The organism is Paraliobacillus quinghaiensis (genome assembly GCF_003426025.1).
Classification (GTDB): Bacteria; Bacillota; Bacilli; order Bacillales; family Amphibacillaceae; genus Paraliobacillus_A; species Paraliobacillus_A quinghaiensis.
Window position 1 is genome coordinate 1 of the sequence record NZ_QJSH01000005.1, and the last position, 57,671, is coordinate 57,671.

Annotated in this window: 50 protein-coding genes, 1 pseudogene, 1 riboswitch and 1 other annotated feature (1 of these 53 running past the window's edge); of the genes and pseudogenes, 34 read left to right on the forward strand and 17 right to left on the reverse strand. The window is 34.6% G+C overall.

The window, feature by feature from the left end:
• Positions 1 to 374: 374 nt before the first annotated feature.
• From D2K40_RS04880 to dnaA, 8 genes are all read right to left on the reverse strand, one after another.
• Positions 375 to 1,472 (reverse strand): HD-GYP domain-containing protein, encoded by a 1,098-nt coding sequence (locus D2K40_RS04880; protein ID WP_162879135.1) that lies wholly within the window; start codon positions 1,470 to 1,472, stop codon positions 375 to 377.
• Between the two features lie 196 nt (positions 1,473 to 1,668).
• On the reverse strand, positions 1,669 to 4,170 hold the full coding sequence (gyrA, locus tag D2K40_RS04885) for a DNA gyrase subunit A (protein WP_117153539.1): 2,502 nt from the start codon (positions 4,168 to 4,170) through the stop codon (positions 1,669 to 1,671).
• Between the two features lie 72 nt (positions 4,171 to 4,242).
• A complete protein-coding gene (gene gyrB / locus D2K40_RS04890) occupies positions 4,243 to 6,168 on the reverse strand; it encodes a DNA topoisomerase (ATP-hydrolyzing) subunit B (RefSeq protein WP_117153541.1) in 1,926 nt (641 codons plus the stop codon).
• A gap of 90 nt (positions 6,169 to 6,258) precedes the next feature.
• Complete coding sequence (remB, locus tag D2K40_RS04895) at positions 6,259 to 6,564, reverse strand: extracellular matrix regulator RemB (protein WP_117153543.1); 306 nt, start codon at positions 6,562 to 6,564, stop codon at positions 6,259 to 6,261.
• Positions 6,565 to 6,579: 15 nt separating this feature from the next.
• Positions 6,580 to 7,692, reverse strand: a complete 1,113-nt coding sequence (recF, locus tag D2K40_RS04900) for a DNA replication/repair protein RecF (protein WP_117153545.1) — start codon at positions 7,690 to 7,692, stop codon at positions 6,580 to 6,582.
• A 36-nt stretch (positions 7,693 to 7,728) separates the two neighbouring features.
• Positions 7,729 to 7,959, reverse strand: a complete 231-nt coding sequence (gene yaaA / locus D2K40_RS04905) for a S4 domain-containing protein YaaA (RefSeq protein ID WP_117153547.1) — start codon at positions 7,957 to 7,959, stop codon at positions 7,729 to 7,731.
• Between the two features lie 210 nt (positions 7,960 to 8,169).
• Entirely contained in the window at positions 8,170 to 9,312 is a 1,143-nt protein-coding gene (gene dnaN / locus D2K40_RS04910; RefSeq protein ID WP_117153549.1) for a DNA polymerase III subunit beta, read from the reverse strand.
• 232 nt (positions 9,313 to 9,544) lie between these two features.
• Positions 9,545 to 10,897, reverse strand: coding sequence for a chromosomal replication initiator protein DnaA (gene dnaA, locus D2K40_RS04915; protein WP_117153551.1), 1,353 nt, complete (start codon positions 10,895 to 10,897; stop codon positions 9,545 to 9,547).
• Positions 10,898 to 11,955: 1,058 nt separating this feature from the next.
• Here dnaA and rpmH point away from each other — a divergent pair.
• The 11 genes from rpmH to D2K40_RS04970 all read left to right on the forward strand — a co-directional run bounded on the left by rpmH (position 11,956) and on the right by D2K40_RS04970 (position 22,889).
• A complete protein-coding gene (gene rpmH / locus D2K40_RS04920) occupies positions 11,956 to 12,090 on the forward strand; it encodes a 50S ribosomal protein L34 (RefSeq protein ID WP_117153553.1) in 135 nt (44 codons plus the stop codon).
• Between the two features lie 145 nt (positions 12,091 to 12,235).
• Entirely contained in the window at positions 12,236 to 12,580 is a 345-nt protein-coding gene (gene rnpA / locus D2K40_RS04925; protein ID WP_117153555.1) for a ribonuclease P protein component, read from the forward strand.
• Positions 12,581 to 12,757: 177 nt separating this feature from the next.
• Positions 12,758 to 13,540, forward strand: a complete 783-nt coding sequence (gene spoIIIJ, locus D2K40_RS04930) for a YidC family membrane integrase SpoIIIJ (RefSeq protein WP_117153557.1) — start codon at positions 12,758 to 12,760, stop codon at positions 13,538 to 13,540.
• The gene (gene jag, locus D2K40_RS04935; RefSeq protein WP_117153559.1) at positions 13,540 to 14,163 is read left to right on the forward strand and encodes an RNA-binding cell elongation regulator Jag/EloR; all 624 of its coding nucleotides are present in this window, start codon (positions 13,540 to 13,542) and stop codon (positions 14,161 to 14,163) included. The genes spoIIIJ and jag overlap by 1 nt, the downstream gene beginning before the upstream one ends.
• A 298-nt stretch (positions 14,164 to 14,461) precedes the next feature.
• Positions 14,462 to 15,838 carry a tRNA uridine-5-carboxymethylaminomethyl(34) synthesis GTPase MnmE gene (gene mnmE, locus D2K40_RS04940; RefSeq protein ID WP_117153561.1) on the forward strand — a complete coding sequence of 459 codons (1,377 nt, stop codon included), beginning with the start codon at positions 14,462 to 14,464 and terminating at the stop codon, positions 15,836 to 15,838.
• Between the two features lie 53 nt (positions 15,839 to 15,891).
• Positions 15,892 to 17,775, forward strand: coding sequence for a tRNA uridine-5-carboxymethylaminomethyl(34) synthesis enzyme MnmG (gene mnmG / locus D2K40_RS04945; protein ID WP_117153563.1), 1,884 nt, complete (start codon positions 15,892 to 15,894; stop codon positions 17,773 to 17,775).
• A gap of 551 nt (positions 17,776 to 18,326) precedes the next feature.
• Positions 18,327 to 19,043, forward strand: coding sequence for a 16S rRNA (guanine(527)-N(7))-methyltransferase RsmG (gene rsmG / locus D2K40_RS04950; RefSeq protein ID WP_117153565.1), 717 nt, complete (start codon positions 18,327 to 18,329; stop codon positions 19,041 to 19,043).
• A gap of 377 nt (positions 19,044 to 19,420) precedes the next feature.
• A complete protein-coding gene (noc, locus tag D2K40_RS04955) occupies positions 19,421 to 20,272 on the forward strand; it encodes a nucleoid occlusion protein (protein WP_117153567.1) in 852 nt (283 codons plus the stop codon).
• 220 nt (positions 20,273 to 20,492) lie between these two features.
• Positions 20,493 to 21,275, forward strand: a complete 783-nt coding sequence (locus D2K40_RS04960) for a ParA family protein (protein WP_117153569.1) — start codon at positions 20,493 to 20,495, stop codon at positions 21,273 to 21,275.
• Entirely contained in the window at positions 21,247 to 22,083 is an 837-nt protein-coding gene (locus tag D2K40_RS04965) for a ParB/RepB/Spo0J family partition protein (RefSeq protein WP_117153571.1), read from the forward strand. The genes D2K40_RS04960 and D2K40_RS04965 overlap by 29 nt, the downstream gene beginning before the upstream one ends.
• Before the next feature lie 95 nt (positions 22,084 to 22,178).
• Positions 22,179 to 22,889 (forward strand): DUF554 domain-containing protein, encoded by a 711-nt coding sequence (locus D2K40_RS04970; protein WP_117153573.1) that lies wholly within the window; start codon positions 22,179 to 22,181, stop codon positions 22,887 to 22,889.
• A 45-nt stretch (positions 22,890 to 22,934) separates the two neighbouring features.
• On the opposite strand, the gene yyaC is transcribed toward D2K40_RS04970, so the two are convergent.
• On the reverse strand, positions 22,935 to 23,534 hold the full coding sequence (yyaC, locus tag D2K40_RS04975; protein ID WP_117153575.1) for a spore protease YyaC: 600 nt from the start codon (positions 23,532 to 23,534) through the stop codon (positions 22,935 to 22,937).
• Positions 23,535 to 23,620: 86 nt separating this feature from the next.
• On the opposite strand from yyaC, the gene D2K40_RS04980 reads away from it, so the two are divergent.
• The 7 genes from D2K40_RS04980 to serA all read left to right on the forward strand — a co-directional run bounded on the left by D2K40_RS04980 (position 23,621) and on the right by serA (position 30,370).
• Positions 23,621 to 24,646, forward strand: coding sequence for a YkvI family membrane protein (locus D2K40_RS04980; RefSeq protein WP_117153577.1), 1,026 nt, complete (start codon positions 23,621 to 23,623; stop codon positions 24,644 to 24,646).
• A 141-nt stretch (positions 24,647 to 24,787) separates the two neighbouring features.
• Entirely contained in the window at positions 24,788 to 24,982 is a 195-nt protein-coding gene (locus D2K40_RS04985; RefSeq protein WP_117153579.1) for a DUF951 domain-containing protein, read from the forward strand.
• A gap of 260 nt (positions 24,983 to 25,242) precedes the next feature.
• The gene (gene ychF / locus D2K40_RS04990; RefSeq protein WP_117153581.1) at positions 25,243 to 26,343 is read left to right on the forward strand and encodes a redox-regulated ATPase YchF; all 1,101 of its coding nucleotides are present in this window, start codon (positions 25,243 to 25,245) and stop codon (positions 26,341 to 26,343) included.
• Between the two features lie 174 nt (positions 26,344 to 26,517).
• Positions 26,518 to 26,808, forward strand: a complete 291-nt coding sequence (gene rpsF / locus D2K40_RS04995; RefSeq protein WP_117153583.1) for a 30S ribosomal protein S6 — start codon at positions 26,518 to 26,520, stop codon at positions 26,806 to 26,808.
• A gap of 12 nt (positions 26,809 to 26,820) precedes the next feature.
• A complete protein-coding gene (gene ssb, locus D2K40_RS05000; RefSeq protein ID WP_117153585.1) occupies positions 26,821 to 27,321 on the forward strand; it encodes a single-stranded DNA-binding protein in 501 nt (166 codons plus the stop codon).
• 27 nt (positions 27,322 to 27,348) lie between these two features.
• A complete protein-coding gene (rpsR, locus tag D2K40_RS05005) occupies positions 27,349 to 27,579 on the forward strand; it encodes a 30S ribosomal protein S18 (protein WP_090851159.1) in 231 nt (76 codons plus the stop codon).
• A 690-nt stretch (positions 27,580 to 28,269) separates the two neighbouring features.
• Positions 28,270 to 28,505 (forward strand) — a binding site (T-box leader).
• Positions 28,506 to 28,783: 278 nt separating this feature from the next.
• Positions 28,784 to 30,370 (forward strand): phosphoglycerate dehydrogenase, encoded by a 1,587-nt coding sequence (serA, locus tag D2K40_RS05015; protein ID WP_117153589.1) that lies wholly within the window; start codon positions 28,784 to 28,786, stop codon positions 30,368 to 30,370.
• A gap of 79 nt (positions 30,371 to 30,449) precedes the next feature.
• On the opposite strand, the gene D2K40_RS05020 is transcribed toward serA, so the two are convergent.
• Positions 30,450 to 31,010, reverse strand: coding sequence for a hypothetical protein (locus tag D2K40_RS05020; protein WP_117153591.1), 561 nt, complete (start codon positions 31,008 to 31,010; stop codon positions 30,450 to 30,452).
• Between the two features lie 25 nt (positions 31,011 to 31,035).
• On the opposite strand from D2K40_RS05020, the gene D2K40_RS16340 reads away from it, so the two are divergent.
• A complete protein-coding gene (locus D2K40_RS16340) occupies positions 31,036 to 31,206 on the forward strand; it encodes a hypothetical protein (RefSeq protein WP_162879136.1) in 171 nt (56 codons plus the stop codon).
• Here the strand turns inward: D2K40_RS16340 and D2K40_RS05025 are convergent, their stop codons facing one another.
• The 3 genes from D2K40_RS05025 to D2K40_RS05035 all read right to left on the reverse strand — a co-directional run bounded on the left by D2K40_RS05025 (position 31,207) and on the right by D2K40_RS05035 (position 34,137).
• On the reverse strand, positions 31,207 to 31,851 hold the full coding sequence (locus D2K40_RS05025; RefSeq protein ID WP_117153593.1) for a GNAT family N-acetyltransferase: 645 nt from the start codon (positions 31,849 to 31,851) through the stop codon (positions 31,207 to 31,209).
• A gap of 377 nt (positions 31,852 to 32,228) precedes the next feature.
• Positions 32,229 to 33,002: an HAD family hydrolase gene (locus D2K40_RS05030; protein WP_117153595.1), complete on the reverse strand. Its 774-nt coding sequence runs from the start codon at positions 33,000 to 33,002 to the stop codon at positions 32,229 to 32,231.
• Between the two features lie 85 nt (positions 33,003 to 33,087).
• Complete coding sequence (locus D2K40_RS05035) at positions 33,088 to 34,137, reverse strand: homocysteine S-methyltransferase family protein (RefSeq protein WP_117153597.1); 1,050 nt, start codon at positions 34,135 to 34,137, stop codon at positions 33,088 to 33,090.
• Positions 34,138 to 34,225: 88 nt separating this feature from the next.
• Positions 34,226 to 34,327, reverse strand: a riboswitch (SAM riboswitch).
• A gap of 249 nt (positions 34,328 to 34,576) precedes the next feature.
• On the opposite strand from D2K40_RS05035, the gene D2K40_RS05040 reads away from it, so the two are divergent.
• The 4 genes from D2K40_RS05040 (at position 34,577) to dnaB (ending at position 39,427) form a co-directional block, all read left to right on the forward strand.
• Positions 34,577 to 35,518: a YybS family protein gene (locus tag D2K40_RS05040; RefSeq protein ID WP_117153599.1), complete on the forward strand. Its 942-nt coding sequence runs from the start codon at positions 34,577 to 34,579 to the stop codon at positions 35,516 to 35,518.
• Between the two features lie 31 nt (positions 35,519 to 35,549).
• Positions 35,550 to 37,526: a DHH family phosphoesterase gene (locus tag D2K40_RS05045; RefSeq protein WP_117153601.1), complete on the forward strand. Its 1,977-nt coding sequence runs from the start codon at positions 35,550 to 35,552 to the stop codon at positions 37,524 to 37,526.
• Positions 37,523 to 37,969, forward strand: coding sequence for a 50S ribosomal protein L9 (gene rplI / locus D2K40_RS05050; protein ID WP_117153603.1), 447 nt, complete (start codon positions 37,523 to 37,525; stop codon positions 37,967 to 37,969). The genes D2K40_RS05045 and rplI overlap by 4 nt, the downstream gene beginning before the upstream one ends.
• A gap of 78 nt (positions 37,970 to 38,047) precedes the next feature.
• A complete protein-coding gene (gene dnaB, locus D2K40_RS05055; RefSeq protein ID WP_117153605.1) occupies positions 38,048 to 39,427 on the forward strand; it encodes a replicative DNA helicase in 1,380 nt (459 codons plus the stop codon).
• Between the two features lie 59 nt (positions 39,428 to 39,486).
• Here the strand turns inward: dnaB and D2K40_RS05060 are convergent, their stop codons facing one another.
• Complete coding sequence (locus D2K40_RS05060) at positions 39,487 to 41,364, reverse strand: methyl-accepting chemotaxis protein (protein WP_162879137.1); 1,878 nt, start codon at positions 41,362 to 41,364, stop codon at positions 39,487 to 39,489.
• Between the two features lie 766 nt (positions 41,365 to 42,130).
• Between D2K40_RS05060 and D2K40_RS05065 the strand changes: the two genes are divergently transcribed.
• The 9 genes from D2K40_RS05065 to manA all read left to right on the forward strand — a co-directional run bounded on the left by D2K40_RS05065 (position 42,131) and on the right by manA (position 54,295).
• Entirely contained in the window at positions 42,131 to 43,417 is a 1,287-nt protein-coding gene (locus D2K40_RS05065) for an adenylosuccinate synthase (RefSeq protein ID WP_117153609.1), read from the forward strand.
• Between the two features lie 368 nt (positions 43,418 to 43,785).
• Positions 43,786 to 45,249: a M23 family metallopeptidase gene (locus tag D2K40_RS05070; protein WP_229666640.1), complete on the forward strand. Its 1,464-nt coding sequence runs from the start codon at positions 43,786 to 43,788 to the stop codon at positions 45,247 to 45,249.
• A 720-nt stretch (positions 45,250 to 45,969) separates the two neighbouring features.
• A complete protein-coding gene (yycF, locus tag D2K40_RS05075; RefSeq protein ID WP_117153611.1) occupies positions 45,970 to 46,674 on the forward strand; it encodes a response regulator YycF in 705 nt (234 codons plus the stop codon).
• Positions 46,675 to 46,680: 6 nt separating this feature from the next.
• Positions 46,681 to 48,507 (forward strand): cell wall metabolism sensor histidine kinase WalK, encoded by a 1,827-nt coding sequence (gene walK, locus D2K40_RS05080; RefSeq protein WP_117153613.1) that lies wholly within the window; start codon positions 46,681 to 46,683, stop codon positions 48,505 to 48,507.
• Positions 48,504 to 49,853, forward strand: coding sequence for a YycH family regulatory protein (locus D2K40_RS05085; protein WP_117153615.1), 1,350 nt, complete (start codon positions 48,504 to 48,506; stop codon positions 49,851 to 49,853). The genes walK and D2K40_RS05085 overlap by 4 nt, the downstream gene beginning before the upstream one ends.
• Positions 49,834 to 50,787, forward strand: a complete 954-nt coding sequence (locus D2K40_RS05090; RefSeq protein ID WP_162879138.1) for a two-component system regulatory protein YycI — start codon at positions 49,834 to 49,836, stop codon at positions 50,785 to 50,787. The genes D2K40_RS05085 and D2K40_RS05090 overlap by 20 nt, the downstream gene beginning before the upstream one ends.
• Positions 50,784 to 51,581, forward strand: coding sequence for an MBL fold metallo-hydrolase (locus D2K40_RS05095; protein WP_117153619.1), 798 nt, complete (start codon positions 50,784 to 50,786; stop codon positions 51,579 to 51,581). The genes D2K40_RS05090 and D2K40_RS05095 overlap by 4 nt, the downstream gene beginning before the upstream one ends.
• 64 nt (positions 51,582 to 51,645) lie before the next feature.
• Complete coding sequence (locus D2K40_RS05100) at positions 51,646 to 52,911, forward strand: S1C family serine protease (RefSeq protein ID WP_117153621.1); 1,266 nt, start codon at positions 51,646 to 51,648, stop codon at positions 52,909 to 52,911.
• Between the two features lie 421 nt (positions 52,912 to 53,332).
• A complete protein-coding gene (manA, locus tag D2K40_RS05105; RefSeq protein ID WP_117153622.1) occupies positions 53,333 to 54,295 on the forward strand; it encodes a mannose-6-phosphate isomerase, class I in 963 nt (320 codons plus the stop codon).
• Positions 54,296 to 54,391: 96 nt separating this feature from the next.
• Here manA and mgrA read toward each other — a convergent pair whose 3' ends face one another.
• From mgrA to D2K40_RS05120, 3 genes and pseudogenes are all read right to left on the reverse strand, one after another.
• A complete protein-coding gene (gene mgrA, locus D2K40_RS05110) occupies positions 54,392 to 55,384 on the reverse strand; it encodes an L-glyceraldehyde 3-phosphate reductase (protein WP_117153624.1) in 993 nt (330 codons plus the stop codon).
• A 121-nt stretch (positions 55,385 to 55,505) separates the two neighbouring features.
• On the reverse strand, positions 55,506 to 55,865 hold the full coding sequence (locus D2K40_RS05115) for a Lin0512 family protein (RefSeq protein ID WP_117153626.1): 360 nt from the start codon (positions 55,863 to 55,865) through the stop codon (positions 55,506 to 55,508).
• Positions 55,866 to 56,026: 161 nt separating this feature from the next.
• A pseudogene (locus D2K40_RS05120) lies at positions 56,027 to 56,347 on the reverse strand (TrmO family methyltransferase domain-containing protein); the annotation flags it as partial.
• Positions 56,348 to 56,465: 118 nt separating this feature from the next.
• Between D2K40_RS05120 and D2K40_RS05125 the strand changes: the two are divergent.
• Together D2K40_RS05125 and D2K40_RS05130 are read left to right on the forward strand one after the other, a co-directional pair.
• Positions 56,466 to 57,095 (forward strand): flavodoxin family protein, encoded by a 630-nt coding sequence (locus tag D2K40_RS05125; protein WP_117153628.1) that lies wholly within the window; start codon positions 56,466 to 56,468, stop codon positions 57,093 to 57,095.
• A gap of 214 nt (positions 57,096 to 57,309) precedes the next feature.
• Positions 57,310 to 57,671: the 5' portion of a potassium channel family protein gene (locus D2K40_RS05130; protein ID WP_229666639.1), read on the forward strand. Its footprint extends 304 nt past the window's final position; only the first 362 of its 666 coding nucleotides appear in the window; its start codon is at positions 57,310 to 57,312; the stop codon falls past the right edge of the window.

Below are 57,671 nucleotides of genomic sequence, written 5' to 3' on the forward strand. Positions count from 1 at the left end.
GGGATTTTGTGTCCGGCTTCCTTCAGATTCTATCTCACGATAGACACCCTTGCCTTTCACTAACAGTTCCTACTGCCAAGTCTGTGGTGGACTTTCACCACCTAGTTATAACTCATGCCGGGCGCACGATCCACTTGGTAAAGTGTTTTTTCTTTACCAAGTTAGCTGAGACTGAGCCCACGGAAAGGGAATCCATTTGCTGATGTAGCGGGTTAGTAACTTACGTTACTAGTTAGTGTGCTTTTTATTTCAACTGTGTATTATTAATAATATCTTTAGAGTCATTTATTAAAAAACACCCCAATAAGTTATATTTTCTCTCTAACTTTTGGGGTGTTTTTTATAATTAATATTTTTTAAATTCTCAACTGATACTAACTAATTATTTCTTCAATATATAAGTTTTTTTGCTCTTTTAAAATAATAATTTTTTGATTGGACTCCATTTGTACCATTGGACGGGTTGGATGTGCCGATTCCATATAAACAATGATTGCAATTTCATTATTGGACAATCTAACGCGTGTGCCTGTCGTAAAATCAGTTAAACATGTTATAAATGCTTGAATCATTTGATGATCAAATTTTTGAAATTGATCTTGTTGCATCTGTTCCATTACAAGAAATGGAGATTGTTTTTCACGATAAAAGCGTTTAGATGTCATTGCATGGTATGTATCACAGATTGCCAATATTTTTGCAAATGGGTGAATCCTATCTTCTTTCACCCCCAGAGGATAACCTGTACCATCTAGTCGTTCATGGTGTTGAAGAATTGCTAATTTTGCACTCTGTGATAAAGAAGGAATCTTTTCTACAAAACGATATGAATACGTTGGATGTTTTTTAACTTCTTCAAATTCTCCAGGTGATAGAATTCCCTTTTTTTCTAAAAGGAAGTGATTTAATTTTGCCATACCACTATCAGCTAAGAAACTAGCAATACCTATTTGTATCGCCTCTTTTTTCCAACCAATTCTTTTAGAAAACATTGTAGCAATCAAACTGGTGGCAACACTATGATGATAAAAGTAATCTTTCTTTATTACGTATTTATATAATAAAAAGACTTGAGAGCCTACCTCTTCTGTACGCTCTAATAATGGTATCATTAATTTTCGAACTGTTTGGATATCAATAGGTGAACCACTCCGCCACTGTTCAAATAACTGCTTATACTCTTGTACAACTTGATTGTAGTGTTCTAAAAAAGTTAGAGCCTTTTCTTCCTGCTTCTTAGTTTGCTTTTTTTCTTTTTCTAATGCTTGTTCATCCAATTTATCAGGGATAAACGGTGCACCACTCGCTAGTTTTGTAGCTACTTCAACTCGATCAATTAAAAATCGTTTCAATACATTAATATGTATTTCCTCAAGAACTGTGTCTTTTGGAACAATCGGCCGATTGGATTGACCAAAGACGTCTGTTGTTAGTATGCATTTAGGAATTAATTGTGTTGGATGTACCCGCAACGTCATCGCCACCCTTAATATACTAGTTTATTGTTCGAAAAGTCCCGTCCTTGTCTTGCTCTTACATCGGCATATAGAAAATTCATGTATTTTGTGATTAAAGCTAGAATCATCTGAATTTCTCGTTCTTTTGAACATGCACTTATAATAGAATGGCCCCCTATTGTTAGACACAACAAGGAACCACTATTTATATCTAATCTTTATTTACTTCATCATCTAAAACTTCTGTTTTTTCTGCTTCTTCTATATCTTCTACATCTTCTGGATCTACTTCAATACGAGCAACTGTTGCTACTTTTTCTTCTTCTTGAAGACGTATTAAACGAACACCTTGTGTATTTCTACCTGTAACAGATATTCCTTCTACTGGCATACGTATTAATACACCAGCTGCAGTAATGATCATAATATCTTCATCACCTGTAACAGCCTTAACCGCAACAACTTTACCGGTTTTTTCTGTAATATTACAAGTTGACACACCCTTACCACCACGATTAATTATTCGATAATCTTCAGCAGGTGTTTGTTTTCCATACCCATTTTCAGTTACATTCAATACGTGTAACCCATCTTCAATGATCTCCATGGAAACAACTTCATCATCACCTCTTAGAGAGATACCTCTAACTCCAGCAGCAGTTCTTCCCATTGAACGAATTTGTGTTTCTTCAAAACGAATCAATGAACCGTTACGTGTTCCAATCATAATATCCTTATTTCCATCTGTTAAGCGAACTGAAATTAACTCGTCATCTTCACGTAAATTTAGCGCAATTAATCCACCTTTTCTAATGTTAGCAAACTGTGAAAGCGTCGTTCGTTTCGACACACCATACTTTGTTGTGAAGAATAAATACCAGTCATCTTCAAATTCATGTACGGTAATAACAGCATTAATCCATTCATCTTTTTCAACTTCTAATAGATTAATGATTGGAATTCCTTTTGCAGTCCTACTGAACTCAGGAATCTCATATCCTTTTGCTCTATAGACTTTCCCTTTATTCGAGAAGAATAAAACAGTATCGTGTGTGGATGTTGATACTAAATGTTCAACAAAATCATCTTCGTTAGTGTCCATTCCTTGCACACCACGTCCACCTCTACGCTGTGTCCTGTATGTCGAAGCTGGTAATCGCTTAATGTATCCTTTATTCGTTAGGGTAATCACTATATTTTCTTCAGGAATAAGATCTTCATCTTCAAAGAAATTAAATCCGCCAGCTACTATCTCTGTGCGGCGTTTATCATTAAAACGCTCCTTAATTTCAGTTAATTCTTCTCTGATAATTTGTAGTAATTTTTCTTCATCTGCTAAAATAGCCTTTAATTCTGCAATTAGAGCTAATAATTCATTATACTCTTGTTCTATCTTATCACGCTCTAGCCCTGTCAAGCGTTGCAAGCGCATGTCTAAGATCGCTTGTGCTTGTTTCTCAGATAGCTCATAATTCTCCATTAACCCTGTACGTGCAATATCTGCGGTCTCGGAACCACGAATTAATGCGATTATTTCATCTATATGATCTAGCGCAATACGTAGTCCTTCTAAAATATGAGCACGTGCTTCCGCTTTTCGGAGTTCATACGCTGTTCTACGTTTAATAATTACTTTTTGATGTTCTAAATAGTGCGATAGTGCCTGCTTTAAATTCAACACTTTGGGTTGGCCATCGACTAATGCTAACATATTGATCCCAAAAGATGTTTGCAGGGATGTTTGTTTATATAAATTATTTAATAATACATTTGGATTAGCATCACGGCGTAATTCAATTACAATCCGCATTCCATTACGGTCAGATTCATCGCGTAAATCAGTGATACCTTCAATCTTTTTATCACGAGCCAAGTCAGCGATTTTTTCAATTAATCTAGCTTTATTAACTTGATAAGGTAGCTCACTAACAATAATTGTTGATTTACCGTTACTATGTTCTTCAATTTCAGCTTTTGAACGAATTGTAATAGAACCCTTACCTGTCTCAAACGCTTTTCTAATTCCACTTCTACCAAGGATTAAACCACCAGTAGGAAAATCTGGACCATGTATATACCCTTCCATCAATTCATCAATTGTAATTTCAGGGTTTTCACTAACAGCAAGCACTGCATCAATTGTTTCACCTAGTTGATGTGGCGGAATATTCGTTGCCATTCCAACAGCTATTCCTGATGCTCCATTTACTAATAGGTTTGGAAAACGAGATGGCAACACTTGTGGCTCCCGTTCTGAACCATCATAGTTATCCATGTAGTCAACTGTATCCTTATTAATATCACGTAACATTTCCATCGAGATTTTGGACATACGAGCTTCTGTGTAACGCATTGCAGCTGCAGGGTCTCCATCTACTGAACCAAAGTTACCATGTCCATCTACAAGCATATTACGATAACTGAAATCCTGCGCCATTCTTACCATAGCTTCATATACAGAAGTGTCACCGTGTGGGTGATATTTCCCCAATACATCACCAACAATACGGGCAGACTTTTTGTAGGATTTATCTGCTTGGATTCCCAAATCATTCATCGCATATAGGATTCTCCGATGTACTGGTTTTAAACCATCTCTCACATCAGGAAGTGCACGTGCTACAATAACACTCATGGCATAATCCAAAAAAGATGTTCGCATTTCATTTCCAATATTTATTTCTTGTACATGTGGACGTTGATTTTCCACCATACGACTGCCTCCTATCCAACTAACGACATTACTTCTTTTATTACAACATTTTCATAAAATATGTTTAAATCTCTATACATCTAAATTTTTAACATAAACAGCATTGTCTTGGATAAAGTTACGACGTGGTTCAACCTTATCTCCCATCAACATGTCAAAAATTTGGTCAGCTTCAATCGCATCTTCTAGATTAACCTGAAGTAATGTACGATTATCTGGATCCATTGTTGTTTCCCAGAGCTGTGTTGCGTTCATTTCACCTAAACCTTTATAACGTTGTAAGCCTGGTTTTGGTTGTTTCGCTAATTCACCAACAATTCGTTCCATCTCTTTTTCATTATAGGCATAATATGCAGCCTTACCTTGTTGAATCTTATACAACGGCGGCTGTGCAATATAAATATATCCATGATCAATTAATGGGCGCATAAAACGGTATAAAAAAGTTAATAATAAGGTACGAATATGAGCACCATCAACATCAGCATCTGTCATAATAACAACTTTATGATAACGGGTTTTTGTAATATCAAAGTCCTCACCTATACCAGTTCCTAAAGCTGTAATAATCGTTCGAATCTCGTTATTAGATAAAATTTTATCTAAACGGGCTTTTTCAACGTTTAATATCTTTCCTCGTAATGGCAATATTGCCTGATAGTGACGATCCCTTCCTTGTTTAGCAGAGCCACCAGCAGAGTCACCCTCAACAATATAAAGTTCACTTTTGGTTGCATCACGTGATGAACAGTCAGCTAATTTACCAGGTAAGTTTGAGATTTCCAATGCACCTTTACGACGCGTTAATTCACGTGCTTTTTTTGCTGCCATACGTGCACGTGAGGCCATAAGTCCTTTTTCTACGACAATTTTTGCAGTATCAGGATTTTCAAATAAAAATTTAGAGAATAATTCACTAAAAGTAGAATCTGTTATAGTTCTTGCTTCACTATTTCCTAGCTTAGTTTTTGTTTGTCCTTCAAATTGTGGATCTGGATGCTTAATTGAAATGATTGAAGTTAAACCTTCTCTAACATCATCACCAGTTAGGTTAGGGTCGTTTTCTTTAAATAGGTTGTTTTTTCTTGCGTAGTCATTTATCACACGAGTTAGGCCTGTTTTAAAACCTGATTCGTGCGTACCGCCTTCATACGTATGAATGTTATTTGCAAATGAGTAAATATTACTTGCAAATCCATCGTTGTATTGCAAAGCAACTTCGACAGTGATTCCCGCTTCTTCCTTTTCAGCAAAAAACGGCTCATGCAATACTTCTTTTGAACGGTTTAAATGCTCTACATAGGAACGAATACCACCTTCATAATGAAACGTTTCTTTTTTGTCATCATCCCGTTTATCTTGAATTGAGATTGTTAATCCTTTATTTAAAAAAGCCAATTCACGTAAACGTTGAGAGAGTACATCATAACTATATGTTATTGTTTCATCGAAGATTTCAGCATCTGGTACAAAGTGAATTCGCGTTCCGGTAAGATCTGTTTCACCGATAACTTGTAATTCTTCATCCGGGATCCCGCGTTTAAAACTTAAGTAATGGATTTGACCATCTCGATGTACATATACTTTTAAAGAAGTGGATAGGGCGTTAACAACAGAAGCTCCAACACCATGAAGACCTCCTGAAACTTTATATCCACCGCCACCAAATTTACCACCGGCATGTAATACAGTCATGATTACTTCAACAGCAGGACGTCCTGTCTTTTTTTGAATACCAACTGGTATACCACGACCGTTATCCATTACTGTAATACTATTGTCTTCTTCAATAACTACTTCAATTTGATCACAATATCCTGCCAATGCTTCATCAATACTATTATCAACAATTTCCCACACTAAGTGGTGTAAGCCTCGTTCGTTTGTTGAACCAATGTACATACCTGGACGTTTACGAACTGCTTCTAATCCTTCTAATACTTGAATTTGATTTTCATCATATGCATGATCTGTTCCAAACTTATTTTCCATTGTCATTACATTCACCTACACTTCTATTTCGGGAGAACGAATCTATCGTTTCTACACCGTTTTTAAACTACATATGTTAAAAATTATATTAATTGTTTAGTCTTCACCTAAACTGTCATCAGTATCAAATGCATCACTATAATCATCTAATCTACTAATGGTTGAGATCATACTGGCACGTTTCTTTAATGTCAATACAGATAGGGGGCTATAGTAAATGGAACTATTTGTAATAACGATTGCTTTTGTTTCCTCTTCTTGTAAATCAAGTACATTATTTGCTTTTCTTTGATTTGTAATCATTTCATCATTTATTGTGGAAGAAGCAATAAACTGTTGATCAATAATTGCAATGACATCCTCTGATCGGATGACATGATCTCCTCCAATATGAATAAACATTTCCACTCCCCATTTCTATTGCACAATTATTCCGTTTTCTATATGAAACAACTCAGCTTGACGAATCGTATCGTGTTGAATATCACTAATACTTGTTGTAGAAACAAACGTTTGTACTTTTCCTTGAATTGTATGTAACAGATGTGACTGTCGATAATGATCTAACTCACTTAGAACATCATCTAATAAAAGAATAGGATATTCTCCAACTTCACTTCTAATTAATTCAATTTCTGCTAATTTTAATGACAGTGCTGTTGTTCTCTGCTGGCCTTGTGAGCCGTATGTTTGTACATCTTTACCGTTCACATAAAAAACTAAATCATCACGATGTGGACCAATCAATGTATTTCCTCTGTCTATTTCCTTTTCTACAATTTGAGAAAAAGAAGTTTGATACGCTTTTCTTATTTTTTCCTTATTTTCCACTTCTGATACATCAGTAGAGCCTAAATACTTAATTTCCAGCATTTCTTTCTCTCTACTTATTCCTTTATGGATCGGAGCAGCCCATTGTCTTAGTAATTGTAAAAATACAAAACGCTTTTCAACTATTACACTAGCGTGTTCAATTAATTGCTCAGTTAAGACATCCAGCATCGTACGATCATTCGTCTGCCTGCGCTGTAGGCTTTTCAACAAATGGTTTCTTTGTTTTAAGACTTTTAAGTATTGTCCTAGATGATAAATATATAAAGGCTGGATTTGACCAATTTCCATGTCAATAAAACGTCTTCTGATTTGTGGGCTCCCTTTAACCAGATTTAAATCCTCTGGTGCAAACATCACTACATTAAGAGCTCCGATGTAATCACTAAGACGTCTTTGTTCAATATGATTTAGTTTTGCTTTTTTCCCTTTGGAAGAAAGCTGAATTTCTAAGGGAAAGGTACGTTTTCTTTTATAGATAGTACCTTCTATTGTAGCATAGTTTTCATTCCATTGGATAAGTTCTTTATCACGAGGGGTTCGATATGATTTAGAAAAAGCTAATACATAGATTGCTTCCATCAGATTGGTTTTTCCTTGTGCATTCTCTCCAATTATAACATTGACTTTATCATCGAATGGTACTTGTATTTGTTGATAGTTTCGATAATTTTTGAGCGTCAAATTTTGAATATGCATCGTTTTAACCTTCCTAACTGTTCTTGTTGATACATGTTAGGCATCTTCTTCCTTCACAATTTCATATACTCCTACGTCAGGAATAGTTATCTGATCATTAGGATATAATTTTCTGCCTCTACGTTGTTCTTGTTCATCATTCACAAACACATCATATTCGGCTAAAAATATCTTCACCATTCCACCTGTATCAATGACACCTGCCAATTTCAGGAATTGACCTAATGGAATATAACCTGTATGAATTGAGATTTTTTCTGTATGCATATCGAATCACCAAGCTTTCTTATAATTTAATCATTCTAATAAAAGTGAACATGAAATGAACCGTTCCATTTATAAGTCTTCTACCTATTTTACTAGATATTCACCCATAAGCAAAGTATTGTTGTTCTATTCAATATATTTTTACCGAAAGAAAATTGTCCTGCAATAAAAAAGGACAGAATAAGAATTCTTACTCCATCCCAATTATATTTAATATGTCCGAACTGGCAATATTAATTGTAAAATATGCTCATTATCGATTGGTCGAATAATAAACGGACGCATTGCGCCAGTAAATTCTATCTTAACATGATCCTCTTCGATAATTTTTAATGCATCAATCATATATTTAGCACTAAATGAGATTTTCAAATCTTCACCTTCGATTGATTCTGTTGTTACATCTTCATTTACCTGACCAACTTCTGGTGTGTTACTACTAATTTCAATTTCATTGTTAGACTTTGTTTGTAGTTTAACCACATTATTACGATTCTCTTTTGCAAGTAATGAAGCACGATCAATTGCTTGTAATAATGTTTTGGTTTTTGTATGAACAATTGTTTTGCTTTGTTCTGGAATAAGTCTAGATGTTTCAGGGTAATTGCCATCTAATAGGCGTGACAAAAAGTATAAATTTTTTGTTTGGAATAAAATTTGGTTTTCGGTCACACTTATGGTAATTGTCTCTTCATTGTCTTCTATTATTTTATTTAATTCAATTAAACTTTTTCCTGGAATAACCACATTTTTAAAAGAGATATTTTCATTATTTAAGTTTAGTGGAATTTTTCTTGATGCTAATCGATGACTATCTGTTGCAACAAAATCTAAGTGTTCTTCCTCTATTATCATATTAACTCCAGTTAAAATTGGTCGTGTTTCAACTGTAGAGACAGCAAAGACAGTTTGTTTAATTAAATCTTTTAACAGATCATTTTTTAATTCAAAACTATTATCTGTATGTAGCTTTGGTAAATGTGGATATTCTACAGCATCTTGTCCATTTAAATGAAATTCTGCACCACCAGATTTAATAGTAACTTTATATTGATCATCTGTAATCAATTCAACAGTTTTTAAAGGTAACTTACGAATTATATCTGGAAAGTATTTCGCTTGAACTACAACACTTCCTTCTTCAATACCTTCTACATGTTCTAGTCCATATTCCTCTTTTGGTATAAATGATTCAATTGATATATCTGAATCACTTCCTGTTAACTTTATTCCCTCTTGTGTAGCTTCAATTTTTATTCCGGTTAAAATTGGGATTGTTACACGTGAAGAGATTGCTTTCATTACATGTTGAATACTTTCGATTAATAAATCACGTTGAATGATAAATCGCATAAAATAAATCCTCCTAAGGGAAGTTATAATATATATATTTTATTATATAAATGTCGTAGTAATAGTAATAGGGCCTGTGATTATGTGGATAACATGAAATTCGCAGTGTTATATCTATCTAAATGGGTGTGGATAGATTGTTAGTAAGTTTGCACTAATTATCCACGTTATACACATGTGAATAAACAGTACGTAATGATTATTTTTACATACTGTTATGAAATGAACTATATTAGAAATTTTTAAGCTGTTCTTTTATATCTTCTATATCCTTGTGTAATAATTCATCTTGACTGATTAGTTTTGAAATCTTTTCATGAGCGTGAATAACAGTTGTATGATCACGTCCTCCAAATTCCTCTCCAATTTTCGGTAATGAAAAATCAGTCAACTCTCTCGATAAATACATCGCAATTTGTCTAGGAAATGCAATCGATTTTGTTCGTTTTTTTGCAGCAAATTCATCTAATCTAATATTATATTTTTCAGCTATAACTTCTTGAATTGCAGCAATTGTTATAACTTTTGGTCGCGAACTTGGAATGATATCCTTTAATGCTTCTGCTGCTAAAGAAGCGTTAATATCTTTGTTTATTAATGATGAATAAGCAACTACTCGTATAAGTGCTCCTTCTAATTCACGAATATTTGTATCAATTTGATTCGCGATATAAAGCATAACTTCATTAGGAATATCTAATCCTTCTGCTTTAGCTTTCTTACGTAAAATAGCGATTCTCGTTTCTAAATCTGGTGGAGTAATATCTGTAATTAGACCCCATTCAAATCTGGAACGTAAACGATCTTCTAATGTGGGTATTTCTTTTGGTGGTCGATCACTAGAAATAATAATTTGCTTACTTTCTTCGTGTAACGTATTAAATGTATGAAAAAATTCTTCCTGTGTTTGTTCTTTTCCAGCAAGAAATTGAATATCATCAATTAATAGGACATCTACATTACGATACTTATTTCTGAAATTAACAGCTTTATTATCTCGAATTGAATTAATAAATTCATTGGTAAATTTTTCAGAGGATAGATAGACTACCTTTGCAGATGGATTATGATCTAAAACATAATGACCAATAGCATGCATCAAGTGTGTTTTACCAAGCCCAACGCCACCATAGATAAACAAGGGATTATATGCTTTAGCAGGTGCTTCTGCGACAGCCAAAGATGCTGCATGTGCAAAACGATTACCTGAACCAATGACAAATGTATTAAATGTATATTTGTCATTTAACATAGTTTTAGGGGATTCCCCATTTTCTTGTTGTTTAATTGTAGGTACATTTTTAGTTTTTTCGCTAATATCATCTAACTTATTTTCACTTTCAGGAATAACAAATTTAGTTTTTAACTTAGCACCAGTTACTTCAAATAATGCATCTGAAATTAAATTGGTATAGCGACTTTCTAACCAGTCTCGAGCAAATTCATTAGGGGCAGATACAATTAGAGTATCATCGGTAATACTATCTGCATTGGTATTTTTAAGCCAGGTGTCATAGCTAGGTTTACTTACCTTCTCCTTAATGGACTCGAGTGTACTCGCCCATAAGTCTTCAATATTTTCCATAGACTGTCTCCTCCTTTCAACAAAATAGTAAGTAAAGAAATAAAAAACCTCTCGCAATCTGTTTGAAAGACAGATCGAAAGGTAGTAGATCATAAATATACTGTGGATAATTTAGAATAAGCTAAATAAGCTTTTTTTACAGTTATTAATTTTCTTCACAAGGTTGTGTATAAGTCTATAAACAAAGATGTGAATACATGTCCACAATCTATCCACAAGCTGTGGATATTATTTGTGGCCTTTTATTTTTTTCACATGTTAAAACACAAATATAATACCAAATAAATACTAATAGTGCAAGGGTAATTCGACACTTATCCACATAAAATACAGTTTGTAGACAAAATCTATCCACAACACTGTTTTTTGTTATTAATTTGTTTATAAGTTGTTGGGGATAAAAAAAACATTAAAAATTAATGGACAAGCGATGTGGATAACCTGTTTATGACGTAATTTAAATAAATTGTGTATTAAACTTCTAACCCGCTACGTCAGAAAATGGATTCGCTTTCCGTGGGATCAGTTTCAGCTAACTTGGTAAAGAAAACCACTTCACCAAGTGGATCTTCGACTTGAGCTGTTCCCACAGGAGTGTCAACCATTTGCTTCCTTCGCTAGTTAGTGGACCTTATCGTGATTTGAGGTGTTAATGCTCAATAAGCTTTTCTCTCACTAAGATGGTCTGTAATGCATTATTATATTTTTAGCCTATCTAGCGGATCAAATGAAATTGGTGACACTCCTGCAGGAACAGCGCGAGCTGAAGATCCACTCGGAGGTGGTCTTTACCTCCGAGTTAGCTGAAGCCGTGCCTGCGGAAAGGGAGCTAATTTCATTTGAGGAGCGGGTAAGAAAGTTTCACTATGTCGCATCATATATCAAGTCCGTATGTTTAATAGAAAAATGAGTGTTGGAGAAGTGAAAAGAATTGAGATTTGAAATTAATAGTAGGTGAAGCAGGATAGTTGTTGACAGATGGTTAATCTATTCCGTATAATGTATTGGAATGTCTTCTTAATATTGGAGTTATTATTCCTCAGGGAGGTGTACTATACATGAAACGCACATTTCAACCAAATACACGTAAGCGTAAAAAAGTTCACGGCTTTCGTTCTCGTATGAGCACTAAAAATGGACAAAACGTAATTGCTCGTCGCCGTAAAAAAGGAAGAAAAAAATTATCAGCATAGGCCACTGAGTTAATGTCAGTGGTCTTTTTTTTCCTATTAAGAGAAAAAAGATGCAATGAAAATGGATAAGCTCGTTTAGATCAATGGATTAAAAAACGGGCTATTTCCATACATATGGATGATCTGATAATGGAGGTAACATTCCATGAAAAAAAAATATCGATTAAAAAAAATGGATGAATTCCAACTAGTTTTTAAACAAGGAAAGTCTTTTGCGAATAGACAGTTAGTACTATATTATTTAAATAAACCAGAACAATCGCATTTTCGAATAGGTTTATCAGTAAGTAAAAAGATTGGAAACGCGGTTATGCGTAATCAAATAAAACGTTATTTAAGACAAGCTTTTTCAGAATTTGATGGGCAAATAGACAATAGATATGACTTTATTGTAATTGCAAGAATTCCAACTAAAGATATGGATTATCATGCGATCAAGAAAAGTCTAAATCATGTATTATCAAAATCACATCTATTAAAGAGATTGTAATATAGGGAATAATTTGTTTAACAATATTGTGGCAACTATTTACTATGGGATAAATCTTTTGTATTATTATGATGATTTGATTTTACACTTATAGCTATAGAAACAAGAACTAGTTAATGATAGAATATAGACTAGATTTTTCATATATATGTTAAGAAGTGAATGAGGAGGAAGAACATGCGCAAAAAGCTCTTACTGTTTGCGGCTTTGATAGGGTTAGTGTTACTACTATCAGGTTGTGGTGATATCGAGACAGATATTACAAGTGAAAGTACCGGATTTTGGGCAGAGTATTTCGTTTATCCATTGTCCGTGGTAATTATTAATGTAGCAGACTTTTTTAGTGGTAGCTATGGATTGGCAATAGTTGTTGTAACAATTGCAATACGGTTGGTTTTATTACCATTAAATATTAAACAGTTAAAAAGTTCAAAAGCTATGCAAGATATCCAACCAGAAATAACTAAAATTAGAGAGAAATATAGTTCAAAGGATGCAGAAACACAACAAAAGTTACAGAAAGAAACAATGGAACTTTTTCAAAAAAATGGTGTCAATCCAATGGCAGGATGTTTACCGATTATTGTACAAATGCCAATATTAATTGCATTTTATCATGCAATCATGCGGACACCACATTTAGATGAAGGTAGTTTTTTATGGTTCCAATTAAGTGAACCGGATCCATATTTCATATTGCCAATTGTGGCAGCTGGAGCAACTTTCTTACAACAGAAACTTATGATGGCAGGTACGAATTCAACACAAAACGCTGCAATGCCGCAAATGACGATGATGCTTTATATGATGCCGATTATGATTGGTGTTATGGCGATGTTCTTCCCGTCAGCACTTGCATTATACTGGGTAGTTGGTAACGTATTTATGGTATTACAAACGATCTTTGTTCGTGGACCAATGATGAAAGATAAGGAACCTAAAGTGGGAGGAAACAAATAGTGAAACAGGTAACTGCTTCTGGACAAACAGTCGAAGATGCGGTCCAATCAGCATTAAAGCAGTTAAACACCACAGAGGACCAAGTGAATGTAGACATTATTGACGAAGGTAAAAAAGGAATGTTTGGGATATTTGGTACTAAAAGAGCTATTGTTAAAGTAACGGTTGCAGAAAACCATTTACAGCAAGTTGAAACTTATCTAAAGCAAATAGTTTCTGCTTTTTCCGAAGATGTATTTGTAGAAACAAGTACAAAGGGAAGTACAGTGACATTTGATCTATCTGGTAAAAGTATTGCATTACTAATTGGTAAACGTGGACAAACGTTAAATGCAATCCAATATCTTGTGCAGGTGGCTTTAAATAGATTATCTAAAGAGCGTTATCATGTGGTTGTAGATGCAGAAGGTTATAGGAAACGTAGAAAAGAAACATTAGAACAATTAGCACATCGATTAGCTGATAAGGCTAACAAAATAAAAAAACATGTTTCATTAGAACCGATGCCTTCTTATGAAAGAAAGATAATTCATAGTGCATTACAACACAATGAACAGATTGCAACCTATTCAGATGGAACAGAACCAAACAGGCATGTAGTGATTAAACCTGTAACAAAGTGAATAGAAATTAAAAAAACGTCCAAGAAACAATTGCTGTTTCTTGGACGTTTTTTTAGATGAAATAGCATTATCAAAAAGTTATGCACAGTGGATAACTTTTTGATAATGTTAGATTTGATTAGGTATGTGTATAACTTAGTCGTATAATTTTCATCCACATGTGTATAAAAAGAGTGAATAGATTTTCAAAACGTGGTATAATGTGCTATTCTTTTTAGTTGGGTGACATGTTTATTTTTAATAAAAAAAGAGCGTTAAATATATATATAAGTTTAAATAAAAAGTGGGGTGTAGAGAATTGGAAACAGATACAATAGCAGCAATTTCGACACCAATTGGTGAAGGAGCAATTGCAATTGTTCGATTAAGCGGAAATGAAGCAATAACAATTGCAAATCAATTCTTTCAAGGGCGAGATTTAACAAAGGTGGATTCACACACAATACATTATGGTAAAATTATTGATCCAACTATAGATCAGGTTGTAGAAGAAGTCATGGTTAGTGTGATGCGAGCACCAAAAACTTTTACAAGAGAAGACGTAGTTGAGATAAATTGTCATGGTGGACTAGCATCTGTAAATCGTTTGCTTGAGCTAGCTCTGCAAATGGGAGCACGTCTTGCAGAACCAGGCGAGTTTACAAAACGAGCTTTCTTAAATGGGCGGATTGATTTATCGCAAGCTGAAGCGGTAATGGATTTAATACGGGCGAAAACAGATAAGGCGATGAATGTCGCGATTAAACAATTAGATGGAAAGTTATCAAAATTAATTCAACGTCTGCGTCAGGAATTATTAGAAACTGTTGCCCACGTTGAAGTAAATATTGATTATCCAGAATATGATGACGTTGAGCAGATGTCACATGACACGATGTTATTAAAAACGAAAGAAGTGCATCAAGAAATTGAGCGATTATTGCAAATGGCTAAGCAAGGGAAGATTTTACGAGAAGGAATTGCTACTGCGATAATAGGACGTCCTAATGTCGGTAAATCCTCCTTGCTTAATGCCTTAGTACATGAAAATAAAGCAATTGTTACGGATATTCCTGGAACAACGCGAGATATTATTGAAGAGTATGTAAATGTTCGAGGTGTACCACTGCGATTAGTTGATACTGCAGGTATTAGAGATACTGATGATATTGTAGAAAAAATAGGTGTAGAACGCTCACGACAAGTATTAAAGGAATCTGATTTAATATTACTTGTATTAAATTATAATCAGGAATTAACTGAGGAAGATATTCAATTGTTTAAGCTTGTTGAAGATCTTGAAGTAATTGTTCTTGTGAATAAAACAGATTTAGCTCAAAAAATTGATCTAGAAAAGGTAAATGAGTTGGTGAAGGGACATCCTGTCATCACAACAACTTTAATAGAAGAAAAGGGATTAGATGAATTAGAAGCGGCAATTGCTAAAACATTCTTCTCTGGTGAGTTAGAACCAGGTGATTTAACATACGTATCAAATGTACGGCATATCCAATTGTTAAAGCAGGCATTGGCTGCACTAGATGAAGCGATGAATGGAATGGAAGCAAACATGCCAATTGATTTAGTTCAAATTGATGTAACGCGAACTTGGCAGCTACTAGGTGAAATCGTTGGGGATACGATTCGCGATAGCTTAATTGATCAACTGTTCTCCCAGTTCTGTTTAGGAAAATAAATAGCTAAGATACCTGTAGGAGAAAGCAGGAAAACAAAGGAGAGACAATAAAAATGACATATGATGCAGGACATTTTGATGTAATCGTCATTGGGGCAGGTCATGCGGGTGTAGAAGCTGCAAATGCTGCAGCGAAACGTGGCGCAAAGACGCTAATGCTTACACTAAACTTAGATATGATTGCTTTCATGCCTTGTAATCCATCAGTTGGCGGACCAGCAAAAGGTGTTGTGGTAAGAGAAGTTGATGCTTTAGGTGGGTTAATGGGGAAAGTAATTGATAAAACATATATTCAAATGCGAATGCTTAACACAGGGAAAGGTCCGGCTGTTCGTGCTTTACGTGCACAAGCCGATAAACCTTTATACATTCAAGAAATGAAGTATAGATTAGAAAACCAAGAAAACTTAACTTTACGTCAAGCGATGGTTGAAAAGTTAATTATAGAAGATGGTGTATGTACAGGTGTCATTACTGAAACGAAAGCGGCATACCATGCCAAATCAGTAATTATTACAACAGGTACATTTATGCGAGGGCGTGTCATTATTGGTGATTTATCTTATGAGAGTGGACCAAATAATCAACGCGCATCAGTGAAATTATCAGAGCATTTAGAGGAATTAGGTTTTGAGCTAGTTCGCTTTAAAACAGGAACACCACCAAGGGTGAACAGTCATACAATTGATTATTCAAAAACAGAGATTCAACCTGGGGATGATCATCCAAGTCATTTCTCTTATGAAACAACGGAAGGAATTTTGGATCAAATACCATGTTGGTTAACTTACACAAATGAATTCACGCATAAGATTATTGATGACAATTTAGGTCTATCTGCTATGTATTCAGGCATGATAAAAGGAACAGGTCCGCGTTATTGCCCGTCAATAGAAGATAAGGTAGTACGTTTTCATGATAAACCACGTCATCAGATCTTTTTAGAACCAGAAGGAAGAGATACGGAAGAAGTTTATGTTCAAGGTCTATCAACATCCTTACCAGAGTTTGTCCAACATGAAATGATTCGTTCTATTGAAGGATTAGAAAAAGCTGAAATAATGCGGGCGGGTTATGCAATTGAATATGATTCGGTTGTTCCCACTCAGTTATGGCCAACCCTGGAAGTGAAAAATATACCAGGTTTATATACTGCTGGTCAAATTAACGGAACATCTGGTTATGAAGAGGCTGCAGGTCAAGGGTTAATGGCAGGAATTAATGCGGCTGCACGAGCCCTTGATAAGGAAACTTTAATCTTAGATCGATCACAAGCATATATTGGTGTTCTAATTGACGACTTAGTTACAAAAGGAACAAATGAGCCGTATCGTCTATTAACATCACGCGCAGAGTATCGTTTACTTTTACGTCACGATAATGCGGATATGCGTTTATCAGAAATAGGCCATCAATTAGGATTAATTTCAGATGAACGTTATAACAAGTTTCTTGAGAAAAAAGAGCTCGTTGATCAGGAAAAAATAAGATTAGAAAAAGAAACAATTAAACCATCTGAAGAATTGCAAAAGTTAACTGATGAAGTAGGTGCAACACCTTTAAGAGAACCAACGAAATTAGCTGATTTGGTTAAACGTCCTGAAATAAGTTATTCCTTAATTGAGCAGCTATCACCAGCACCAAATGAATTACCTTCAGATGTTAAAGAGCAAGTCGAAATACAAATTAAATATCAAGGTTATATTGAAAAGTCAAACCAACAAGTAGAGCGTATGTTAAAGATGGAAAACAAATGGATTCCTGAAGGCATTGATTACGATGCTATTGGTGGTATCGCAACTGAAGCAAAAGAAAAATTGAAAAAAGTTCGTCCATTATCTGTAGGACAAGCATCTCGCATATCAGGTGTAAATCCAGCAGACGTATCTATTTTATTAGTGTATATAGAACAAGGAAACATTGCTAAAATGGAATAAAAATATGCCTTTTCATAATTCACTTTTAAAACATTGTTTAGAAGAGAATATAGACTGCGTCGTAAAAAGAATTTCCAGACTCGCTCCTCAAATAAAATTGCCTCCCTTTCCGCAGGCACGGCTTCAGCTAACTCGGATAAGCAAAGTGCGCTTTCCGAGTGGATCTTCAGCTCGCGCTGTTCCTGCAGGAGTGTCGACAATTTCATTTGATACACTAGTTAGCTCGCTACAATTAAGAAAGGTTTAAAATGTTAGTTTAAAAAACATTACCAAGCGTTATAAAGTGTAGATAAGCTATCCACCGAAGGAAGCAAATGGATGAGACTCCAGTGGGACAGCTCAAGTCGAAGATCCACTTGGTAAAGTGATTTTCTTTACCAAGTTAGCTGAGACTGAGCCCACGGAAAGGGAATCCATTTGGGACTGCGATTACTCGTCCCACCAAAACCGTCTGGTGACGTAGCGGGTAAGCAAGTTATTACGCATTTTTCATCAACTGTGAAAAGGACTGAAAGTTATCACTTATTTTGTATGAAAGGAATTAATTGTTTATGAACGCACAATTATTTGCTACTAAATTAAAAGAACAAGGAATTGAATTAACGGATCAACAATTGCATCAATTTGATATTTATTTTAAGACGTTAGTAGAGTGGAACGAAAAGATAAATTTAACAGCAATTACAGATGAAGCAGGCGTTTATTTAAAACATTTTTATGATTCAATAACCGCAGCATTTCATTTTGATTTTAACAAGGAACTGACAATTTGTGATGTTGGAGCAGGAGCGGGCTTTCCAAGTTTACCGCTTAAAATAATATTTCCCGATTTAAAAGTGACAATTGTTGATTCATTACAAAAACGTATAACATTCTTAAACCATCTTGCGAGTGAACTTAATTTAACAGGTGTAGCATTTTACCATGATCGAGCAGAAACTTTTGGGAAAAACGACAAGTTTCGAGGTTCTTTTGATGTCGTAATGGCAAGAGCAGTCGCTCGGACAGCTGTTTTGAGTGAATTATGTTTACCATTGTGCAAAACATCTGGTACATTTATTGCCATGAAAGGACCTAATGCACAAGATGAGCTAAAGGATGCACATAACGCAATTGAAATTTTAGGTGGAAAAGTAAATGTTATTCATACATTCGATTTACCACAGGATAATGGAGAGAGAAATATTGTCTTAATTGACAAAGTACGTAAAACACCAAAAAAGTATCCACGTAAACCAGGGGTACCTAATAAAACACCGATAGAATAAGTAATCATTGAGTGCTAGTAACTATAGAAATACTAGTACTTTTCTTTTAGATTTGCATGATAACTAATATTGTTAAAAAAATTGCTACATTTTTTCTGTTTATAGCTATACAAGCATACGCATTAGAAACAATATGTGATAGAATAATAGAAGAATATAACGTCGTAGATAAGATGAATAGATTAATAGTATCAAAAATGCGCTTGATTCTTATCTCATAGAAACACAAAATGTTTCACGTGAAACATTTTGTTCAAACTACTTCACAGGTAGAGTGATTTGTATTTTATCGTAGTGTGATTAAAGAAGCTATAACCCTAAACGCTAAGATATACATACATCTTGCATAGGAAATAGGATAAAGGTGGTGTTTGTTGATGTTACACCCTTTCAGCCGAATATTTGGCATAGGTGACAAAACAGAGGAAGGAATAGAAGAGTACCTTCCTGATGAAGTTCTTCAGATTCCAATAAATGAAATTGTTGCAAACAGGTATCAACCTCGTGCTGTTTTCAATCAAGAAAGAATTGATGAACTGGCGCAAACCATTCATACACATGGGATGATTCAGCCTATTGTAGTTCGCAAGCTGGATGATGGAGAGAAAAAATACGAATTAATAGCAGGTGAGAGAAGATGGAGAGCTGTAACCTCTTTGGGGTGGGAAACAGTACCTGCGATTATCCGGGAGATGTCGGATGCCGAAACAGCTTCAGTTGCTTTAATTGAGAATTTACAACGAGAAGAACTTACTGTTATTGAAGAGGCCAATGCATATGGTCGTTTACTAGAGATTCATGGTTTAACTCAGGAAGCATTAGCTCAACGTTTAGGGAAAAGTCAATCTACAATTGCGAATAAGATGCGGTTGTTGAAGTTACCTGAGAGTGTGCAAATGGCTATCTATGAAAAAAAAATCACGGAACGTCATGCACGAGCGCTTATTATTTTAAAAAATCCAGAAACACAAGAAAAAATTGTGAATGAAATAATTGAAAAAGGTCTGAATGTGAAGCAAACAGAAGAGCGTATTGCTAAACTAATGGACAATACACCAAAAAAGAAAAAGCCAAAATTAAAAGGTGTAAACAAGGATATGCGCATAGCTATGAATACAATTAGGCAGTCATTAAATATGGTAACGGACACCGGAATAGATTTAGAGACTGATGAAGAAGATCATGATGAGTATTATCAAATTACAATTAAAATTCCGAAGAAAAAATAATAAAGATTAAAAAGTCCCGTCTTCGATTAATGTAAGGTTGGGATTTTTTAATTTTTAAGTTAAATAAAAAAACAATCAATTTTTGAACATTTTTATGACTAATTGAATAAAATTATCGATTTTATTGATTAATATTAAAAACAAAACTATTTACCAATGTTTATTTCTAAAAAAAGTGATAGAATACAAATAATAGAGTTTTTACTAGGTAGGTGACACCATGGGAAAAGTAATTGCCGTATCTAATCAAAAAGGCGGCGTAGGAAAAACAACATCCTCAGTTAATTTAAGTGCTTGTTTAGCTTACTTAAATTATAAGGTTTTATTAGTTGATATAGATCCACAAGGAAATGCAACAAGTGGAGTAGGGGTTAATAAGGCTGATATGGATCAATGCATTTATAATGTATTGGTTGAGGACTTAAGTGCTAAAAAAGTTTGTGTTCCTACATCAGTAGCAAATTTAGACGTGATTCCGGCAACAATTCAACTTTCCGGTGCCGAAATTGAACTTGTTCCAACAATTTCGAGAGAAGTCCGTTTAAAAAAAGCCTTAGAACCAGTTGTAGATCAATATGACTTTGTAATAATTGATTGTCCCCCATCATTGGGATTGTTAACAATTAATGCATTAACAGCATCTGATAGTGTATTAATACCTGTTCAATGTGAGTATTATGCCCTAGAAGGATTAAGTCAATTGTTAAATACTATTCGACTTGTTCAAAAACATTTAAATAAACAATTAATGATTGAAGGTGTCTTGCTAACTATGTTAGATGCCAGAACAAACTTAGGTATTCAAGTGATTGATGAAGTAAAAAAATATTTTCAAGATAAAGTATATCAATCAGTTATTCCAAGAAATGTGAGACTTGGAGAAGCGCCAAGCCACGGTGAACCGATCATACTATATGATCCGAAATCTAGAGGTGCTGAAGTATATCTTGATTTAGCAAAGGAAGTGATCGCAAATGGCGAGAGGATTAGGGAAAGGAATTAATGTTTTTTTTCCGGAGTTAGAGACGCAGGAAGAAGAAGTGGTACAGCACGTTTCAGTGAAGTCATGTCGTCCTAACCCATATCAACCTCGAAAAACATTTCAAGCAGATGCCATTGAAGAACTAAAAGAATCTATTTTAGAATTTGGTATTTTGCAACCTTTAATTGTAAGAGAAAGTATTAAAGGTTATGAAATTGTAGCTGGCGAGAGAAGATTTCGTGCCGCAAAAGAAGCTGGTTTGGAAACAATTCCAGTAATAATAAAAAAACTGACAGATCAGAAGATGATGGAGTTAGCATTATTAGAAAATTTGCAACGTGAGGATTTAACCCCTATTGAAGAAGCTCAGGCATATGCTAATTTAATAAAAGAATTTAATCTTACGCAAGATGATTTGGCAAAAAAATTAGGGAAAAGCAGACCATATATTGCTAACCTTACTCGATTACTTAGCTTACCACCTTCGATAAGCGCATTAATTAATAATGGTGAGTTATCAATGGGACATGGAAGAGCTATACTCGGTTTAAAAGATAAAAATAAACTACAACCATTAATTGATAAAATTCGAAAAGAAAATTTAAATGTAAGACAAGTAGAGCAATTAATTACTCAATTAAATGAAAAGAAACCGAAACAGAAAAAAACAGAAGAAAGAAAAGATGTATTTATTACTGAAAGAGAAAGTCAATTGCGTGATCACTTAGGAACAAGTGTTAAGATTCAAAAAGGAAAACGAAAAGGGAAAATTGAAATTGAGTTTTTCTCGGATGATGACTTGGACCGTATATTAGGTTTATTTGAGTAACATGTAAGTCTGGCAAAGGGTATCTAGACCTGCTGTCAGGCTTTTTATATCGAAAATGTTTCACGTGAAACATTTTGAATGGTGGTGTTAGTAATATGGCTTTATTAGGGACAATCATTAATGGGATTGCAATTATAACTGGAACCATATTAGGGCTGTTTTTTTCAAAAATTCCTGAACGTTATAAGGAAACAATTCTAAGTGGTATCGGTTTAGCGGTAATTTTAATTGGACTACAAATGGCTTTACAAGTTAATCACATCATTATTGTCTTATTAAGCATTATGACTGGTGCGTTAATAGGAGAATTGTTAGATATTGAAAACAAATTAAACCAAATCGGTGCATGGGTAGAATCTAGTATAAGTAGTCATAAAGTAGATTCTAAGATTTCGCAAGGTTTTATTACAGCAAGTTTAATCTTTGTTGTCGGTGCGATGGCGATTGTTGGTGCATTAGACAGTGGTTTAAGAGGTGATCATGGTGTGTTAATAACGAAGTCAATCTTAGATGGATTCACTTCTTTAGTTTTAGCGACAACATTAGGTTTTGGTGTGGTATTATCTGCGATTCCAGTAGTTTTATACCAAGGTTCGATAGTACTACTAGCAACAACAATTGAAAATCTAGTACCAGAAGCTTTTTTAGACAGCTTCATTATTGAAATGACAGCAACAGGCGGCCTTTTAATTGTTGCGATTGGTTTGAATATGTTACAGATTACATCGATTCGAATTGCTAATCTATTACCATCTTTAATTATGGTAGGTATTTTACTTGCAGGTTACCAATTTATAATAGGATAATCATGATTAAATAGATTAACTATAAAGAATAGAAACTTTTTTTAATTAAAGAAAAGTTTCTATTTTTTTGCGTTCCATTGTTGGGTATGAGAGAGCATGATGCAAATAATGCAATGATTTTGCAATTGTTTCTGCCATTCTCATAACAATATGTAAGCGGGTGCTTTGTAAAACCATATAATCCATATAGCCATTAACATTAACAATTCCAGTAATATAAAGGTCACCAACAGCAGGTAAATCTTTTTCTAAAGCAGCACCAGGTCTAATTGTTCCTATTCCTGTCGTGATCATGCCAACGGATGCTCTTTTACCCAAACATGCATCAACCGCAATTATAAAAGGATTAGTATGTTTTTTATTGATATTATCTAAGCATTCCGCTAAATTAACTGCATGAACAGGGTCTTCCAAGCTACCATATACAGTAAAGTGCTGATGTTTCCATTTGTTTAATAGAGTGCCTGTTAAAGGTCCAAGAGAGTCACCTGTAGATCGATCTGTACCAATACAAACTATTACAAACTCATGCGGATCTGATGGTAGCCTTTGATATAATGTCTGACCAAGAGAACGATATACAAGGGGATCATCAAAATGAAATCGTATTTCTCTTTTAGTAAAGGTTGACTCTTTTAGATTCATAGCTTTCCCTCCAATAGCATATTTGTATTAGTATACGAATTTTTATCTAATTCTATACATCTTATAAATATTTAGGAGTGAATATAATGGGAAAAGCTAGTTTAAAGTGGATTTTTCTAATAATAGGAACAATGATAGGTGCTGGTTATGCATCAGGTAGAGAGCTATGGCAATTTTTTGGGCCGGAGAGTGGACTAGCTATTGGTTTATTTTCTATCCTGTTTTCAATCTGCTGTTATACGATTTTAATTATTAGCTTTGAAAATAAAACAACACATTACTTACCAATACTAAAAATATTAGTAGGAAAGCGTGTTGCACATTTGTATGATATGATGATTATTATTTATCTATTTACAACTACTGTAATCATGCTTGCTGGAAGTGGAGTAACTGTTGAAGCATTTCATTATCCGTATTGGTTGGGAATAGTCCTGATGTGTATCCCTTTAGTGCTCGTTTTTGTTTGGGGTATTGATGGTGTATTATCATTAAATAGCTTTATATTACCCTTATTAATTGTTGGTTTAGTTAGTGTACTGATCTCTTTTTTATTTAAAGAAAACCTTACATTACTTACGACAATGGATCAACAGAAGAATTGGATGGCTGCTCTACCCTTTACAGCATTAAACATTCTACCTTTAATCGCTGTTTTAGGCGCGATAGGTAATCAAATGCAATCAAAAGGAGAGGCTTTACTTTCAAGTGTTGGAAGTGGCTTGATTCTCGGTTCTATTTCCTATCTATATAATAATAGTTTGGTGCAAATTGCGGATGACATATTAGTTTATGAAATTCCGTTATTCGCTATTTTAAAGTATTATCCATATGCGATGTTCCTTTTCATGTCAGCATTATTGTGGTTTGCCATTTTTACTACTGCAGTGTCTGGAACATTGGGTTTGGTAACTAGAATTCGAGATATGGTTCGTGTGCCATTATGGTTGCTTGTGTTAGGTTTAGTATTAGCAATGATACCTCTTACAAAGGTTGGCTTTGCGACCTTAATAGAATATTTATATCCGTTATATGGGTTATTAAATTTGTACATTATGTCAACTTTATTGTTGTATCCGATTATTAATCGATACAAAAAGGAAGCAAAGTGATAAAATACATAGTAGAAGTTAAAAGTATGAGAAAGTTTATATAAACTAATTAAGTTATTCTGACTAATGCATTATACTTTAGTAAGCGGTGCATGTGTATATTCTAATTCTAAAAATAATATTACAGGGGAGGAGAAACTAGTGGAAAAAAGTTATCAATTAAATGATTTCGTACAAATGAAAAAAGCGCATCCTTGCGGTGAAAATAGATGGAAGATAATACGAATGGGGATGGATATTCGTATTAAGTGTGAGGGGTGTGGTCACAGTGTAATGATCCCTCGTAAAAAATTTGAGAGTAAATTAAAGAAGGTATTGATTCAAGCGGATGAATAGACATATACAGCTTGTATTGTAAGATGATACAATTACATTAATAATGTTTCACGTGAAACATTAAAAAAAGCAAAAACGATTTATGATGTAAAGAAAAGCATCAATTTTCAAGAAAGATAGGGAATAAAAAACAAAAATAAGCGGAAAAAACATAGTTGTATTCAATTTTTTAATAACTTGTCAATTTGTTTGACTGTAACTATAATTGGTATGACTGAAACGTTCATATGAGCGGTATATCCTTAAGGAGTGGAAGTTTTATGGCATTAACAGCAGGAATTGTAGGCTTACCAAACGTGGGGAAATCGACATTGTTTAATGCGATTACACAAGCGGGTGCGGAGTCGGCAAACTACCCATTTTGTACAATAGATCCTAACGTAGGTATTGTAGAAGTACCAGATTATCGATTAGGAAAATTAACGGAACTAGTGAAACCAAAAAAGACAATACCAACAGCTTTTGAGTTTACTGACATTGCAGGTATCGTAAAAGGAGCAAGTAAAGGGGAGGGATTAGGTAACCAGTTTTTATCACATATCCGTCAAGTAGATGCAATTTGTCATGTTGTTCGTTGTTTTGAGGACGAAAATATTACACACGTATCAGGAAGCGTTGATCCAATTTCTGATATCGAAACCATCAATCTAGAGCTTATTTTAGCTGATTTAGAAACGGTTATAAAACGAATGCAGCGTGTTGAGAAGATGGCGAGGCAAAAGGATAAAGAAGCCGTTGCAGAATTTGATGTGCTTACCAAATTAAAAGATGCATTTGAAGAAGAAAAGCCTGCTCGTTCATTAAGTTTTACTGATGATCAAGAGAAACTTGTAAAAGGGCTTCATTTGTTAACAAGTAAACCTATTTTATATGTTGCAAATGTAGGAGAAGATGAACTTTTAGATGCAGATACAAATCCCAATGTAATAAAAGTTCGTGAATTTGCTGAAAATGAAAAGGCTGAAGTGATTGTAATCAGTGCAAAAGTGGAATCTGAAATCGCTGAATTAGATGGCGAAGAAAAAGAAATGTTTCTTGAAGAGCTAGGGATAGCAGAGTCTGGTTTAGATCAATTAATTAAGGCGACATATCATCTGTTAGGTCTAGCAACATACTTTACAGCGGGTGAACAGGAAGTTCGTGCTTGGACATTTGTAAAAGGAATTAAAGCCCCACAAGCTGCGGGTATAATTCATACAGATTTCGAGCGAGGTTTTATTAGAGCAGAAACTGTATCATATGATCATCTTGTTGATGCTGGTTCAATGGCTGGTGCAAAAGAAAAAGGGAATGTACGATTAGAAGGAAAAGACTATTTGGTGAAAGACGGCGATGTAATGCATTTCCGTTTTAATGTGTAAGCCTGGATCATTACAAACGTAAGCTCAAATTTCCGTATAAAAGTATATATTAAGTTACTGTTGCACTTTACAATTAAGTTTGGTATAATACTTGATTGTGAGTAATGTATATAATTACTCCTTGTTCCTTTTAAATAAAAAGGAGCCGCTAAGACCAAAAGGAGGTGCAAACGGATGAGAAATTATGAAATCATGTACATCATCCGCCCAAACATTGAGGAAGAAGCGCGTACAGCTTTAATGGAGCGTTTTAACAGTATCCTTACTGATAATGGAGCGGAAATCGAAAAAGTTGATGAAAAAGGTAAGAAAAGACTTGCTTATGAAATCAATGACTTTCGTGATGGCTACTATGTAGTGATTAAATTTAAAGGCGATGACAAATCAATTAATGAATTTGATCGTCAAGCGAAGTTCACTGATGACATTATTCGTCATATAGCAGTTCGCGAAGACGACAAATAAGGAGGGGTTCTCATGTTAAATCGTGTCGTACTTGTCGGCAGGTTAACGAAGGATCCAGACTTACGCTATACTGCAAACGGTGTTGCAGTAGCTAATTTCACCATAGCCGTTAATCGACCATTCTCTAACCAACAAGGGGAGAGAGAAGCAGACTTTATCAACTGTGTCGTATGGAGACGTCCGGCAGAAAACTTGGCAAACTTTATGAGTAAAGGTAGTCTTGTTGGTGTTGATGGTCGTGTGCAAACTCGAAACTTTGAAGGACAAGATGGTAAGCGTGTATTTGTCACAGAAATTGTAGCAGATTCTGTTCAATTCCTTGAGACAAAAGGCGGTGGCGGATCAAGTTCGCAGCGTAGTGGACAAGGTTCAGGTGGGTATAACCAAGATCCGAACCCAAACCAGTCGTCTAACAACAATAATAACAATAATACGAACCAATCAAATGAACGTGGTCCGTTCGAAGATAACGGAGAACCAATTGATATATCAGATGATGATTTACCGTTTTAATTTTGATTTATAAAGGAGGGCTTTCAGATGGCAGCTCGTCGCGGACGTTCAAAACGTCGTAAGGTGTGTTACTTCACAGCGAATGGTATTACACATATTGACTATAAAGATGTTGATTTGCTAAGAAAATTTGTTTCTGAGCGTGGGAAAATTCTTCCTCGCCGTGTAACAGGTACTTCTGCAAAATATCAACGTAAATTAACAAGAGCGATCAAACGCGCACGTCAAATGGCTTTATTGCCATACGTGAACGATTAATTTGTTCAAATGAAAACCTATCTTTCTGTTTTGTCTGTAAAGACAAATTCAGAAAGATAGGTTTTTTTGTTAGTCTCTATTTGCAATATGTTATTAAAACATTCGTACTCGATATATGATGCGACGTGACTAGGCGTGAGTTACTAGCCCGCTACGCCAGCAAGTAGTTTTGTTGAGCCTAGTAATCGCAGGCCCAAAAATCGCTTTATATTTTCAAGGAGTGTCAAACCTTTTCTTCCTTGCTGGATAGCGCATCTATATTTTTATATTGATTGCAATGTTTAGGTTTTTTAACTCTCGTATTTTTAGCTTTTATTGATTGTAGTGTACTATCTAGCGCATCAAATAGAATTGTTGACACTCCTTGAAAATAAAAAACGATTTTCTGCGTGCGATGTGAATTCATTGAAGCAATCCTTGTCCTGCAGGAACAGCGGATGTTTTTGATGGGGCTGCGATTACTCGCCCCATCATAAAGCTCTGCCTTCGGAAAGGGAAATAATTTCATTTGAGAAGCGGGTCAGAGGAACAAAGGTTTAATGCGTAGTTTATAGAAAATCTGTCATATTGGTTCATACAACACTTATGTAAGGGTTGTTATAACAAATTGTTATTGTTTTTTCATTAAAACTGTTGACAATTAATTTAATCGTGCTATGATAAATGAAAATTCAAAATACTTTGTAAATGATAAATACTTAGATGAAGATAAGTTTATTGTTGCTGATTCATTAGAGAGCTGGTGGGTGGTGTAAACCAGTGTTTCACACAATAGATAGCACTTCGGAGTATGCAGATTGAACATTTAGTAGATCTGCACGGTTATGCCCGTTACGCATTATTCCAATGAAGACTGTATATTATTTTCAAATTAATACAGTAAAATTAGGGTGGTACCGCGGATGTTCCAACTTTTCGCCCCTTACGTAAACGTAGAGGGTGGAAAGTTTTTTTAATTGCTTTTTTTCACTGATAGGAAAGTATAAAATTTTAGCATGTTTTTAGGAAATCAGTATAAGTGCAACTAGGCAATCACCGGCGCCGGAAGGCTTGTTGCTAGCTAAGTTTTCTTTTAGTTGAATAATGTACCAAAGTTATAAATAAAACAAAAGAAAGGAGCTCAATCTTTATTCATATGATTTATAACAACTAATAGTATTGCAAGCTTATTTAAGGTATTAAAAATAACTAGGGGGTAATCTACATGACATTTCGAGTATTAATAAGTGATCCATTAAGTGAAGATGGGATTTTTCCATTACGTGAAGCAGAAAAAATAGAAGTAGATATGATAACTGATTTAACACCGGAACAATTGGTAGAGAAAATTAAAGATTACGATGCACTGCTTGTTCGAAGTCAAACGAAGGTAACACGTGAGATTATTGCACAAGGAGAAAAATTAAAAATTATTGGCCGTGCGGGTGTTGGGGTTGATAATATTGATTTAGAAGCTGCAACAGAACATGGTGTAATTGTAGTGAATGCTCCTGATGGTAATACAAATTCAGCTGCAGAGCATTCAATGGCGATGCTGATGTCTTTAGCTAGAAAAATCCCACAAGCCTATAATGCACTAATGCAGAAAAAGTGGGACAGAAAGTCATATGTCGGAGTTGAGGTAAAAGGTAAAACATTAGGAGTCATCGGCATGGGGCGCATTGGTAGAGAAGTCGCAATGCGCGCAAAAGGTCAACGGATGAAGATTATCGCATACGATCCATTTCTAACTGAAGATAAGGCAGAACAACTTGGGGTTGCATATGGATCAGTAGAAGACGTGATCAAAGCAGCTGATTTCATTACAATGCATACACCACTGTTAGAAGAAACAAAACATCTAATTGATGCAAAAGCATTTGAAAAAATGAAAGATGGCGTACAAATCGTCAATTGTGCTCGTGGTGGTATTATAGATGAAGATGCTTTATATGATGCAATTGTATCTGGAAAAGTTGCTGGAGCGGCTTTAGATGTGTTTGAAGAGGAACCAGCTACAGACCATAAGTTATTAGAATTACCACAAGTAATTGCAACACCACACCTTGGTGCAAGTACTGTAGAAGCACAAGAAAGCGTAGCAATCGATGTTAGTCATGATGTTGTAAGATTATTGACTGGTGGACTTGTGCGTAATCCAGTTAACTTGCCATCTGTTTCAAAGGATTTAATGCTGAAAATAGAGCCATACTTTTATTTAGCTGAAAAGTTAGGACTTTTCTTAACACATAGTACAGAAGAAGTGATTGAAGAAATTACAATCTATTATGCTGGTGAATTATATGAAGTAGAAGTAACACCACTAACAAGAAACACAATTAAAGGACTGCTGAAACGTCATTTTGGTGATCATATTAATGATGTTAATGCAGCATATTTGGCGGAACAGCGCGGTATAGTGATTAATGAGCAAAAAACAAGTACAACAAAAGGTTTTACAAACTTAATCACTGTAGAAGTAAAAACAAAATCAGGTACTAAAACTGTAGCAGGCACATTGCTAAATGGTTTAGGTGCTCGGATTGTTAAAGTTGAAGAGTATAGTGTTGATGTGGTCCCAGAAGGGCACTTAGTATTTATTCACCACAAGGACCAACCTGGTGCAATTGGAAAGGTTGGAAGCATTCTTGCAGAGCATGATATTAATATTGCGACGATGCAAGTTGGTAGAGCAGGGGTTGGTGGAGAAGCAATTATGCTACTTACAGTTGATAAATTATTAGATGAGGCAGATATTAAAGCATTAACTGAGCTCCCAGATATTAATAAAGTAACTGCAATGAATTTATAAACAAATTAACAATTATAATAACTAGAAAACACTCAGGGAGAGCTCCCGGAGTGTTTTTCTTAGTTAATCTAATTTTGAGTTATTTTTTCCATTTACTAAAGTGGAGGAAAATGCTTGTAAACCAATAAGCAAATAAGGCTAACCCATAATCAATAAAAAAAAGATAGAAATTATTCATTCCATTAGATAATCTATATAACCCTAACCATTGGAGTGTTCCAGCATAAATGAATGCAAAAAATAGACTTAATACAAATCCGTAAGCATAGAAATTTTTATTTTTGTTTAGTGTAAACTGATACAATAAAAGGTATGAAACGGGAATTAGAGCTGCATCAATCGCAATGTTTGATGTTAAAAAAGGAATCATAAAATATGGATACTCCCAAAAATTATTTCTATTCATAAAAGCATCTAAATATGACAAGAATACATGAAATGTGTAGCCATAAAAAGATACAAGAAATAACTTTTTCCGATCGATAAAATAAACAAAAGCAACTAAAGGCATAATAAACATAAATAAAATTAGCCAAAATTGCCATGTATCATATGAGGAATATATTTTCCAATAGTGATTAATTACATTCGATAATTCTCGCTCCATGTTGTTAATATTTTCAAGCATTTGTTCCTTCAACGTTGAATTCCCCCTTAAAAGGATTATGGAGGTAGTATTTGCAAGTATTTTTAAATTATTTCAATTAAAAGATGTAAATGTGATTGAAAAAGTGAAGATCATTGTTGCACATATTGGTATTGGTCTATGTGGTAATAAGTTATTAAGTCAAAAAAAACAACAAAAAGCCGATTTAGCTTTTTGCTGTTTTGGTTAACTATTTTTTCATCAACTTTTCGAAATATTTATTGCCATTATCTTCTTTTTGCTCAAAGCCCATTTTTCTTAAATATTCTATATGTTCATCGTTTGTTGAATAGCTGATTAACCTGTTATACCCTCTATCTAAGAAGTAATCTTTACTTTCCTCATAAATAAAGCTTCCAATTTTAAAATCTCTATATTCTGGAATAACAAAATCTAGTTCTACCTTTAAAGTGTTTTCATCATACTTAGATCCTAAAAACACACCAGCTGGCACCATGTTTCGTAAGATGTAAAAGCTAACTTCGTATGTGTTTTCCTTTAGCTTAGCAGGATCTACAAATTTTTTGATTCCTTCTCTATAGAAATTTAGGAAATGACTAAAATACTCAGAATCCCTTTCTATTGAGAGTATTTTAAAGTATTCTTTCTTAGCTCTAGCACTATATATTTTTACAAGATAGTAAACATTAATGATAGCGATACCTAAGTTCATTAACCCAACCGGTAAAGCACCTATTAAAAAACCATATAATGAGAATAAGCTAGACCCTAATAAATTGATCCACCTCAGCTTAATAATTGAACTCATTAATAATGAAATAAGTACAATAAGTGAAGCTAAATACCCTAACCATTCTAACCAATTAAAATCCATTCTTCTTAAATCCCCTTTCAAAAAATCAAGAAATTAATTATAACACAATATGAACAGATAGATATAATTAATAATAGTTTGTGAAGAATTCAGGTTATGATTCGTCTCTTCACGAATTAAAGTTATATTTAGTTAATTTTTTTTTGTTTGAGGAGAAATTTTTGTTCTCCATTTGATAAAAATTAATTGGGAGGGAGGAAGAGTGTCGGAAGATGTCTATGCTGACATTATAGATTCACCGAAACCAGGCCAAATTAAAAAGATAGCAGTATAATTGACAGACCAATTATACTGCTAAAGGTTTAAAATTAATGCTTGTGACTTTTTATTGGTTTACAATTCTCGCGAACACATTAGTTTCGTTTCATTTCATCTAATCAAATTAATTCAAATAATTCTTCAAGATGCTTTATTTCATAAGTCGGTATAACTTCTTGCATTTCTTTTTCCTCTCGATTAATCCAGACATTTTTAATTCCGGCTCTATTTGATCCTAGAATATCTGTCATTAAGTTATCACCAACCATTAGTACTTCTTCTTTTTTTACATTTGCAAGCTTTAAGGCATGTTCAAAAATACTTGGATCAGGTTTCCCTTTGCCAAAATCACCAGAAATGAGAATATGATTAAAATATTCCTTTATTTCAGGAGTGATAGCTAGTTTTTTTTGTTGCAAAGATGGAGCGCCATTGGTTAATAACAATAGCTGATAATTCTCTTTTAGTTTACCTAAGACAGAAAACGTTTCCTCATACACATAAGGGTGTCTTTCCCGTTCCTTTATAAATTGCTCTGCTAATTGTTCTCCAAAGTCAGGGTCATCAATACCGCATGCAGTCAATCCATTTATCCATGCCTGCTTTCTATAGGTAGGGATGACTTCATACATTTTACGAAAAGATGTATGATCATCATCAAACGTGCCCCAGAGCCCTTCAAACGGGTTAATTCCGATCATCTGCGTAAATTCGAACGTGTCATAACTAGCGTATAACTTACGTGCTTCACCACGAACAGCATCTTCTAATGCTTGTTGCTTTAACCCGTGTTTTTCATGAGCTAGCTTGCAAGTTGCTTGAAATGCTTGTTGGATACTTTTTTTATCCCAAAGTAAAGTATCATCTAAATCAAAGAATAGTGTAGTTATCAACTTTTTTGCTCCTTTGCCATATAAACTGCATCTATTATAGCAATATCGTCGGCCTTTTTCACTAAATATTCTGAAAAAATCAATGCTATGCTTTTGTACGATAGCCAAGGTTATGCGATTTTAATGTTTCGTCTTCACCAAATAAGAAGTGCTTTTCCATATTAGGAGAATACTTTGAATTTAATGTTTCAATTCCTACTGCCTCAGCAACAGCGCGTAGCATTGCTGGAGAAGCACCACAGCAAAGTCCGATATAATTAACGCCTATTGCTTTAGCTTCTTTAGCCCATGCGGCCAACTCATAACGATTATGATAGAGTGGGTCTAACGCTGTTGGAAAAGATGTTTCTAAAGAGCCGTGACAACTACAACCGCCATCAGGTAAATTAAAAAACGTTGGGTGTTCCTCAGTAGTTCGATATGGAACAGGTAATCCTGCAACATGACCATCTACAGTTTTACAAATTTTTTCAAGGTAGGGTTGCATTGTATCGGGTCCTCTAAAACAATTCATTCCTACAACAAGTGCCCCTTTTTCTGAAAGGATTCTGCAAGACTCTTCTACGCTATAGCCATCTCGCAGAATATTTTCTCCCATTAAACCTAAGGTAATCACAGCAGGAAGCTCTTTGTTTTGAATTTCTTCTAAAGCGATAACTGCTTCTTCGTGATAATAAAATGTCTCCCCATTGATATAATCAACTTGTTCTTCTTTACACCACCCAACCATCTCAGCAAACATGCTTCTTACTTTCTCTTTTGATGCAGGGTCTTCTGGATCGAAAATGTTCGTGTTTGAAATATTACCTGCTACAAGGGCTTCTTCAACAGGATGTTCTTTAGCTACTTCTTTAGCTAAACGTATCGCATTTCGATTTAAAGGTTCTAATAGATCTTCTTTTCCAATAATGCGCATCTTTTCACGGTGTGCATTATAGGTGAAGGCTAATACAACATCTGACCCCGAAAACATAAAATCTCTGTAGGTTTGTTTTAGTGCTTCAGGGTTGTCGAGTGCTACCTCTGGCACAAAAGAACCAGCCTGTAGATACCCTCTTCTTTCTAATTCAAATAAGTAACCTTCGCCAGCAATTACAGTACCATCTTTTAATCGTTCTTCTAAACTACGTTTCATTTTTTTCCTCCTTAATTATGTGTTTTCAGAAATAAAAAAACTCTTCTTAAGATAAGAAGAGAATGTATCGCATGATTAATGTGCGCTCTTCTTATCTTCAAGCATTTTGCTTCTGGAAGTAGCACAGTACCAAATAGGGTCTGTTGCTGAGGTATCAAAGGGCCAGTCCCTCCACCTCTCTTGATAAGAGTTATAATATTTTGAATAATTTGATTCTTGTTAGTTTAATATAGATATCCATAAAATGCAATAGCCTTTTTGCAAACAATCATTTGTTATTTTCTATTGATATCGTTTATAATCATATAGTGGGAAAAAATAAATGGTTATGAAAAGATTAACCAGCTATAGAAGATAAAAGAGCTATCACATCAAGCACAGCGCAATAGCTGTGCTTTTTCTAAGCAAATAGCTAGTTTAGTTAAGGAGTTTTTGACTGATGTATGATGTAAAGAAAATTCAAGAGGGTGCAGTGTTAGGTGCAATTTATGGACTATTGTTAATGCTAACATTGTTTGTTCCTGGAAGTGAATTAGTAACAATATTTCTAATGCCAATACCATTTGTAATTTACACGACCCATCATGGATATAAGTCGACCCTAGTTTTAGGTGTTATTGTAACACTATTATCTTTTTTAATAGCCTTTGTTATCTCAGTACCTCTAACAATTTTGGCTGTATTAGGTGGAACGATGATAGGGCAAGCTATTCATAAGAAAAGACATGCTTATGAAACATGGGCAATGGGAACTGTTGGTGTGACAATTGGATTAGTAACATTATTCGTGTTGATTCAACTGATCACACAAATTAATTTAGTTGATCACTATCAAGAATTAGTGGAAGAATCAATGGTGACAAGCCAAACGATGCTTACATCAATTGGAATGGATATTTCACCAGAAGAAATTAATTTAATTGAAGAAGAAATGAAAAATATTATCAATCTATTGCCGTCAATTTTGGTGATTTTTGCAATTGCTATTACTTTTGTAACACAATGGACAAGTTATAAACTTCTAAACTGGAAAGAAAGTAAAAATCTAAAATTTCCACCTTTTCGTATGTTACAATTACCCAAAACAATTATTTGGATTTATTTAATTACAATTATGTTTACTTGGTTTCAACTAGATCCAACAAGCAACTTGGCGTTTTCGGTGATGAATGTAACGAACCTTATTGGTATATTGATGGGTTTACAAGGTATCTCTTTTGTTTTATTTTACTTTTATCATAAGAGATCTTCTGTAGCAGTTCCTATTATAATTATTATTTTTAGTATTGTTTTTTTACCAGTAGGGCTGTATATGTTGCGGATTATAGGTATAATTGATATTGGATTTGGACTTAGAGAAAGATTAGGAAACAAAAAATGAGCTCGTGTTTTGGGTGTAGGAGCTGACAATTATGTTAGATTTTTTTAAGAAGCCAACGTTGAGCAAACATTTATGGATTATCTATGGCTTATCCCTTCTATTCTTAGGGTTTATTTGGTATTTCCAATGGATGTTAGGTATTGTAATGACAGGTCTTTTAACGGCTTCTTTATATTATAGTATTCAAGCGGAAAAACATCTGTTGAACGAAACAGAAGAATATATTACGACACTATCACATCGGGTTAAAAAGGTAGGGGAAGAAGCATTACTTGAAATGCCGATTGGTATAGTATTGTACAGTGAAAATTATAAGATTGAGTGGACCAATCCATACATGAATAAGTTTACAAAGGATGAGACACTGGTTGGGCAACCATTAAAACTTCTTTCTGAAGATTTAACAAAAATGGTACAAGAAGAGCAAGATGAGGTTTGTATACCTTTAGGAGAATATGACTTTAAAGTTGTGATAAAAAAAGAAGAGCGTCTCTTGTATTTTTTTGATCGAACTCAACAAACAGAAATTCAAAACTTATATCACAATGAACAAACTGTTTTAGGCATAATCTTTTTAGATAACTATGAAGAAATTACGCAAGCAATGGATGATACAAACAAAAGCCAAATCAATTCTAAAGTTACATCAATTCTAAATGACTGGTCATTGGAATATGGTATCTATTTAAAACGAACTTCACAAGAGCGCTTTCTTGCTGTGATGAATCAGCAAATCTTAGAACAATTGGAAAAATCAAAGTTTGAAATCTTAGATGAAGTTCGCGAATTAATTTCGGATAATAAAAATGTACCACTGACACTAAGTATAGGCGTTGGTTTAGGTGGTGTGGCTCTACCAACCTTGGGTGAACTGGCACAATCCAGTTTAGATCTTGCCTTAGGACGCGGTGGTGACCAAGTGGTTATTAAAGAAGATGCAGGAAAGGTTCGCTTTTATGGTGGAAAAACTAATCCAATGGAGAAGCGAACACGAGTAAGAGCACGTGTTATTTCACATGCATTAACAGAGTTAGTTCGTGAGAGTGATCAAGTAATGATTATGGGGCATAAGGCTCCTGATATGGACTCAATTGGTGCAGCAATTGGTATTTTAAAAATAGCACAAGCTAGCAATGTCGATGCTTTCATCGTGATAGATGAGGAAGATATAGATACAGGTGTACAACGATTGATAGAAGTTATTAAAGAGGAAGAGACGTTATGGTCACATTTTATCTCACCGCAAGAAGCGCAGGATATGATAACAAAAAATACGCTCTTAGCAGTTGTTGATACACATAAGCCATCTCTTGTTGTGGAAGAGAGGCTTCTAAGCAAGACAGAGTATGTTGTTGTTATTGATCATCACCGCAGAGCGGAAGAGTTTATTGATCATCCAACACTTGTTTACATGGAGCCATATGCTTCTTCAACGGCAGAATTAGTAACTGAACTATTAGAATATCAGCCAAATACGTTAAAGCTTAATATGCTTGAATCTACTGTATTATTAGCAGGTATTATTGTTGATACAAAAAGTTTTACATTACGAACAGGATCACGAACTTTTGATGCAGCTTCTTATTTAAGATCAAAAGGTGCAGATACCATATTAGTACAACGATTTATGAAAGAAGATTTAGATGTTTATATTAAACGTAGTCACCTAATAGAAAGTACAACAATTTATCGAGATAATATTGCAATTGCAATGGGTAAACCGGGTGAATCGTTTGGCCCAGTTATTATTGCGCAAGCTGCTGATACACTATTAACAATGAGTGGAATTGTTGCATCTTTTGTTATTTCTGAACGTAATGATGGCAGGATTGGTATTAGTGCCAGATCTCTAGGTGACGTTAATGTGCAATTGATAATGGAAAGAATGAATGGTGGAGGCCACTTAACCAATGCAGCTACACAATTAGATGATGCATCAATAGAAGATGCTTATGTACAATTAAAAGAAATTATAGATCAATCTATTGAAGGAGGAGAACAAGAATGAAAGTAATTTTTCAAAAAGATGTTAACGGAAAAGGTAAAAAAGGAGAAGTGAAAAATGTTTCAGAAGGATATGCACGAAACTATCTCCTAAAAAACAACTTAGCTGTTGAAGCAACAAGTGGTAACTTAAAAGCTTTAGAAGCTAAAAAAAATAAAGAAAAGAATTTAGAACAAGAAGAGATAAATGAAGCAGAACAGTTAAAAGAGAAACTTGCAAATATGGAAGTTGAATTAAAAGCAAAAGCTGGAGAAAAAGGTCGTTTGTTTGGGTCAATTACAAGTAAACAAATTGCTGAATCATTAAAGAAGAACCACAATATTAAACTAGATAAAAGAAAAATAGAGTTAGATAACCCAATCCGTACAATGGGTTATACAAACGTACCAGTCAAACTTCATCCAGAAGTGACAGGTACAATTAAAGTTCATGTAACGGAACAATAATAGATCGAATGGTAGGTTTCATCCTATCATTCGATCATCTATTTGAACTATTTTACAACAAGAAAGGGGAGGAACTGCATGAGTGAAGAGTGGAATGAACAACGGACACCACCACATAATATTGAAGCGGAACAGGCAGTCTTGGGTGCGGTTTTCTTAGAACCTGATGCAATGTCAACAGCTTCGGAATTGTTACTTCCAGCAGATTTTTATCGTGCAAGTCATCAACGCATTTTTCAGATCATGACGCAGCTATCAGACAAAGGAGAGCCAATTGACCTAGTAACAGTTACAACCGCCTTGTCGAATTCAAAATTGCTAGATGATGTCGGTGGCGTATCTTATTTAAGTGATTTAGCCAATGCAGTTCCTACCGCTGCCAACATTGGTTACTATACAAAAATTGTTGAAGAAAAAGCACTGTTACGTAGGTTGATCCGAACTGCTACGGATATTGTTACTGAAGGCTTCTCAAAAGAAGATGAAGTAGAAGAAGTACTGAGTGATGCCGAAAAGAATATACTTGAAGTATCTAATCGAAAGAATGCTGGTGCTTTTAAAAACATTAAAGATGTTTTGATTGATGTGTATGACAACATTGAGCAATTGCATTTAAATGAAGCAGATGTAACTGGAGTTCCAACCGGATTTCGTGATTTAGATAAAATCACCTCTGGTTTTCAACGTAATGATTTAATTATCGTTGCAGCCCGTCCTTCTGTAGGTAAAACAGCATTTGCCTTAAATATTGCGCAAAATGTGGCAATAAAAACCGATGAGAATGTAGCGATCTTTAGTTTAGAGATGGGTGCAGACCAATTGGTAAATCGTATGTTATGTGCAGAAGGTAATATCGATGCACAACGTCTTCGAACAGGTAATTTAGAAGCAGAAGACTGGGGAAAATTAACGATGGCAATGGGGAGTCTATCAAATGCTGGAATTTTTATTGACGATACACCAGGGATTCGTGTTAATGAAATACGTTCTAAATGTCGTCGTCTAAAGCAAGAACATGGTCTTGGGATGATATTAATTGATTATATGCAGCTCATCCAAGGTAGTGGTGGAAGTTCAAAAGAAAATAGACAGCAAGAAGTATCAGAAATCTCTCGTTCTTTAAAAGGACTAGCAAGGGAATTAAATGTGCCGTTGGTTGCCCTGTCACAGCTTTCTCGTGGAGTAGAATCTAGACAAGATAAACGTCCGATGATGTCTGACTTACGTGAATCAGGAAGTATTGAGCAAGATGCGGATATTGTTGGCTTCCTGTACCGTGATGATTATTATGATCAAGAATCTGAGAAACAAAATATTATAGAGATTATTATTTCTAAACAGCGTAATGGTCCAGTTGGAACCGTAGAACTGGCTTTTGTAAAAGAATATAATAAGTTCGTAGATTTAGACCACCGATACGATGAAGCAGATATACCACCAGTAGGTGTGGGCGGATAAAAAAAGAGCATTCATATTTGAATGCTCTTTTTCTATGTTGCAATTGGTGTTGTAACCCTCTATTCCTTGTCAACTTGGAATTGAGTTATTTGTTGTGTTAATTTATGCAATTCTTGTTGCATTCTCTTGATTTGTTCTCCTAGTTCTTTTGTCATTCCTTCCTGGTTTTGAGTGGACTGTTCGACTTCTTCACAGCCAGAAAGTGTTTCTTCAGAAAATGCGGATAAGTTTGTAATCATGTCACTTAGCTCTGTATTATGCTCTTGCATATTATTTGCTTCATTGTTTAAATTGATCGTGTTTTGTTCAACAATTTGGACACCGTTGATAATATCCTCAAATTCTTTTAATGTTTTTTCAAATGTTTCTATTTGTAGTGTGTTTTGTTCTTCTAATTCATTGGTGTTGTGAAGTATTGCATCAGTGCTTTCTTGAGCATCTTTGATTATATTTGTTATTTCTTCGGAAGAGGCATGTACTTTATCTGCTAATTTCTTCACTTCGTTAGCTACAACAGCAAAGCCTTTTCCATGTTCACCAGCACGTGCTGCTTCAATAGATGAATTAAGTGATAAAAGGTTAGTTTGTTTGGCTATGTCCGTGATAACCTCTGTTATATTATTAATTTTTTCTGTTCTTTGTGCTAACGTTTGCACATTCAACACAATTTCTTTCACCTTTTTCAACGTTTCTTTCGATTGTTCAGATAGGTGATTGATCTGTTCTTCTCCTCTGTGACTGGACGATTTCGTTTCTTTAGTGCTTCTCTCCACTTCTTCAATCATCGCAACTACTTCAGATATAGAACTAGAAAGTTCTGTATTTAATGTAACTCCGTTTTGGATATCCATTGTTTGTTCGTTAACGCCAGAAGTTATATGGTTACTAGATTCTTTAATATCTGAAGCGTAATTTTTAATTTTATCTGAGTTCTTATTAATAACGTCACCTGAATCTAGTAACGTTTTAGAAGTAACTTTCACTTGTGATATAAGACTCACTAATTTGTCGCTCATGTTGTTGTATCCTTTAGCCAAAAGGCCAAATTCATCTTTTCTATTTGAGTCCATTCTCGTAGTCAAGTTTCCGTTACCCACCTCTTCGAAATGCGTAATGAATTTTTGAATGGGTTTTGTGAATGATGCAGCAATAAAATAACCTATAATTGCAGTTAATGCTAATACAATTAGTAGAATAAAGATTGCGGACTCTCGAACCTCGTTTAATGATTCTGTTAATGTGTCTAGGTTTACGGTTGAGACCAAAAACCATTCGGTTCCATTGATACTCTTATATGAGACAAAATTTGTATGTCCATCTTTTTCCTGTTCAAAACTGTGGACTTTTTCGTTATCTTCGTTAAATGTAATTCCGTTTAATATTTCTTTATCGTTTAATACATCTAAACCGTTGCTATTAAGTAATGCTAATTTCTCATTTTCACTATCGGCAGATTTCATACCTAGTTTTTCTTTGACTGTCTTTATAGATACATTTACTTTTACAATTGCTCTATAAGGTTCTTCTCTAGTATTTTTGATAGGCACAATATAACTTATTATATCTTCGTCGGCGTATTTATAGGTGTGTCTTTTATACCAATAAGCACCTTTCTTATTTTGGTTCTCTTTAAACCATTCTGTATCTTCGAACGCATTTTCACCTCTGTCACCTGCGTATGAAGCCCCACCTTCAAACACTTTTCCTTCCTGTGTGAATACGAAAATACTATCTATTAAATTATTGCTATTTATAGCTGTTACTGTTAAAAATTCCTCCAACTGATTTTCGATCAAATAAAAATCTTCAGGCTCTTCTTCATAATTCCTTATCGCTTGTTTGAATGTTTTATTCGAAGCAACTTGCAATAGTTCTGCAGTTACTTGACTTAGCACTTCCGACGTCGTGTAGCTCGTCGCAAATAAACTATCTTCCATAGAAGACTCGAAATTTTCCTTAATAATGGAAGAACTTTGGTTATAGTTGATAACGCTTACAACTATGAACGGAATGGTTACTAGCGTTATAATTAACAACATCAATTTAGTTTTTATGCTGTTCAACCTAACCTTTCCAAATTTAGGCTTTGCTAGCTTGGGCTTTTTGGCCTTAAACCTGAATTTTTTGCTATTTTGCACTTCTGATTGCTTGTCCTCATTTTGTTTTTTGTTAATCATATTATTTGTAATTTTTGGAAAATTAAATTTAAACTTTTTTATGATTAGCACCTCCTATGGACATGTTTATTTTATAACAATATATTTCCATTCGTCAAGAAGTTCTATGATTCGCGCCGCATAAAAAAATACTGTTTTAATTTAATGCCACGATCATTACTATCAAATTAATATAAACAACTACCTTGCATAAAGTTTGTTTTCATTTGCAAATAAACTTTATAATATTTTAGTTAATGGGTTTTAATATATTAAATGGTAATAGAAGACACTAAGATAATCGGTATTTAAAAGCTGAGCATGTGAAATATGTAGATAACTTACATTTATTTTGAACTTTTAAAGAAAACCATAAAGTCGAACGAATATGTATATTTTATATTAAACGTTCGTATATTTTGTTGACAAGGTAACAATAGATTGGTACACTAATTTTGGCGTGTTGATCTAAAGTTTTAGATTAATAATAGGAACGAAATAGAACTGATAATTAAGTTATAAAATATATTTGGCGGAGGTGCCGAAAATGTCATCAGTAGTTGTAGTTGGGACACAATGGGGCGATGAGGGAAAAGGAAAGATTACCGATTTTCTATCACAAAATGCAGAGGTTGTAGCACGATACCAAGGTGGAAATAACGCAGGACACACAATTAAATTTGATGGTGCGACTTATAAGTTACACTTGATTCCATCAGGTATCTTTTTTCAAGAAAAGACATCTGTTCTTGGAAACGGTATGGTAATTGATCCAAAAGCAATTGTTGAAGAGTTAAAGTATCTTCATGATAAAGATGTTAATACAGACAACTTAAGAATTAGCAACCGTGCACATGTTATTTTGCCGTATCACTTGAAACTAGATTTCTTACAAGAAGAAGAAAAAGGCATTAATAAAATTGGTACAACTAAAAAGGGAATAGGTCCAGCTTATATGGATAAAGCTGCAAGAGTCGGGATTCGTATTGCAGACCTGTTAGATAAAGAAGCTTTTCGAGAAAAATTAGAGCAAAATTTAGCAGAAAAAAATCGTTTATTTTCTAAAGTTTATGAGATAGAAGAGATGAAAGTAGAAGATATCTTAGAAGAATATTACCAATATGGTCAAGAAATTGCTAAATATGTTATAGATACATCAGTTGTTTTAAATGATGCACTTGATCAAGGGCGTCGTGTATTATTTGAGGGAGCACAAGGTGTTATGTTAGACATAGATCAAGGGACCTATCCATTTGTAACCTCATCTAACCCTATCGCTGGAGGAGTTACCATAGGTTCCGGTGTAGGTCCAACCAAAATCGATCACGTAGTGGGTGTATCGAAGGCTTATACTACTCGTGTGGGAGATGGACCATTCCCAACGGAACTACACGATGCTGTTGGGGATAAAATTAGAGAAGTTGGTAATGAATATGGCACGACTACAGGACGCCCACGCCGTGTAGGTTGGTTTGATAGTGTAGTAGTCCGTCATGCCCGTCGTGTTAGTGGTATAACAGATTTGTCGTTAAATTCAATTGATGTCTTAACAGGTATTGAAACATTAAAAATTTGTACAGCTTATCGCTATAAAGGTAAGGTAATGGAAGAATTTCCGGCTAGTCTAAAAGTTTTAGCAGATTGTGAGCCTATTTATGAGGAACTACCTGGTTGGACAGAAGATATAACTGGTGTGAAAAGCTTACATGAACTACCGGAGAATGCCCGTCATTACTTAGAGCGTATCTCCCAATTAACGCAAATCCCATTGTCTATATTTTCAGTTGGTCCTGATCGAATGCAAACGAATGAAGTGAGAAGTGTATACAGTTAAAGATAGAAAAGCCTGCTAATATCAATTTAGTGGGTTTTTTTTACGTTAAATATGGAAATAATTAGAATGAAGCTGTTTATATTCTACTAATGTAGCTTAAAAAGAGAATTAGCATAGATGTAAGCGTACCCATTGTAATATAACAACCATTTATTGTAAAAAAATAAACCTGAAAAATAGTATATAGTGATAAAAATCACTAAAATCGCTATATAATAGGGTATTTTTGGAAACAATTATACAGTTATATTACATTATTTTAAAAAGGTTTAAATAGTTAGTCATTCTATGGTAGCCTATAATAGGTTATAAAATAGATAGAGATATTAAATGGGGTTTACGTACTAGGATTTAGGAGGAATAGGACTATGGGGAAAAACGAGAAATTAATGCACTTTGGATTATTGAAGAAAACTGCGTTAATTACTACTATTGGCATCGGTTTAACATTTAATGTTGCATATGCAGATGATGACAACATTGAAACTGTATACCATGTGTATGTAGATGCAGAACACATTGGAACAATTGATAATAAAGAAGTCATTACATCCTATGTAGATAACCTAATCAAAGAACATGCAGAAGAAAATGATACATACTCCTACGTGACTGAGCAAGAAATCAATTATGTTCCGGAACTTGTATTTAATCCAAAGGTTGCTAACGAAAAAGTATTGGATAAAGTAGAAGATGATATAACGATTCAAGTTAATGCTTATGCGCTACAAATTGATGATAATGTAGTAGGGTATTTTAAAGATAAAGAAACTGCAGAAAAAACATTACAAACCTATAAAGAAAAATACGTAGATAAAGAAACGCTTCAATCTTTAGAAGAAGCAGAAATCTCACTTATGTCTGATGAAACTAAGTCTGAAGATGTTGAAGATGAATCTACACAGTCTTTATCTGTCGGTGATTCTATAATATTAGACGTAGAACTGTCCGAAAATGTTTCACTTGAAGAGCAAAAAGTTTCAAAGTCTAATATTTTAACAGTAGATGATGGAATGAAGCTATTAGAAAAAGGAACTTTAGAAGATAAAATCCATACTGTAGAAGCAGGGGATGTGCTTGGTTCGATTGCGGGGCAGTATGAACTAGATATGGAACAATTGTTAGATATCAACCCCGATCTAACTGAAGATTCGATTCTTCAAATTGGTCAAGAAATAAATGTGACAGACTATGCGCCTTATGTAAATGTAATTGTAAATGAAGAGAAGTTAGTAGAAGAAGAAATTAAATATGAAAGAGAAGTACAGTATTCAGATGCTATTTATAAGGGCGATTCACAGGTAAAACAGTCAGGTCAAGAAGGAAAAAAAGAAGTACAATATGCATTAGAGATTGTGAACGGTAAAATTACTTCTAAAGAAGTAATAAAAGAAGAGGTAACCAAAGAACCGGTAAAAGAAATTATTGTTAAAGGAACAAAAGTTGTTCCTCATAGAGGTACGGGTGAGTTCACTTGGCCAACAGTTGGCGGATATATCTCTAGTCATATGGGTCCTCGATGGGGGTCCTATCACAAGGGTATGGATATTGCGGGACCTAGTAATCGTGCTATTTTAGCTGCTGATAATGGAACGGTTGAATCAGCGGGATGGCACAGTGGTGGTTATGGTTATCATATTGTTATTAATCATAATAATGGTTATAAGACAACTTACTCACACCTTGCTTCTATCAGTGTTCGTGCAGGTCAAACAGTTCCACAAGGAAGTAAAATTGGTGTTATGGGAACAACAGGAAGATCAACAGGTGTACATTTACACATCGAAGCTTATAAAAATGGTCAAAGAATTAACCCAGCAGGACTATTCTAATTTAATATATAATTGATATACCTCAATATATCGAAGTCTAAACCCTTGTTGCAAAAATGCAACAAGGGTTTTCATCATACTCAATGAGGGAATTCTATAGAAGCTAGTTATTTATGACAAAGTTTATATAAACTTTGCATTAACTATAGTAACGTAAGTTACTAACCCGCTCCGTCAGCAGTGGTTTTGGTGGGGCGAGTAATCGCAGTCCCCAAAGGCTTTCCCTTTCCACGGGCACGGCCTCAACTAATTTTTAGAAGAAAGTCACTTCTAAAAATGGATTTTCGGCTCGTCGGACTGCGATTACTCGCCCCATCGGAAACATTCGCTGTTCCCGTAGGACAAGGAATGCTTCGTAACATTATTATTTGATTTTAAAGCTTTAGTGACGGCATTCAATATATGTTTATAGACAAAACTAGCGAAGCAAGTGAAATGGGCGAGACTCCTGTGGGAACAGCGCGAGCTGAAGATCCACTCGGAAAGCGATCTTTGCTTTTCCGAGTTAGCTGAAGCCGTGCCCACGGAAAGCGAGTCCATTTCACTGTGTAGCGGGTTAGGGTTAGTAACTCACGTTATTAGTTAGCTAATACGTATTTTCTATCAAGTTTGAATAAAAGCAACATTGTTTGCTAAAAGAGGCTTGCAAAAAAAAGACATTTAGGCTAAAGTACGATAAAATAAAAGATGAGAGTAGTTTGTAAAAAAGGAGGCTTTACCATGAGTCAAAAAATATTAGTTGTAGATGATGAAAAGCCAATTGCAGATATATTAAAATTTAATCTAGAAAAAGAAGGATATCAAGTTGTTTGTGCTTATGATGGAGATGAAGCAATCAAAGTAACAAATGAGGAAAATCCAGACTTATTACTATTAGATATTATGTTACCAAATAGAGATGGGAATGAAGTTTGCCGTGAGATACGCAAAGACCATTCTATGCCTATTATTATGCTTACCGCAAAAGACTCTGAGATAGATAAAGTGTTGGGACTGGAGTTAGGTGCCGATGATTATGTAACAAAACCATTTAGCAATCGGGAGGTTATTGCTCGTGTTAAGGCTAATTTAAGAAGACAACAACAAGTACCTAGTGATAACCAAAGAGTAAATAAAGATATTCAAATTGGTTCGCTTGTAATCCATCCAGATGCTTATACAGTCACAAAAGAAAACGAACATGTAGAGTTAACACATCGGGAATTTGAATTATTACATTATCTAGCGAGACATATCGGACAAGTAATGACCCGTGAACACTTATTAGAAACTGTTTGGGGGTATGATTACTATGGTGATGTACGAACAGTTGATGTGACAGTCCGCCGTCTACGTGAAAAGATTGAAGATAATCCAAGTTCTCCCCTTTGGATTGTAACTAGAAGAGGTGTTGGATATTATTTACGAAACCCCAAACAGGAGTAATGCTTTATGAAGAAGGTTAAGCTTTTTCAATCAATGCAGTGGAAAATTATTATCATTATGATTTTATTGCTTTTGTTAGCGATTCAAGTGATCGGTTCCTATTTTGCGCAAAGATTAGAAAATGATCTAACAGAAAGTTTTGAAGAAAACGTTGATGAACGCTTGGATGTCCTAAGTTATAACCTAGAAGAGGCATTAAAGAAAGAAAGACCAGAAGATGGAAGTGGTCCAACATTACAGGATGATGTAGAAGATATTGTTGGATTATATGGACGAAGTGATGTGTATTCAAAATTACAAGTAATCGATAGACAATTTCGTATTATTGGGACAAATGCACAAGAGGATATTGGAAAATTAGTAACTGGAGATAGTGGAGTACGGCCGGCAATTATTTATGGTACAACCAAACGAGCAATTCAACGTGATACACAAACAAGTGAACGCAGACTGGTTCGAATTGTTCCACTCTACGATGAGGACGAACCGCTGGGTGCGATTTATTTAGAGGCTTCAATGGAAGAAGTATATGACCAGCTTGATAATATTAACAATATTTTCTTGAATGGAACATTAATTGCGATTATTATATCGGCATTAGTAGGTATTTTAGTAGCAAGGGCTATTACAAAACCGATCACAGAAATGCGAAGACAAGCAATGATTATGTCTCAAGGTGACTTTTCACAAAAAGTAAATGTATACGGCACGGATGAGATTGGTCAGCTTGCAATGACTTTTAATGATATGAACGAAAAGATTAAACAGGCAAATCATACAACAGAAGAGGAACGAAGAAAATTGAGTTCGGTCTTATCCAATATGTCTGATGGTGTACTTTCCACAAATGAAAAAGGGATAATCACTTTGATGAATGAGCCAGCAGCGATTTTAATTGGGAAATCTTTTGAGGAAGTAAAAGGGCAATCAATCATTGATGTGCTTCAACTTGAAGATAAAAAGATAGATTTAACTGAGTTTCAAGAAGCGGGTTCGATCACCATTGACTTTAGTGATGATGAACAATTCTTTTTAATTAAAGCAAATTTTTCTACTGTACAAGATGAGAATGAGCAATTCTCTGGTCTGATAACTGTTATAAGTGATGTAACAGAACAAGAAAAGGTTGAAAAAGAAAGACGTGAATTTGTGTCCAATGTATCACATGAATTAAGGACACCATTAACAACTATGCGTAGTTATATGGAAGCATTAATAGATGGGGCATGGGAAGATAAAGAGATTGCACCACAATTCCTAGAAGTCACACAAAACGAGACAGAGCGGATGATACGTTTAGTAAACGATCTATTACAATTATCAAAAATGGATCATAAAGAACAATCGATGTATAAAGAGCGAGTTAATATCGTCCCATTTTTCCATCATGTTCTTGATCGCTTTGAAATGAATAAAGAGGAATTAATAGTGATTGAACGTCATATACCGAAAGACAGTCTGTTTCTATGGATAGATAAAGATAAGATTATTCAAGTTATTGATAATGTCATGTCTAATGCAATTAAATATTCGTCAAAAGGCGGTAAAATAACATTTGGAGTTATAAAAGAAAAACAACGAATTAAAGTGAGTATCTCCGATAAAGGCCCAGGTATTTCGAGAGAAAAATTAGATAAGATATTTGAACGGTTTTATCGTGCAGATCGAGCAAGGTCAAGACAACTTGGTGGAACGGGTCTTGGACTAGCCATTGCGAAAGAAATTATTAATGCACATCATGGACAAATATGGGCAGAGAGTGCTGAGGGGAAAGGTACTACTATTTTCTTCACATTACCGCTTATTAATCGAAAGCGGGGGATGAAAAAATGAGTTTTGAAAATTGGAAAACATTTATTTTATCAGTTTTAATTATATTAAGTTTATTGTTAACTTTAAGTATTTGGAACTATCAGCCTGATTTTGACCCAGCATCTCCTGATGAAAGCGTAATTGATGCACAATTAGATGGTGTACAACTAACAAAAAAAGATACAGCTCAACCATCAAGGGTTCTTTATCATATGAATGATGAACCACAAGGTTTAGTAGATAAAAGTGAACAAGACACCCTTTATAATGAAATACTTGATTTTTCTTTATATGACTTTCAAAGAGTCATTAATCTCGATAAAGAGATAAATCAACAAAATCAAAATTTGGTGGAAATAATTTTTCCTGCCGAATTTCCAACAGAATTAATCGCGGACATGTTCACGGTTAATGATGATATGCTAATTCCCAACGGTTCATTTGATAGGATTTATATTTTATTATCAGGTGATAATCAAGATAATCAAATAATATTCGAAAGATCTAATACAGGTACAGCAATAGGTGCTCATGTGCAAAATCTTAATGAAGCTGTTGATAAATTAAATACCTATTATGATAACCATACATTTATGCCATATTACGTATTGGAAAATCACTTAGGAAATTCAATCTATCTACCTAGCGAAGTTAATGTGGGTGCACAACAATTTTCATATTTACAGTTAGATATTTATTCTTTTCGTAACCTGCTGTTTAATACACCGTCAACAGTTAAGAGTTCATTTATGACAGGAGGTACAACTGTATATACAGATGGAGTAAGAAGGATGACAAGGGATAAATATAGTATAGATTTTACCAATCCAACAAATGAATCAAAAACAATAGAAGAAGAAATAGAAGATTATCAACTTTTAAATCAAGTGCATAATTATATCAATGCACATAATGGTTTTACATTTAGTGAACCATTTCAATACTTTTTATCAGATTTATCAACGACAGCTAACTCAAATTTAGTTAAGTATACGTTAATGTATAAAGGTTATCCAATATATTCCTCAGAAGTAATTTCGACTATTTCTGTTAACTGGCATAATCAAAATATTTACCAATATACGCATCCGCTTATTCAATTGCATGATTACCGTGGTCCTGGTCAAGTGACGAATTCACTACCAACACCAGAATTGGTCCTAAATACTCTAAGAGGAGAGTCTTATCAAGATACTGTAGTCTATGATGTATCAATTGGATATAAGGTGGAAGAACAAACAGGCGGACAAGGTCAAGTATATGAACTAATACCAACTTGGTATATAAAAGGTGTAAGTGGTTGGCAAGAACTAAGGTTACCGGATAAAAAAGTAGGAGGTGTTGATCGTGCAATGGGGACAAATTAAATCACTATTCATAATCTGCTTCTTCATATTAAATATATTTCTTGTCCAACAACTTTTAGATAAACGTGATGAAAATCAGTCATTTATACCAGAAGAATCCTCAAAAGAAGAGGAGTTAAGACTGAATATTAATGGATTAGGTAATGTGTCAGAAGAGTCTTTCGAAGCACCACTAATTTATGCGAAAAACAAATCACTTTCTGATCAATCAATTGCGCAAATAGAACAGTTTTCAAATCAAAAAAATGCAATTATCAATGATACCGTTATGTTCGGACAATTCAATGAACCAGTTGCTATTAATATGAACAATGAAGAAGCTTACAAAGAAACATTAAGTAGGGTAATAGTAAACAGTGGTGATTATATGTTTTGGGGAAAAGATGAACGATCAGGTTTACTTATCTTCTTTCAAGTAATGGATTATCCAATTTATTATAATACGAATGCCCTTTTATTAATCCAGGTCAACGATGATAGTGAAATGCTGCAATATGTACAAACGTCATTAGAAATAGAAGAAGAGACCGTAGAAACAAAGGACCTAATCCCACAAATTGATGCAGTCTCAAATTTATATCATAAAGCAAATGAATTACGTACTGGAGATGAGGTAAATGACATTAATTTGGGATATCATAATTTAATATCATTACCGAATGGAGAGCAAGTGTTAAATCCAACTTGGAATGTGAAAGTTAATAAAACAAAAGAGTATTTTGTTAATGCAATTGAGGGTCACAATTATCCACAAAATAATGACTTTCTTAGAACATCAATTATAAATTACCAAGAGCTATTGCAGAATACAAATGAGAGTAACTTTCAATTTATTCACGTAGAGGAAGCGGAAGAAAAATCAAAGTTATTAAACATGATAAAAGATGATTTAACAGTGGTCTACAATCGAATTATTGGAGTGGAGAATGAATGACATTAAGATTTACCGTACTAGCTTCAGGCAGTACAGGAAATGCCTTTTATATAGGGACAGATAAAGAGAAGATATTGGTTGATGCAGGATTAAGTGGTAAACAAATAGATCGCTTGTTATCAGAATCATCCATTGATCCAAATGAAATAACCAAAATCTTAGTAACACATGAACACAGTGATCATATTAAAGGTCTAGGAATTATCGCACGTAAATATAATTTACCGATCTACGCAAATGAAAAGACCTGGAAAGCCATGGAAGGATCAATCGGTAAAATAACACTTGATCAAAAGTTTATGTTTAACATGGAAGAAACTAAAACTTTCGGTGATTTAGATGTGGAGTCATTTGGGGTATCACATGATGCTGCAGAACCAATGTTTTATACATTTCATCACCAACGAAAAAAAGTGGCATTAGTAACCGACCTTGGTTATGTATCAGAACGAATTAAAAAAACAGTTGAAAATGCAGATGCTCTTATATTTGAAGCAAATCATGATGTTTCCATGTTACAAATGGGCCGATATCCATGGAGTGTAAAACGACGTATTTTAGGTGACACGGGACACGTTTCCAATGAAGATTGTGCATTAGCACTGCAGGATATTATTGGTGACAATACAAAACGTATTTATTTGGCTCATTTGAGCAAAGATAACAATATGAAAGAATTAGCACGGATGTCAGTTGAAAATAACTTACGAGAGTATGGTTTTTCGATTGGTAACGGGCTTGAAATTCATGACACCGATCCAAGTTCACCTACTCCAATTTTTAACGTTATATAAGGAATTGAGGACTTGGCAAACTACTAACAGTACAGAAATGTAATCATGGAGAGGAAGTGCATGATTGGCATATTATGATGATGAAAATAAAGAGCAACAAACAAAAGAGTTAGACTCAGAAGAACTTGGTGCAAGGTCCAGTACCAGGAAACCTAAAAAACAAAAACGACCGAGAGTTCTTTTAACATTTGTAGTTGGTTTAGTACTTGGTGCATTTCTATTTGCTGTTGTACTTCCAAGTTTAGTGCAATATGATCTTTTACCATATCAAATACATCTAGAAGATCAAAATTTAAAAGCAAATAATATAGGAAATGGAAATACAGCAAGATCCTTACAACCTTTAAGTGTGGACGTGTCAACACAAATTACAGATGTTGTCTCAAAGGTTGCCCCTACTGTGGTTGGAATAGAAAGTTCAACTTCACAATCAATCTTTGGGGGGCAAACAAGTGAAGGAACAGGTTCTGGTGTGATTTATAAGCTTTCTGGTGATCGTGCTTTTGTTGTGACCAATCACCACGTAATCCAAGGTGCAGACCAAATCGAAGTAATATTAGCAGATGGGACGCGCTTAGCTGCTTCGTTAAGAGGAAGCGACCTATTTACAGATTTAGCTGTTCTAGAGATGGATGGTACAGCAGTTCAAGGCGTAGTGGAGATTGGTAACTCCGAACTAGTCAAGGTAGGAGAACCCGCAATTGCGATTGGTAATCCTTTAGGTCTCGATTTGTCTGGTTCTGTCACACAAGGTATTATTAGTGGAAAAAAACGAGCTATTCCACAAGATTTTAATGGAGATGGTAGAGCAGACTGGCAGACTGAAGTTATTCAAACTGATGCGGCTATTAATCCTGGTAATAGTGGAGGCGCGTTAATCAATATTAACGGGCAATTAATTGGAATTAATTCGATGAAGATCGCGCAGTCCTCTGTTGAGGGAATTGGTTTTGCAATTCCTGTTGATGCAGCGATTCCGGTTATTGAAGAATTAGAAACTGAAGGTGAAATGACTAGAGCTTTTTTAGGAGTTGAAGCTTATTCTTTGGGTGATGTTGCTCAAGTTGAGTGGCAACGTAGCCTTGGATTACCTAGTAACGTAGAAAGTGGCATCTATTTACAAAGTATAGAACCTAGATCTCCAGCTTCTGAAGCAGGATTGGAACCATATGATGTAATTACAGCCTTAGACGGAAAGAAAATTAATGACATTATAGATTTGCGAAAGCATTTATATCAAGAAAAGCAACCTGGAGAAACAATGGAGGTCACTTATTATCGTGAAGGTTCAAAAAATCAGGTAACCCTTGAATTAGCAACACAAAAATAAAAATGGGTGGCAATTTTATTGCCGCTCATTTTTTTTGTGGATAAAGCTAAGAAGTAGAGAAAAATCACTTATACACAAACACGTAAGACAAAAACACTAGAAAAAATGGACTTTTACACAAAAAGTGTGAATAAACACAATAGTTATACACAGTCTGTGCATAACCCTGAGGATAACTTTCTATATTTAGTAGCGAACGATTATTCTACTACCAAATAGGATAATTGGTATAGTATTATTTTGGAAATCGTTGTGGAAAACCTGTGTTTAACCTGTTGAAATCTGTTGATAATCATAAATTTTATTTTTTGTGTATAAGTTTGTGGATGAAAATTTAATTTGCTTAGTAATTTGAGGACAGTTGTTTTCTATTCTGATAAGATATAAAAAGACTATATTAACCAGAGGGGGATAAAGTAACATGTATAATGAACCAATATTTTTAAACCCTGCATTCCAAGAACGTATTTGGGGAGGGAAAAAATTAAAAACAGAATATAACTATGATATTCCTTATGAGCACACTGGAGAGGCTTGGGTGATTTCTGCTCATCCAAATGGTCCAAGTATTATTACAAATGGGCCGCTTGCCGGAAAAACATTGAAGGATGCTTGGGAACAGAAAGGGGAATTGTTTAATAAAGCCGCAGATAATAATGAAGTGTATCCTTTATTGATAAAAATTTTAGATGCAGCAAATGATTTATCTGTTCAAGTGCATCCAGATGACACGTATGCACGAGAAGTAGAAAAGCAACCATATGGAAAAACAGAATGTTGGTATGTACTATCAGCAGATGCTGGTGCTGAAATTATCTTTGGCCATCATGCACAAACACGTGAAGAGCTTGAGCAAATGGTCGATGAAGGCAAGTGGGATGAGCTACTACGACGTGTACCTGTAAAAGCCGGTGACTTTGTTTATGTTCCAAGTGGTACGATTCACGCTATTGGTAAAGGAATTGTCATTTTAGAAACACAACAAAGCTCTGATATTACATACCGTGTATATGACTATGATCGTACTGATGCCCAAGGTAATACACGTGAGTTACATTTGGATGCAGCGATAGAAGTAACAACTGTGCCGCACCAAACACCAAATTATGATCAGCTAGAAGAGGTAACTGGCGGTTTGAAAGCTAAAAGATTGGTTACTGAAAAATATTTTACGGTGTACCACTGGGATTTAGATGGTGCTACTGAAAAAGAAAAGGATGCTGATTTTCTGCAAGTTAGTGTAGTAGAAGGGAAAGCGAAAATCATAGTAGATGGCAAAGCATTTGCAATTGAAAAAGGTGATCACTTCGTTATACCAGCAACAGTTGATACTTATCAATTTAATGGACAAGCAGAATTCCTTGTATCATATCCGAGTAAATAGTAGAAATGAAAAATCCGTCTAGTTTTCTAGACGGATTTTCACGATAATCCTTTTGAATCATTGATTTAAGAAGTACCTAAAAAGTCTAAGTATCTTCTATTTTAAGATTTTATTAATTATTTGCAGCTCATCGTTTGAAAAATCTTTATTGTCAAGCGCTTTAACATTCTCTTCAATTTGACTGACACGACTAGCACCAATCAAAGCCGAGACAACAGTTTTTTCTTGTAAAACCCAAGCAAGAGCCATCTGTGCTAAGGATTGTCCACGTTCTTTTGCAATATCATTTAGCTGATTCACTTTTTCGATGACATCATCTGAAACATCTTTTTTATTTAAAAACGGAATATGTTCTTTTGCTGCACGTGAATCTTTAGGAATGCCATTTAAGTATTTGTTGGTTAACAACCCTTGTGCTAATGGAACAAAGGCAATACAACCTGCACCTGCTTTCTCTAAAACATCCGTTAAGCCATCTTCAACCCAACGATTAAACATGGAATAAGCGGCTTGGTGAATAATAAATGGTGTCCCTTGTTTTTGTAGTATCTCAACAGCTTTTTCAGTATCTGCTGCACCATAATTCGAAATTCCAACGTAGAGCGCCTTTCCTTGACGGACCATTAAATCAAGCGTAGCCATTGTTTCCTCTAAAGGTGTCTCAGGATCTGGACGATGATGATAAAAAATATCTACATAGTCTAATTGTAATCGCTTTAAACTTTGATCTAAACTAGATACAAGATATTTCTTTGAACCCCAATCTCCATATGGTCCTTCCCACATTCCAAATCCAGCTTTAGTAGAGATAATCAGCTCATCTCGATAGGCTTGAAAATCCTTCTTTAAGATAGAACCAAAATTTTCTTCTGCAGAACCCGGTGGTGGGCCATAATTATTTGCTAAATCAAAATGAGTAATACCTAAATCAAAAGCTCGACGTAGCATCTTGCGTTGGTTTTCTACTACATCTTCCCCACCAAAATTGTTCCAAAGTCCAAGGGAAATTGCGGGCAGTTTCAAACCAGAATTCCCAACACGGTTGTAAGGGATCTGATCATATCGATCACTTGCTGGTAAATATGTCATGTTGCATTCCTCCTTTTTGGTAGTCTAATTAACTTTTTCGCTAAAGATAAAAAAACTCCATTGAACTTTAGCGTTTACATTATATCAGAAAAAAGAGTGGAGAAATAGAAAAGTGCTTATTCTAGTACCCAACTTCTACAGCTGCATTAACAATATACATTAAATCACTTTTATCTTCTTGCTCTTCTAAAACAATTCCACTTGATGTAGCCATGCCACCATCAATTACTTCAACGGTAACAGTGCCATAAGGGATTTCTGCAATAATTTTTTCTTTATCCAATAGTTCCTTATCAGCAGGTACAGCTACTTTCACATTTACCTTCATATTGTGAAGGGACTGCTCAGGCAAGTAATATTTCAAGCCAGGCATTGAATTATAATGAATTGCATTCTCTACCGCACGAACAGCAGCTTTCGTTACATCTTGACCATGTGTATCCATACCAGTTCCTGTTTCTACAAAAATAATACGTTCCATTGTTTTATCCTCCTTGATTTAGTAGTTATATAAAAACTATACCTGATTGTTAATAAGTATAAACATAATATAGGTATACACGATTAACGATTAATACGTTTCATATTAAAGATAAAGATTTAGTGTGCAAAATTATTTCCATGGAAATAATTTGGGGTATTCTAGAAATAATGCTGCATCAAATCTTGCATCCAATCAGGCACATGTACATCGGTTCTCGAATCAAATTCTGGAATATATGGTTTGATGTCTAACACTTTGGTTCTATTATTAGCATCTAGTCCACTGACAAGAAGAGTATTATCTTAGATAGATAATATTCTCGCTGTAGATATACCAATCGGATTAGGGCGATATCTTGTCCGTTGTGCGAAGCATCCTTTTTCATCCAAGTTACCCAAGCCTCTAGGTTTCTTCTTCGAACTTGAATTTAAACTAAATTCAACCAATCTTATCCCTTCTTTCTGAAATAAATTATTGAATCGGCATATCCTTCCAATTTAGTTTAGCACATTCTCCTCATATTCAAGTAAGAAAAAAAGATTTATCAGGTTTCATTATGGGTATGAGAATAATAGATATCGAATAAGGAGGGTAAAGATGAGTCAAATTAAAGCTCTGTTTTTGAATGCATCTTTAAAGAGTAGTAAAGACCCGTCACATACAGAAGCACTTTATGAGCAAGTAAGCAAAATTTATCATGAGGAAGAAGTAGAAACAGAAAGTTTACGATTAGCAGACTACCATATTCCGTTTGGTATAAGTGATGATATGGGAAATGGGGACGAATGGCCACTTATCCTGAAAAAAGTAAAGGAAGCGAATATAGTTATTATTGGAACACCTGTCTGGTTAGGTGAAAAAAGTAGCCTAGCTACAGTTGCAATTGAACGGTTATATGGAGGAAGTGGTTTAACAAATGAAAAAGGACAATCCATCTACTACAATAAAGTAGGTGGAGTAGTGATAACAGGCAATGAAGATGGTGCTAAACATGCAGCAAATTCGGTATTGTATGGTTTATCGCATATAGGGTTTGTGATTCCACCAAATGTTGATACGTATTGGGTCGGAGAAGCAGGACCAGGTCCATCGTTTATTGATGCTAATGGTAAGAATAATGCATTCACTCAGAAGCATGTTGAGATGCTGGCATATAACACGATTTATTTTGCAAAACTACTGCAAGATAATCCGATTCCTGCAAAAGGAAATGTGATGGAAGAATAGCTTAATTTGAAAAGCCCAATCATTTTTATGATTGGGCTTTTCTAGGTTAAAATATCTATGACATCTTTACCTCAATTTTATTGTTGTGGTAAGCTAGTTATTCAAAGGCACTAAGTGATAAAAAGTTACATAATAGAATTTATTTTTGTTTTTAGATAAAGGTTAAATTGATCATACTAATAAAATAGAAATAGTATCGAAAGGAATTACCAATGTGAAATCAGAGAAAAAAGAGTTTGTTGTGATGGGATTAGGTAGATTTGGTGGAAGTATGTGCAAAGAGCTGGTCAATGAAGGTGTTAATGTAATGGCAATTGATAAGGACCAAGAGCGGGTTCAGAAATACGAAGACGTTGCCAGTCATGTTGCAACATTGGATGCAATGGACAAAGAGTCCCTCAAATCAGTGGGGATCAGTAACTTTGATGTTGCAATTATTAGTTTTGGCGGTGATCTAGAGTCTAGTATCTTGGTAACTATGTTGTTAAAAGAAATGAATGTGAAGCAAATATGGGTTAAGGCTCGTAATGAATACCACCAAAAGATTCTAGAGAAAATCGGTGCGGATAAAATCAT

Excerpts from the sequence above, each read along its gene's own strand:
- yyaC (WP_117153575.1), bottom strand. The coding sequence starts at position 23,534 with ATGAATCTAAAAGAGTCAACCTTTACTAAAAGAGAAATACGATTTCAT.
- rpsF (WP_117153583.1), top strand. The coding sequence starts at position 26,518 with ATGAGAAATTATGAAATCATGTACATCATCCGCCCAAACATTGAGGAA.
- rsmG (WP_117153565.1), top strand. The coding sequence starts at position 18,327 with ATGAACGCACAATTATTTGCTACTAAATTAAAAGAACAAGGAATTGAA.
- rplI (WP_117153603.1), top strand. The coding sequence starts at position 37,523 with ATGAAAGTAATTTTTCAAAAAGATGTTAACGGAAAAGGTAAAAAAGGA.
- D2K40_RS05040 (WP_117153599.1), top strand. The coding sequence starts at position 34,577 with ATGTATGATGTAAAGAAAATTCAAGAGGGTGCAGTGTTAGGTGCAATT.
- ssb (WP_117153585.1), top strand. The coding sequence starts at position 26,821 with ATGTTAAATCGTGTCGTACTTGTCGGCAGGTTAACGAAGGATCCAGAC.
- D2K40_RS05060 (WP_162879137.1), bottom strand. The coding sequence starts at position 41,364 with ATGGAAGATAGTTTATTTGCGACGAGCTACACGACGTCGGAAGTGCTA.
- D2K40_RS05070 (WP_229666640.1), top strand. The coding sequence starts at position 43,786 with ATGGGGAAAAACGAGAAATTAATGCACTTTGGATTATTGAAGAAAACT.
- serA (WP_117153589.1), top strand. The coding sequence starts at position 28,784 with ATGACATTTCGAGTATTAATAAGTGATCCATTAAGTGAAGATGGGATT.
- rnpA (WP_117153555.1), top strand. The coding sequence starts at position 12,236 with ATGAAAAAAAAATATCGATTAAAAAAAATGGATGAATTCCAACTAGTT.
- D2K40_RS04960 (WP_117153569.1), top strand. The coding sequence starts at position 20,493 with ATGGGAAAAGTAATTGCCGTATCTAATCAAAAAGGCGGCGTAGGAAAA.
- D2K40_RS05115 (WP_117153626.1), bottom strand. The coding sequence starts at position 55,865 with ATGGAACGTATTATTTTTGTAGAAACAGGAACTGGTATGGATACACAT.
- D2K40_RS16340 (WP_162879136.1), top strand. The coding sequence starts at position 31,036 with ATGGAGGTAGTATTTGCAAGTATTTTTAAATTATTTCAATTAAAAGAT.
- D2K40_RS05065 (WP_117153609.1), top strand. The coding sequence starts at position 42,131 with ATGTCATCAGTAGTTGTAGTTGGGACACAATGGGGCGATGAGGGAAAA.
- rpmH (WP_117153553.1), top strand. The coding sequence starts at position 11,956 with ATGAAACGCACATTTCAACCAAATACACGTAAGCGTAAAAAAGTTCAC.
- D2K40_RS05095 (WP_117153619.1), top strand. The coding sequence starts at position 50,784 with ATGACATTAAGATTTACCGTACTAGCTTCAGGCAGTACAGGAAATGCC.
- D2K40_RS04970 (WP_117153573.1), top strand. The coding sequence starts at position 22,179 with ATGGCTTTATTAGGGACAATCATTAATGGGATTGCAATTATAACTGGA.
- mnmG (WP_117153563.1), top strand. The coding sequence starts at position 15,892 with ATGACATATGATGCAGGACATTTTGATGTAATCGTCATTGGGGCAGGT.
- manA (WP_117153622.1), top strand. The coding sequence starts at position 53,333 with ATGTATAATGAACCAATATTTTTAAACCCTGCATTCCAAGAACGTATT.
- D2K40_RS05045 (WP_117153601.1), top strand. The coding sequence starts at position 35,550 with ATGTTAGATTTTTTTAAGAAGCCAACGTTGAGCAAACATTTATGGATT.
- spoIIIJ (WP_117153557.1), top strand. The coding sequence starts at position 12,758 with ATGCGCAAAAAGCTCTTACTGTTTGCGGCTTTGATAGGGTTAGTGTTA.
- yycF (WP_117153611.1), top strand. The coding sequence starts at position 45,970 with ATGAGTCAAAAAATATTAGTTGTAGATGATGAAAAGCCAATTGCAGAT.
- rpsR (WP_090851159.1), top strand. The coding sequence starts at position 27,349 with ATGGCAGCTCGTCGCGGACGTTCAAAACGTCGTAAGGTGTGTTACTTC.
- dnaN (WP_117153549.1), bottom strand. The coding sequence starts at position 9,312 with ATGCGATTTATCATTCAACGTGATTTATTAATCGAAAGTATTCAACAT.
- gyrA (WP_117153539.1), bottom strand. The coding sequence starts at position 4,170 with ATGGTGGAAAATCAACGTCCACATGTACAAGAAATAAATATTGGAAAT.
- yaaA (WP_117153547.1), bottom strand. The coding sequence starts at position 7,959 with ATGCATACAGAAAAAATCTCAATTCATACAGGTTATATTCCATTAGGT.
- D2K40_RS04980 (WP_117153577.1), top strand. The coding sequence starts at position 23,621 with ATGGGAAAAGCTAGTTTAAAGTGGATTTTTCTAATAATAGGAACAATG.
- D2K40_RS05085 (WP_117153615.1), top strand. The coding sequence starts at position 48,504 with ATGAGTTTTGAAAATTGGAAAACATTTATTTTATCAGTTTTAATTATA.
- D2K40_RS05035 (WP_117153597.1), bottom strand. The coding sequence starts at position 34,137 with ATGAAACGTAGTTTAGAAGAACGATTAAAAGATGGTACTGTAATTGCT.
- D2K40_RS05025 (WP_117153593.1), bottom strand. The coding sequence starts at position 31,851 with ATGGATTTTAATTGGTTAGAATGGTTAGGGTATTTAGCTTCACTTATT.
- gyrB (WP_117153541.1), bottom strand. The coding sequence starts at position 6,168 with ATGACAATGGAAAATAAGTTTGGAACAGATCATGCATATGATGAAAAT.
- D2K40_RS05125 (WP_117153628.1), top strand. The coding sequence starts at position 56,466 with ATGAGTCAAATTAAAGCTCTGTTTTTGAATGCATCTTTAAAGAGTAGT.
- mgrA (WP_117153624.1), bottom strand. The coding sequence starts at position 55,384 with ATGACATATTTACCAGCAAGTGATCGATATGATCAGATCCCTTACAAC.
- noc (WP_117153567.1), top strand. The coding sequence starts at position 19,421 with ATGTTACACCCTTTCAGCCGAATATTTGGCATAGGTGACAAAACAGAG.
- dnaB (WP_117153605.1), top strand. The coding sequence starts at position 38,048 with ATGAGTGAAGAGTGGAATGAACAACGGACACCACCACATAATATTGAA.
- D2K40_RS04965 (WP_117153571.1), top strand. The coding sequence starts at position 21,247 with ATGGCGAGAGGATTAGGGAAAGGAATTAATGTTTTTTTTCCGGAGTTA.
- dnaA (WP_117153551.1), bottom strand. The coding sequence starts at position 10,897 with ATGGAAAATATTGAAGACTTATGGGCGAGTACACTCGAGTCCATTAAG.
- walK (WP_117153613.1), top strand. The coding sequence starts at position 46,681 with ATGAAGAAGGTTAAGCTTTTTCAATCAATGCAGTGGAAAATTATTATC.
- recF (WP_117153545.1), bottom strand. The coding sequence starts at position 7,692 with ATGCATATTCAAAATTTGACGCTCAAAAATTATCGAAACTATCAACAA.
- ychF (WP_117153581.1), top strand. The coding sequence starts at position 25,243 with ATGGCATTAACAGCAGGAATTGTAGGCTTACCAAACGTGGGGAAATCG.
- remB (WP_117153543.1), bottom strand. The coding sequence starts at position 6,564 with ATGTTTATTCATATTGGAGGAGATCATGTCATCCGATCAGAGGATGTC.